Origin of the sequence: Streptomyces sp. NPDC001407, assembly GCF_042895325.1 — a bacterium.
GTDB lineage: Bacteria > Actinomycetota > Actinomycetes > Streptomycetales > Streptomycetaceae > Streptomyces.
Map to the genome: position 1 here is coordinate 55,927 of NZ_JBIAWF010000027.1, position 53,837 is coordinate 109,763.

61 protein-coding genes (1 of these 61 running past the window's edge) are annotated in these 53,837 nt (G+C 70.0%); 22 read left to right on the forward strand and 39 right to left on the reverse strand.

Translation table 11 applies throughout. The annotated features are described in order from the left end of the window. The 4 genes from ACFY1P_RS29450 to ACFY1P_RS29465 all read left to right on the forward strand — a co-directional run. A protein-coding gene (locus tag ACFY1P_RS29450; protein WP_390752311.1) for a methyltransferase domain-containing protein crosses the window boundary here: on the forward strand, positions 1-404 show its 3' portion. It extends 700 nt beyond the left edge of the window; only the last 404 of its 1,104 coding nucleotides appear in the window; its start codon lies beyond the left edge, outside the window; the stop codon is at positions 402-404. 78 nt (positions 405-482) lie between these two features. After that, positions 483-1,640 carry a methyltransferase domain-containing protein gene (locus ACFY1P_RS29455; RefSeq protein WP_390752312.1) on the forward strand — a complete coding sequence of 386 codons (1,158 nt, stop codon included), beginning with the start codon at positions 483-485 and terminating at the stop codon, positions 1,638-1,640. Between the two features lie 91 nt (positions 1,641-1,731). Further along, a complete protein-coding gene (locus ACFY1P_RS29460; RefSeq protein ID WP_390752313.1) occupies positions 1,732-2,262 on the forward strand; it encodes a GNAT family N-acetyltransferase in 531 nt (176 codons plus the stop codon). A 53-nt stretch (positions 2,263-2,315) separates the two neighbouring features. Further along, on the forward strand, positions 2,316-3,173 hold the full coding sequence (locus ACFY1P_RS29465) for an endonuclease/exonuclease/phosphatase family protein (protein ID WP_390752314.1): 858 nt from the start codon (positions 2,316-2,318) through the stop codon (positions 3,171-3,173). A gap of 18 nt (positions 3,174-3,191) precedes the next feature. Here the strand turns inward: ACFY1P_RS29465 and ACFY1P_RS29470 are convergent, their stop codons facing one another. Further along, entirely contained in the window at positions 3,192-3,875 is a 684-nt protein-coding gene (locus tag ACFY1P_RS29470) for a pentapeptide repeat-containing protein (RefSeq protein WP_390752315.1), read from the reverse strand. Between the two features lie 112 nt (positions 3,876-3,987). On the opposite strand from ACFY1P_RS29470, the gene ACFY1P_RS29475 reads away from it, so the two are divergent. The 3 genes from ACFY1P_RS29475 to ACFY1P_RS29485 all read left to right on the forward strand — a co-directional run bounded on the left by ACFY1P_RS29475 (position 3,988) and on the right by ACFY1P_RS29485 (position 6,473). After that, positions 3,988-4,842 carry a hypothetical protein gene (locus ACFY1P_RS29475; RefSeq protein ID WP_390752316.1) on the forward strand — a complete coding sequence of 285 codons (855 nt, stop codon included), beginning with the start codon at positions 3,988-3,990 and terminating at the stop codon, positions 4,840-4,842. A gap of 160 nt (positions 4,843-5,002) precedes the next feature. Beyond that, complete coding sequence (locus ACFY1P_RS29480) at positions 5,003-6,130, forward strand: 2'-5' RNA ligase family protein (protein ID WP_390752317.1); 1,128 nt, start codon at positions 5,003-5,005, stop codon at positions 6,128-6,130. A 31-nt stretch (positions 6,131-6,161) separates the two neighbouring features. Beyond that, positions 6,162-6,473: a hypothetical protein gene (locus ACFY1P_RS29485; RefSeq protein WP_390752318.1), complete on the forward strand. Its 312-nt coding sequence runs from the start codon at positions 6,162-6,164 to the stop codon at positions 6,471-6,473. Between the two features lie 11 nt (positions 6,474-6,484). Here the strand turns inward: ACFY1P_RS29485 and ACFY1P_RS29490 are convergent, their stop codons facing one another. Then, positions 6,485-6,823, reverse strand: coding sequence for a hypothetical protein (locus ACFY1P_RS29490; RefSeq protein WP_390752319.1), 339 nt, complete (start codon positions 6,821-6,823; stop codon positions 6,485-6,487). A 104-nt stretch (positions 6,824-6,927) separates the two neighbouring features. Here ACFY1P_RS29490 and ACFY1P_RS29495 point away from each other — a divergent pair, with 104 nt between their 5' ends. Continuing rightward, positions 6,928-7,212, forward strand: a complete 285-nt coding sequence (locus ACFY1P_RS29495) for a hypothetical protein (protein WP_390752320.1) — start codon at positions 6,928-6,930, stop codon at positions 7,210-7,212. Between the two features lie 75 nt (positions 7,213-7,287). Here ACFY1P_RS29495 and ACFY1P_RS29500 read toward each other — a convergent pair whose 3' ends face one another. The 5 genes from ACFY1P_RS29500 to ACFY1P_RS29520 form a co-directional block, all read right to left on the reverse strand. Then, positions 7,288-7,743 carry a Pycsar system effector family protein gene (locus ACFY1P_RS29500; protein WP_390752321.1) on the reverse strand — a complete coding sequence of 152 codons (456 nt, stop codon included), beginning with the start codon at positions 7,741-7,743 and terminating at the stop codon, positions 7,288-7,290. Positions 7,744-7,939: 196 nt separating this feature from the next. Continuing rightward, positions 7,940-8,158, reverse strand: a complete 219-nt coding sequence (locus ACFY1P_RS29505; protein WP_390752322.1) for a hypothetical protein — start codon at positions 8,156-8,158, stop codon at positions 7,940-7,942. Between the two features lie 9 nt (positions 8,159-8,167). Continuing rightward, complete coding sequence (locus tag ACFY1P_RS29510) at positions 8,168-9,064, reverse strand: N-acetylmuramoyl-L-alanine amidase (RefSeq protein WP_390752323.1); 897 nt, start codon at positions 9,062-9,064, stop codon at positions 8,168-8,170. Positions 9,065-9,132: 68 nt separating this feature from the next. Next, positions 9,133-9,492 (reverse strand): hypothetical protein, encoded by a 360-nt coding sequence (locus ACFY1P_RS29515; RefSeq protein ID WP_390752324.1) that lies wholly within the window; start codon positions 9,490-9,492, stop codon positions 9,133-9,135. A gap of 381 nt (positions 9,493-9,873) precedes the next feature. Next, positions 9,874-10,557: a hypothetical protein gene (locus tag ACFY1P_RS29520; protein ID WP_390752325.1), complete on the reverse strand. Its 684-nt coding sequence runs from the start codon at positions 10,555-10,557 to the stop codon at positions 9,874-9,876. Positions 10,558-10,898: 341 nt separating this feature from the next. Between ACFY1P_RS29520 and ACFY1P_RS29525 the strand changes: the two genes are divergently transcribed. Together ACFY1P_RS29525 and ACFY1P_RS29530 are read left to right on the forward strand one after the other, a co-directional pair. After that, positions 10,899-11,783 carry an endonuclease/exonuclease/phosphatase family protein gene (locus tag ACFY1P_RS29525; protein WP_390752326.1) on the forward strand — a complete coding sequence of 295 codons (885 nt, stop codon included), beginning with the start codon at positions 10,899-10,901 and terminating at the stop codon, positions 11,781-11,783. Beyond that, positions 11,780-12,610 carry a hypothetical protein gene (locus tag ACFY1P_RS29530; protein ID WP_390752327.1) on the forward strand — a complete coding sequence of 277 codons (831 nt, stop codon included), beginning with the start codon at positions 11,780-11,782 and terminating at the stop codon, positions 12,608-12,610. Before ACFY1P_RS29525 ends, ACFY1P_RS29530 begins: the two co-directional genes overlap by 4 nt. Positions 12,611-12,809: 199 nt before the next feature. On the opposite strand, the gene ACFY1P_RS29535 is transcribed toward ACFY1P_RS29530, so the two are convergent. From ACFY1P_RS29535 to ACFY1P_RS29570, 8 genes are all read right to left on the reverse strand, one after another. Further along, on the reverse strand, positions 12,810-15,047 hold the full coding sequence (locus tag ACFY1P_RS29535) for a hypothetical protein (RefSeq protein ID WP_390752328.1): 2,238 nt from the start codon (positions 15,045-15,047) through the stop codon (positions 12,810-12,812). A 29-nt stretch (positions 15,048-15,076) separates the two neighbouring features. Then, positions 15,077-16,168: a hypothetical protein gene (locus ACFY1P_RS29540; protein WP_390752329.1), complete on the reverse strand. Its 1,092-nt coding sequence runs from the start codon at positions 16,166-16,168 to the stop codon at positions 15,077-15,079. Next, positions 16,165-17,094, reverse strand: coding sequence for a hypothetical protein (locus tag ACFY1P_RS29545; RefSeq protein WP_390752330.1), 930 nt, complete (start codon positions 17,092-17,094; stop codon positions 16,165-16,167). Before ACFY1P_RS29545 ends, ACFY1P_RS29540 begins: the two co-directional genes overlap by 4 nt. Positions 17,095-17,133: 39 nt before the next feature. Beyond that, positions 17,134-18,030 (reverse strand): phage distal tail protein, encoded by an 897-nt coding sequence (locus tag ACFY1P_RS29550; protein ID WP_390752331.1) that lies wholly within the window; start codon positions 18,028-18,030, stop codon positions 17,134-17,136. Further along, entirely contained in the window at positions 18,027-22,976 is a 4,950-nt protein-coding gene (locus ACFY1P_RS29555; RefSeq protein WP_390752332.1) for a phage tail tape measure protein, read from the reverse strand. The genes ACFY1P_RS29550 and ACFY1P_RS29555 overlap by 4 nt, the downstream gene beginning before the upstream one ends. 43 nt (positions 22,977-23,019) lie before the next feature. Next, entirely contained in the window at positions 23,020-23,304 is a 285-nt protein-coding gene (locus ACFY1P_RS29560) for a hypothetical protein (RefSeq protein WP_390752333.1), read from the reverse strand. A 62-nt stretch (positions 23,305-23,366) separates the two neighbouring features. Further along, complete coding sequence (locus ACFY1P_RS29565; protein WP_390752334.1) at positions 23,367-23,957, reverse strand: hypothetical protein; 591 nt, start codon at positions 23,955-23,957, stop codon at positions 23,367-23,369. A 137-nt stretch (positions 23,958-24,094) separates the two neighbouring features. Next, positions 24,095-24,571 (reverse strand): hypothetical protein, encoded by a 477-nt coding sequence (locus ACFY1P_RS29570; RefSeq protein ID WP_336411789.1) that lies wholly within the window; start codon positions 24,569-24,571, stop codon positions 24,095-24,097. Positions 24,572-24,854: 283 nt separating this feature from the next. Between ACFY1P_RS29570 and ACFY1P_RS29575 the strand changes: the two genes are divergently transcribed. Next, entirely contained in the window at positions 24,855-25,088 is a 234-nt protein-coding gene (locus tag ACFY1P_RS29575) for a hypothetical protein (RefSeq protein ID WP_390752335.1), read from the forward strand. 10 nt (positions 25,089-25,098) lie between these two features. Here ACFY1P_RS29575 and ACFY1P_RS29580 read toward each other — a convergent pair whose 3' ends face one another. The 14 genes from ACFY1P_RS29580 to ACFY1P_RS29645 form a co-directional block, all read right to left on the reverse strand. Continuing rightward, a complete protein-coding gene (locus ACFY1P_RS29580; RefSeq protein WP_390752336.1) occupies positions 25,099-25,410 on the reverse strand; it encodes a hypothetical protein in 312 nt (103 codons plus the stop codon). Positions 25,411-25,499: 89 nt separating this feature from the next. Further along, a complete protein-coding gene (locus ACFY1P_RS29585; protein ID WP_390752337.1) occupies positions 25,500-25,907 on the reverse strand; it encodes a tyrosine-type recombinase/integrase in 408 nt (135 codons plus the stop codon). Between the two features lie 117 nt (positions 25,908-26,024). After that, positions 26,025-26,456 (reverse strand): hypothetical protein, encoded by a 432-nt coding sequence (locus tag ACFY1P_RS29590; RefSeq protein ID WP_390752338.1) that lies wholly within the window; start codon positions 26,454-26,456, stop codon positions 26,025-26,027. Next, complete coding sequence (locus tag ACFY1P_RS29595; RefSeq protein WP_390752339.1) at positions 26,453-26,695, reverse strand: hypothetical protein; 243 nt, start codon at positions 26,693-26,695, stop codon at positions 26,453-26,455. The genes ACFY1P_RS29590 and ACFY1P_RS29595 overlap by 4 nt, the downstream gene beginning before the upstream one ends. Continuing rightward, entirely contained in the window at positions 26,692-27,093 is a 402-nt protein-coding gene (locus ACFY1P_RS29600; protein ID WP_390752340.1) for an HK97 gp10 family phage protein, read from the reverse strand. Before ACFY1P_RS29600 ends, ACFY1P_RS29595 begins: the two co-directional genes overlap by 4 nt. Beyond that, complete coding sequence (locus ACFY1P_RS29605) at positions 27,090-27,509, reverse strand: DUF6093 family protein (protein WP_390752341.1); 420 nt, start codon at positions 27,507-27,509, stop codon at positions 27,090-27,092. The genes ACFY1P_RS29600 and ACFY1P_RS29605 overlap by 4 nt, the downstream gene beginning before the upstream one ends. After that, a complete protein-coding gene (locus ACFY1P_RS29610; RefSeq protein ID WP_390752342.1) occupies positions 27,502-27,873 on the reverse strand; it encodes a hypothetical protein in 372 nt (123 codons plus the stop codon). Before ACFY1P_RS29610 ends, ACFY1P_RS29605 begins: the two co-directional genes overlap by 8 nt. A gap of 77 nt (positions 27,874-27,950) precedes the next feature. Next, positions 27,951-28,523, reverse strand: a complete 573-nt coding sequence (locus ACFY1P_RS29615; protein WP_390752343.1) for an NUDIX domain-containing protein — start codon at positions 28,521-28,523, stop codon at positions 27,951-27,953. Between the two features lie 81 nt (positions 28,524-28,604). After that, positions 28,605-28,961 (reverse strand): histone-like nucleoid-structuring protein Lsr2, encoded by a 357-nt coding sequence (locus ACFY1P_RS29620; RefSeq protein ID WP_390752344.1) that lies wholly within the window; start codon positions 28,959-28,961, stop codon positions 28,605-28,607. A 263-nt stretch (positions 28,962-29,224) separates the two neighbouring features. After that, positions 29,225-29,530 (reverse strand): hypothetical protein, encoded by a 306-nt coding sequence (locus tag ACFY1P_RS29625; RefSeq protein WP_390752345.1) that lies wholly within the window; start codon positions 29,528-29,530, stop codon positions 29,225-29,227. Positions 29,531-29,617: 87 nt separating this feature from the next. After that, positions 29,618-29,845, reverse strand: coding sequence for a hypothetical protein (locus ACFY1P_RS29630; protein ID WP_390752346.1), 228 nt, complete (start codon positions 29,843-29,845; stop codon positions 29,618-29,620). Beyond that, the gene (locus ACFY1P_RS29635) at positions 29,845-30,894 is read right to left on the reverse strand and encodes a major capsid protein (RefSeq protein ID WP_390752347.1); all 1,050 of its coding nucleotides are present in this window, start codon (positions 30,892-30,894) and stop codon (positions 29,845-29,847) included. Before ACFY1P_RS29635 ends, ACFY1P_RS29630 begins: the two co-directional genes overlap by 1 nt. Then, a complete protein-coding gene (locus ACFY1P_RS29640; protein ID WP_390752348.1) occupies positions 30,891-31,322 on the reverse strand; it encodes a head decoration protein in 432 nt (143 codons plus the stop codon). The genes ACFY1P_RS29635 and ACFY1P_RS29640 overlap by 4 nt, the downstream gene beginning before the upstream one ends. 114 nt (positions 31,323-31,436) lie before the next feature. After that, entirely contained in the window at positions 31,437-32,036 is a 600-nt protein-coding gene (locus ACFY1P_RS29645; protein WP_390752349.1) for a hypothetical protein, read from the reverse strand. 166 nt (positions 32,037-32,202) lie between these two features. Here ACFY1P_RS29645 and ACFY1P_RS29650 point away from each other — a divergent pair, with 166 nt between their 5' ends. From ACFY1P_RS29650 to ACFY1P_RS29665, 4 genes are all read left to right on the forward strand, one after another. Continuing rightward, on the forward strand, positions 32,203-32,847 hold the full coding sequence (locus tag ACFY1P_RS29650) for a hypothetical protein (RefSeq protein ID WP_390752350.1): 645 nt from the start codon (positions 32,203-32,205) through the stop codon (positions 32,845-32,847). A gap of 54 nt (positions 32,848-32,901) precedes the next feature. After that, a complete protein-coding gene (locus ACFY1P_RS29655) occupies positions 32,902-33,996 on the forward strand; it encodes an IS630 family transposase (protein ID WP_390752351.1) in 1,095 nt (364 codons plus the stop codon). Between the two features lie 119 nt (positions 33,997-34,115). Further along, entirely contained in the window at positions 34,116-34,691 is a 576-nt protein-coding gene (locus ACFY1P_RS29660; protein WP_390752352.1) for a hypothetical protein, read from the forward strand. 20 nt (positions 34,692-34,711) lie between these two features. Next, the gene (locus ACFY1P_RS29665) at positions 34,712-34,987 is read left to right on the forward strand and encodes a hypothetical protein (RefSeq protein WP_390752353.1); all 276 of its coding nucleotides are present in this window, start codon (positions 34,712-34,714) and stop codon (positions 34,985-34,987) included. Between the two features lie 263 nt (positions 34,988-35,250). On the opposite strand, the gene ACFY1P_RS29670 is transcribed toward ACFY1P_RS29665, so the two are convergent. Next, the gene (locus tag ACFY1P_RS29670; RefSeq protein ID WP_390752354.1) at positions 35,251-37,092 is read right to left on the reverse strand and encodes a hypothetical protein; all 1,842 of its coding nucleotides are present in this window, start codon (positions 37,090-37,092) and stop codon (positions 35,251-35,253) included. Positions 37,093-37,159: 67 nt separating this feature from the next. Between ACFY1P_RS29670 and ACFY1P_RS29675 the strand changes: the two genes are divergently transcribed. Both ACFY1P_RS29675 and ACFY1P_RS29680 read left to right on the forward strand, forming a co-directional pair. Beyond that, positions 37,160-38,200: a DUF6624 domain-containing protein gene (locus ACFY1P_RS29675; protein ID WP_390752355.1), complete on the forward strand. Its 1,041-nt coding sequence runs from the start codon at positions 37,160-37,162 to the stop codon at positions 38,198-38,200. Between the two features lie 2 nt (positions 38,201-38,202). Further along, a complete protein-coding gene (locus tag ACFY1P_RS29680; protein ID WP_390752356.1) occupies positions 38,203-38,538 on the forward strand; it encodes an HIT family protein in 336 nt (111 codons plus the stop codon). 341 nt (positions 38,539-38,879) lie between these two features. Here ACFY1P_RS29680 and ACFY1P_RS29685 read toward each other — a convergent pair whose 3' ends face one another. The 6 genes from ACFY1P_RS29685 to ACFY1P_RS29710 form a co-directional block, all read right to left on the reverse strand. After that, positions 38,880-39,395: an NUDIX domain-containing protein gene (locus ACFY1P_RS29685; RefSeq protein WP_390752357.1), complete on the reverse strand. Its 516-nt coding sequence runs from the start codon at positions 39,393-39,395 to the stop codon at positions 38,880-38,882. Further along, on the reverse strand, positions 39,392-40,249 hold the full coding sequence (locus ACFY1P_RS29690; protein ID WP_390752358.1) for a sugar phosphate nucleotidyltransferase: 858 nt from the start codon (positions 40,247-40,249) through the stop codon (positions 39,392-39,394). The genes ACFY1P_RS29685 and ACFY1P_RS29690 overlap by 4 nt, the downstream gene beginning before the upstream one ends. 190 nt (positions 40,250-40,439) lie before the next feature. Beyond that, positions 40,440-42,569 carry a hypothetical protein gene (locus ACFY1P_RS29695; protein ID WP_390752359.1) on the reverse strand — a complete coding sequence of 710 codons (2,130 nt, stop codon included), beginning with the start codon at positions 42,567-42,569 and terminating at the stop codon, positions 40,440-40,442. Beyond that, positions 42,566-45,217 (reverse strand): Ldh family oxidoreductase, encoded by a 2,652-nt coding sequence (locus ACFY1P_RS29700; RefSeq protein WP_390752360.1) that lies wholly within the window; start codon positions 45,215-45,217, stop codon positions 42,566-42,568. Before ACFY1P_RS29700 ends, ACFY1P_RS29695 begins: the two co-directional genes overlap by 4 nt. After that, the gene (locus ACFY1P_RS29705; RefSeq protein ID WP_390752361.1) at positions 45,211-46,788 is read right to left on the reverse strand and encodes a glycoside hydrolase family 3 N-terminal domain-containing protein; all 1,578 of its coding nucleotides are present in this window, start codon (positions 46,786-46,788) and stop codon (positions 45,211-45,213) included. The genes ACFY1P_RS29700 and ACFY1P_RS29705 overlap by 7 nt, the downstream gene beginning before the upstream one ends. A 20-nt stretch (positions 46,789-46,808) precedes the next feature. Continuing rightward, a complete protein-coding gene (locus ACFY1P_RS29710; protein ID WP_390752362.1) occupies positions 46,809-47,486 on the reverse strand; it encodes a hypothetical protein in 678 nt (225 codons plus the stop codon). A gap of 276 nt (positions 47,487-47,762) precedes the next feature. On the opposite strand from ACFY1P_RS29710, the gene ACFY1P_RS29715 reads away from it, so the two are divergent. Both ACFY1P_RS29715 and ACFY1P_RS29720 read left to right on the forward strand, forming a co-directional pair. Further along, entirely contained in the window at positions 47,763-49,127 is a 1,365-nt protein-coding gene (locus ACFY1P_RS29715; protein ID WP_390752363.1) for a transcriptional regulator, read from the forward strand. A gap of 417 nt (positions 49,128-49,544) precedes the next feature. Beyond that, on the forward strand, positions 49,545-50,423 hold the full coding sequence (locus tag ACFY1P_RS29720) for an XRE family transcriptional regulator (RefSeq protein ID WP_390752364.1): 879 nt from the start codon (positions 49,545-49,547) through the stop codon (positions 50,421-50,423). Here ACFY1P_RS29720 and ACFY1P_RS29725 read toward each other — a convergent pair whose 3' ends face one another. Genes ACFY1P_RS29725 through ACFY1P_RS29735 form a run of 3 tightly spaced genes read right to left on the reverse strand, consistent with a single transcriptional unit; the run spans position 50,424 to position 51,555 of the window. After that, positions 50,424-50,567: a hypothetical protein gene (locus ACFY1P_RS29725; RefSeq protein ID WP_390752365.1), complete on the reverse strand. Its 144-nt coding sequence runs from the start codon at positions 50,565-50,567 to the stop codon at positions 50,424-50,426. It abuts the gene before it with no gap. Positions 50,568-50,617: 50 nt separating this feature from the next. Further along, positions 50,618-51,115, reverse strand: coding sequence for a hypothetical protein (locus ACFY1P_RS29730; RefSeq protein ID WP_390752366.1), 498 nt, complete (start codon positions 51,113-51,115; stop codon positions 50,618-50,620). A gap of 2 nt (positions 51,116-51,117) precedes the next feature. Beyond that, entirely contained in the window at positions 51,118-51,555 is a 438-nt protein-coding gene (locus tag ACFY1P_RS29735) for a DUF6415 family natural product biosynthesis protein (protein ID WP_390752367.1), read from the reverse strand. Positions 51,556-51,855: 300 nt separating this feature from the next. Between ACFY1P_RS29735 and ACFY1P_RS29740 the strand changes: the two genes are divergently transcribed. The 3 genes from ACFY1P_RS29740 to ACFY1P_RS29750 all read left to right on the forward strand — a co-directional run bounded on the left by ACFY1P_RS29740 (position 51,856) and on the right by ACFY1P_RS29750 (position 53,693). Further along, positions 51,856-52,725 (forward strand): helix-turn-helix domain-containing protein, encoded by an 870-nt coding sequence (locus ACFY1P_RS29740; protein ID WP_390752368.1) that lies wholly within the window; start codon positions 51,856-51,858, stop codon positions 52,723-52,725. Beyond that, positions 52,722-52,928, forward strand: coding sequence for a DUF397 domain-containing protein (locus ACFY1P_RS29745; protein ID WP_390752369.1), 207 nt, complete (start codon positions 52,722-52,724; stop codon positions 52,926-52,928). The genes ACFY1P_RS29740 and ACFY1P_RS29745 overlap by 4 nt, the downstream gene beginning before the upstream one ends. 252 nt (positions 52,929-53,180) lie before the next feature. After that, positions 53,181-53,693 carry an NUDIX domain-containing protein gene (locus ACFY1P_RS29750; protein WP_390752370.1) on the forward strand — a complete coding sequence of 171 codons (513 nt, stop codon included), beginning with the start codon at positions 53,181-53,183 and terminating at the stop codon, positions 53,691-53,693. Positions 53,694-53,837 lie beyond the last annotated feature (144 nt).

Here is a 53,837-nt window from a genome sequence, read left to right on the forward strand (position 1 = left end):
ACGACACGTACGTCACCGCCGAGGCCAGAGAGGGCGCCCAAAAGTCCCACACCGCCCTGCCGTACGACGAAGTGTTCGGCGCGACGCTCTGGGACGCGAACCAGTTCGCTCTCGGCCTGCGCCTGGCCGACGTCGTCCACACCAAGGGGCCGGAGGAAAACGGTGCTCGCCCGGTGTGGCTCCTCAGCCTCAACGACCGCTCCTGGGCCTGCATCCTGTTCCGGGACGACCGAGCCAAGTTCACCGTCTACCAGCACGGTCGCCGCCGGCTATGGGACGAGACCGAGGCCGCCCACACATGGTGGACGGAGCAAGGACGCCCCGGGTTCAGCAGCTTCGGCCTGACCGCCGATCAGACCGGACAGCACGTGTGGCTCCACGAGCCGAGCAACCGGATCGAGTAGGACCTGCCTCGCCGGGCCGTGTTCGGACGGCGAGACAGCGGTGGGCAAACGCCATCGAAGAAGAAGTGGTTCCTGCACATGAGCACGCCCGAACGACTCGTTCAGATCCTCACGAACAAGGGGTCGCTCCCGCCCGCATCGCCCTGGACCGACGCCGTCACCCAGGTGCGACGGGAGCTGTTCCTCCCAGCCACCTTCGAGGCCGACGACCGCACCATCGACCGCACCCGTGATCCGAAGCGGTGGGCCTGGGCCGTCTACGCCGACCTGCCCCTGGTCACCCAGATCAATCAGGGCCAGGACCTCGGCGAGGACGCCTACCAGTTGCCGACCTCGTCCAGCTCCATGCCCACCGTCATGCTTGAGATGCTCGACCTGCTCGACGTCCGCGACGGCGACAGGGTCTTCGAGGCGGGCGCGGGCACCGGGTACAACGCAGCCTGGCTCTGCCACCGCCTCGGATCCGACCGCGTGACCACGATGGACGTCGACCCGGGCATTGCCAAGCAGGCCGAGGCCAACCTCGCCCGTGCCGGGTACACGCCGCGGGTCCTGTACGGGAACGCTGAGGACGGTGCGCCGGACAGCGGACCGTACACCCGGGTGATCGCGACGTTCGCCGTCCCGGAAGTCCCGTACCCCTGGATCGAGCAGACCACCGAAGGCGGGCGGATCGTCGCCCCGTGGGGCGGAGGGATCTACCACTACAGTCACGCCGTCCTCGACGTGCACGCCGATCGGGCCTCCGGGCGCTTCGCCGGAAACCCCGCCTTCATGCGCACCCGCACCCAGCCCGCCCAAGGGGGACGGCTGCGCGACTTCTACCACCACGAGGACGACGCCACCCCCAGCCGCACCGACCTGTCCCCCCGCGACATCACTGGGGACTCGGACGCTCTCTTCTGGATAGACACTGCCGTCCGCGACGCCTGGCACCATGTCGGCGAGGCCGACGACGGCTCCGAGGAAGCCACCCTGTGGCTGTTCTCCGCCGACCGCGCCTCTTGGGCGACCGCCGAGTACGTCCCGGGGCAGACCGAGTACGAGGTCGAGCAGTACGGGCCCCGTCGGCTTTGGGGCGAGGTCGAAGCCGCCCACCAGAAGTGGGTGGACAATGGCCGGCCGGAACGCGACCGCGCCGGGCTCACGGTGAACCGCGACGGACAGCACATATGGCTGGACAACGAGGACAACGTCATCGGCACGGTCCCGCCGGCCGCCCGGGTTCAGCCCTGACGGCCCTCGCCGAAGGCGACAAGCAGCAGTCACCCCGCCCCGCCCCGGGACCCTGCCCTCACCCTGCTTCCCGGGAGGAACCTTGTACGCGATGCGCCCGGCCACCGCAGCCGACATCCCCGCTATCGAGACCATGATCCTCGCCCGCTCCGTGTGGCTGGAACAGCGTGCCCTTCCGAGCTGGCGCGCAGACGCCGCCGACCTCGCAGCGCAAGCAGAGAACCCGGACGGCGACGTGTGGGTCCTCGCCGACGACAGCGGAAAGATCATCGGCTGCACCACAGTGCAGGAAGAATCCCCACCGTGGGGCTGGACAGAGGGCGAACTGGCCGAACCCGCCCACTACCTCTATACGACCGTCACCGACCCCGAATTCCGTCGCCACAAGCCGGGCACGACCATTGCCCTGTGGGCAGTGAACCGCGCGTTCGCAGAGGGGAGGGCATGGGTCCGGCGCGGCTGCTGCTTCCCTGAACTCGTCCGCTACTACAGCGGTCAGGGCTTCGCCCTCCTCCACGAGGTCCAGCGCACCCACACCCGCGTCTACCTCATGGCCCGCCGCGCCGAGCGCATCGCGGACCTGGACGAACGTTTCAAGGGCCTCCAGCGGTCCCGAACTTGAGCGCGAGCCGCCCATCCCACCAGCTTTCTGGAAACGACCGAAGGGGCTTCTCGTTGACCGCCAGGATGACGACGCCGACCCAGCTCGCGCTGCTCGAACCGGAGCCCCCCGTGCTTGCTGCTTCGACCACGCAGCTCCGACTGGTCAACCTCAACGTCCAGCACGCATCCCCGTCGCGCTCCCGCGCCCAGGTCGCGTGGCTGGCCGACCAGGAGCACGCCGACGTGGCAGTGCTGACCGAGGTCGGTACAGGCCCCGGAGGCGACACCCTCGTGCAGGCGCTGTCCGAGGCCGGGTACCGAGGGATCATCGCGCCCGTGTCCGCCGGCGACTACCGGACGGTCATCGCGAGCCGCCTCCCCGCGCTCGAACCGGTGCCGTCCGGCGTCTCGTTCCTCGCGCATAGGGCCCCAGCGGCGAAGCTGAGGATCGGCGAGACCACGGTGGGCCTGCTGGGCCTGTACGTGCCCTCACGCGGGCCGAAGGAGCGGAAGAACGAGGACAAGCGCGCGTTCCAGGCCGCGGTGACCGAAAGCCTGCGCCGGATCGTGACGGAGCTGGGCGGACTCGTCGTCGTGACGGGGGACCTCAACGTCGTCGAGCCCGGCCACGAGCCGCATCACGCCGTCTTCGGGACCTGGGAGTACGACTTCTACCGGTCCTTCGCCGACGCGGGCCTGACCGATGCCTTCCGCGCCCTGCACCCGGACGCCACCGAGCACAGCTGGTTCGGCCGGGCGGGCAACGGCTACCGCTTCGACCACGCCTTCCTCACCGCCGAACACCAGCAACTGCTCACGGCCTGCTCCTACCTTCACGCTCCACGCCACGAGGGCATCAGCGACCACTCCGCCATGGCCGTCGTAGCAGACCTTCCCGATACCCAAGGACCTGCGCGGTCCCGGCGGTGAGCGCGCCCCGGGCCCGGCCTAGTCCTGAAGGTCCTCGCCGAAGGTGACGTCCAGGTCCGCCGCCAGGGCCTGGGCGAGTTGGAGGGTCTGCGGTCGGTCGATGATCACGCGGCGGAGACTGCTTACCCCGCGCACGGCCGAGAGATCGTTGCCGCGCAGGTCGAAGCCCGTGTACCGGCCTCCGTCGAACTCGGTCTTCTCTATCGTGCAGGTGTCGAAGGCCGCAGCCCCGAGGTCGCACGAGGAGAACGTGGCCTCGCGCAGCGAGCACTCCGAGAAGACCACCGGGCCAGCGGCGCGGACCCGGCTGAACGTCGTGTAGTCGAGCCTGCACTTGTCGAAGAGCACGTTGTCGAACACGACGTCCTCGAAGGCGCCGCCCATGATCTTGCAGTCGGAGAAGGCGACGCGGGAGAGCTTCCCGCCGCTCCAGCGGAGCGAGGACAGCTCGCAGCCGGAGAACTCCACCGAGTCCACCCGCAGGTCCTCGAGCAGGGTCCGTTGCGCCCGCAAGCGCAGGACGCGGCCGTCCAGCAGCTGGCCCTCGGCGATATCAAGCTCGCGCAGCACGGCGTCGGCGTAGGTGAACTCCGCGACCCGGCCGCGACTGCTCTCCAGGGAGGCGACGGAGGACAGGTACAGGCCGGGTTCGTCGAGCGCAGGCAGCGTGACGCTGGTGCGGCGGACGGTGCGCGTGCTCATGGGTCCCTCCCCGCAACGGGCGTCCGTCGGACACCCCGAGATGTCGCCCCCCATAGTGGCCGACCTCCGAATCCGGCGTGAGGAGGGGCACGCCGCTGCTACGGTCCCGGATATGACGCTGTCCGTGCCGCGCGCCGTCGACCTCCGGCACGAGCCGGTGGACAAGGTCTTGGACCGGGTGGAGCAGACGCTGCGGGTGAGGCTCGACCGGCACACGACCGTGCGCAAACGCCGGTCCGTCGGGGCCCGAACCGACCAAGGCACGTGGGTGAGGGTCGAGCGGCGCGGCTTTGACCGGATCGGTACTCAAGGGTGGAACGGCCCGGAGGCCGCCGCAGTCCTCACCGGCGTCGCCATGCCGCGCTGGCTCGCGAGCTGCACATGGCGCGAGGGGGACGAGCCCGTCATGTGGCGGGCCGATGAGTTCGAACTCGCCGTGGCTGCGCCCGTCGGTAAGGCCGCGCTCGTGACCGAAGACCCTGGACTGCCGGATGCGTGGTGGGCGGCCTTGAACGCCTCCCTGGACGCCCTCGCCGGCCAGCGGACACCGCGCATCGCCACCCCGGACACGGAGACCGCGACCCAGCAGCTGGTGACCGCCACCCTCCGGGAGACCTTCCCCGACTTCTCCGACACCAGCGTGGACGAGTGGGTGACGGCGCACGCCGATCTGACGTGGGCGAACGTCATGGGGCCAGAGTTCTGCCTGATCGACTGGGAAGACTGGGGCACGGCGCCCCGCGGCCTTGACGCGGCGACGCTGTGGGGGAACTCCCTCGCAGTCCCCGCTCTGGCCGAGCGCGTGTGGACGGAACGCCGCCGGGACCTGGAGAGCCGAACGGGACGGCTGATGGGCCTGTTCTTCTGCGCGAAGGTCATCGGCCCGCACGCTCACCCGCAGGACCCCCGGCTGGAGCCCGCGCGACGGGAAGCCGCTCGGTTGGCCGCCGAGCTCAATGCCCGCTGACGCCATGAGAGCACAAGGCACACGGCACCGCTGAGGGCCTGCCGACTCGGCGAGGGCGGTAGGCCGATGGCTTGATCACCTGTGGGGTCTCTGACCGGTCAGGTAACGTGCAGTCACCCGCTCGGGCGGGCTTCGCGCGCAAGACGGAGGGGGTTGCGGCATGGAGAGCTTCTTTTCCCAGCAGAGGACTTGGCCGGATGGCCCGTACCTGCACTTCCTGATCACCTTCGACGATCCGGGCTATCGGGCGTACATCGACGCCTACCGTGACCTGTTCGCCTCCTACGGCGACCAGCTCGGTCCCGTGCCGGCCGAGTGGCTGCACTCGACCGTGCAGGGCATCCACCACACCCTGACCCGGGAGCAGGCCGAGCAGGCGGTGGAAGCCGTCCGCTACGAACTGGAGCAGAACGCCGCGCCGATGACCTTCCAGATGGGCCCGGTGTGGCCGGGCCCGAGCGCGGTCACGGTCGCGATGTACCCGGAGGAACAGCTCGCCCGCCTCAACACCCGCGTGCGCACCGCCCTGTCGAAGGTCGACGGCATCCGGCTGAGGGAGCCGGACGCGAGCTTCTGGCCGCACAGCACGGCCGCCTACTACAGGTCGCCCGAGGTCCACGACGCCGCGTTCAACCGAGCCGTCCGCGCGGTACGACCCGAACGGGTCGAGGTCACCGTCGACCGCGTCGACGCCGTGTACCTGCACCAGGACCTGGGGCGCGGCTACTACACCTGGGACCACCTGGCGTCCCTGCCTGTGTGCACAGCGCCGATGCTCACGGTCAGCGAGCGCCTGAACGAACTGAGCCGCCAAGCAATCAGGGAGGGCAACGAGCTGTGGCGCGACGCGTGGGAACGCGCCCATGCCGTCGTCACGCCCGCCCTCGGGCACGAAGAGATCAGCCTACGGAGCACGTACTACATGGGCGCGCAGTACGTGGACGGCACCGGGGCCCTGGCCACAGCCTTCTACCTGCTGGCGCGCGAACGCGGCACCGGCGTCTCTGCCATCACCCGACAGGACGTCGACGAACTCGCAGGGCACTACCTGTACGACACACCGCGGCTCGGCGAACGGTGGACCCAGCGGCTGGAAGCCCTGGGGCACCGAATGGACGACCCCGACGACCCGGTCATGGTGCGCTGGCGCGCGCTCTGCCATGACCACCCGGAACCCGACCCGGACAACCCCGACGCCAGCACATACCGCGTCGGGCACGCCGGCGAGACCGGACTCCGGTCACTCCTGGCCCCGTTCCACCGCGAGCACGTACGCTTCGAGCCCTGAGACGACCGTACGCCCGATGAAGTGGGGGGCCATGAGCACCGAGGCACCGAGCACCCGCAACACGATCGTTCCGCTGAGCGAGCTCGGCAAACTGGGGCTCCTCGGCCTGCCCGTACGTCCGCTCGCAGACTCCACCTGGGGTGACGTCGAAGAGCAGGAGACGGGGACCGAGGAGACGAGCCGCCCGAACGCGACGGCCCGGGAGCGCCGACTCCTTCCCCTGCCGGCCGGAGCGGAGCAGCGGCTTCGCGAGCTGGAGGGGACCGCCGTGCGCCCGGGGCTGCTGTGGCCTGACACGCCGCGTCGGCACGACGCGTTCACGCGCCCGCTCGCGCACCGCTGAGAGCCGTACGGCTAGAGGGCCCGGGCCTCTTCGACGGCATCGATCTCAGGGGTCGGGCCGTCGAGTTCATCGGAGCCGACGATAGCGGCAGGGTGCCCGGCTTCGGGGTGGTCCGGAGAACGGTCGTCCACGACGTACACCCGGATCCGCAGCTTGGGGTTCCCGTACTCGTCGACCACACCGGTGCGCCCCGAGTCGTCATGGTCAGCGATCCAGTTCCTCAGCACGGAGCGGCCGTACGCCGTGGCGGAGAGGCCGTCACCCTCTTCTGCCTCCTCGGCCGTCTCGCAGCACTGCCACTCCGGGGCCTCCGGGCGAGCCGTTTCGTCGATCTCGAAGTAGTAGCGCATGAGCGGTCCTTTCAACGGGATGAACAACACGCCGACCGTACCGGTCAACACTTCGACCGCACAGCCGTGTTGACCGTCTCGTACGGCGGCGTACCGTCACCTGCGTGAACACACGCGACGCGGCCTGGCAGATCCATTTCAGCCTGCACCAGCTCGCCGAGGCCCACCTGCACGACGATCACGTCCACGGAGACCTCGCCGACGCCCAGGAGCAGTACCGCGTCCATGCCTCCCACCTCCCCGACGACCTGGCGATGCGGGTCCGGACCGTGCTGGACGAGTGGCAGACGAACCCCGCTGGCCGGCTGGTGTCGCTGCTGCCCCTCCTGGACGACCTTGCCGATCTTCACGGCGGGCACCTGCCGGAGTTCCGACTCCCCGAGCCGTAGCCGCAGGGGTGGACGCTGGCCGGACCGGGCATCGCGAGCCCCAGGAGGCCTGTGCACTTCGCACCGAGCCCCAGGTCAGCCGACGGACGCGAGCACGTTCGCCACGAGCATGCACACGGCGGCGACGCCCGTGGCGACGCAGGCCGCCTGAAGGCGCTGGAACTTGACCTTGGCCAGACGCGACAAGACCCCGACCTGATCCGAACGGCCGTCCTCGCGCACGGCCTCCCGGATCTCCTCCGGGCTGAGCTTGGACCAGTACAGGAACGACGTGCCGTCGTCGTCGAGCCGGGGCAGGACGGCGAGTACGGTGAACACGATCGCCACCGCGAGGAACCCGACGGCCACGCCCGCTGTGACCCGCGCAACGGTAGGTCCGTCGGATAAGGCGCCGCGGGCCAGCGCGGCCAAGGCCGTGTCCGCGCCGAACAGAAGAGCGGCCTTCCCGTCGACCTTGCCGAGCGACTCGGTGACGTTCTGCAGGGCCCGGTCGAGCCCGGCTTCGTCCTGATGCTGGGGTGTGCTGCTCACGGTTCTCTCCTCGTGTTCTCGGGAACGCACGAGAGCCCGAGCAGCACGGGGCTGCTCGGGCTCTTCGAAGATGGCGGTACGACGGACGAACTTCAGTTCGCGCAGTGCGCTGCGCGGGTGACGTGCGGAACGGAGACGGCCGCCGGCCGGTGACGAACAGGCCCCCGCGAACTCGGGGAGCGCGGGGGCCTGTCGCCTACTCGACCGCTGTGGGCGGCAGTGCCGGAGAGGCTATAGCTGCGGCCTTCGTCTTCGCGTCCTCAACGCGCTGGACGACCTCGCCCGTACCCAGGACGGCGGCGGCCAGACCCAGGATCAGGGCCTGCGGCAGACCGTCCACGTAGTGGGCGACCAGGGCCACCGCCGCGGCGACGATGGCGTACAGGCGGGCGCTGTGCGCCTGAATGAATCCCATGACGTTCTCTCAGCCTCCGTAGGCGAGCTTGTGGAGCAGGTCCCAGCCCCGACGGCCGATAGCCGGGTCATTGGGCTGGCCCGTGGTGAACAGGTTGTGCTTGCGGTTGAACCCCGCCACGGCCGCCTGCGTGGCCGGGCCGTAGTTGTCGGACAGCGGGATCGACGGGTCGAGCCAACCGGTGCGCTTCAGCGCCTCCTGGAGCGGCTTCGCCGACGGCTTGCTCCGGTTCGGGGCCAGACCGTCGGGGAACGGCGGCGGCGTGTACGGCTTCCCGGGAGTCGGCTTGTCGCGGTCGACGGGGCCGGACGGCTTCCCGCCGAGCCGCTTCGCGATCCGAGCCCGCATGTCCCGCATCGTGAAGCCGACGGGGTCGATCTTCCCGCTGGTCCACTCCTTGTGGCCGATGACGCTGCCCGCGTCCCAGCCGTGCGCCCGGCAGATCGCCGCCGACGCGCGCTCGATCGCATCCAGCTGCGCGGCCGGCCAGGCATCGTGGCCGTCGCCGAGGTTGATGCACTCGAAGCCGTAGAAGTGCGTGTTGCCGTCGGTGTCGTCGTCGTTGGGCTCCGGCAGCGCCTTCTCCGCGATCACCGCCCGCAGAACATCACCGTCGCCCCGGCCCGCGTGGTTCGCGCGGCCGTTCGCGATGAGGTAGACGGTGCCGTCCTTGTCGATCACGCCGTGGCACAGCGGGCCCGGAAGCTCGCTGTAGCCGTTCTCGCAGATGCTGATCGACGCGTTCGTGCCGCTGGTCACCGTGTGATGCACGATCACACCGTTCACGGGGCCCCACGCGCCCTTGTGATTCCTGTTGTGCGTCCGCCAACCGGAACGCTCAACAACGTGCACGCCCTCCGCGCGCAGCGCCTCCACAAGACGGTCCGGATTCAGTGGTGTCGCCACCTGGCGCTCCCAAACTCCCCGCGCCCACCACCAGTCTGCGTCACCCAACCCCACACCCCGGCCGGGGTTCAGGAAGCGGTGCCCTTCGACGCCAACCACAACTGCAACACCATCACCAACAGCGGCGCCACGAACGACGAGATCACCAACCGCCGCGTCGCCGCCGCATGCTCCTGATCCTCACGCCGCTGCTGACCGGCCCGCTCCGCCACCTGCTCGTGATCCCCACGCAGATGCGCCAGCCCCGCCTCCACCTGACTGATCCGCTGATCCACCGCCCGCTGATCCGCCCGGTACACGTCCTCCGTGACCACCTGGTCCAGGCGGGTCGCGAGCTGCGCCAGATCGCCACGCAGGTCCTCGCGCAGCTGCGACACGGCGCGGTGCAGCTCCCACAGCGTGGGCTCGGCGCCCGGCGGCACAGACACCGCATCCTCCAGCAGCCCCGCGCCCGAACACGATCGTACGAGCCCGAACCGGAACGGAGGCCCGACGGCGGAGAGCCCAGTGCCTTGGTGACCACGGGAGCTCTGGGCTGCTCGCGCGCGGCTGCTGCTGTTCCTCTTGGTGTTTGTGTTCACTTGCGTTCTGGGGTCCGGATTCCGGACCGGTGGGGGTCCGGTTTTCGTACCCCCGGGGTCCGGATTCCGGACCGGTAGGGGTCTCGTTCCCGGACCGGTCCGGATTCTGTACCGGTCCGGATCTCGGACCCCCAAACTGGGGCTTACCGGGCTCCTGTCGGCGGGCCGTTACGGCAGGAGAAGCCACCGACAGGAGCCCGTGATCGCGCCCTCTTCGACAGTTTTCCTTTATGCGACAGTTTTCGGGGGGTTCGGGTTGAGCCGCAGCCACGCGGACAGCGCCGCCTGGAGCTCCATGACCGCTGCGTGATCCAGGTCTTCACCGGCCCGCCCGACACGAAGCCGCACCGCCTTCGCGCTCACCGTGTAGCCCACGGCCGACCTCGCGGGCGACGCCACCACATCACCGTGGGAGAGAACGCGCAGGAGCGCGGCGGCCCGCGGAGGTAACGGAGCTGTCGGACTGCCGGCACGAGCCAGCCGCTCGAAATTCTGAGGGCGCGCCGGGGAGCCGATCGCCTTGTAGAAGGACCGGATCGCCTCCTCCAACCCCGCCTCGGACGGCCTTGAGGGCGCGGCGGCCACGAACGCCTCCACCAGCTCTGGGGCAGGCACCTCCCGGCCCCCGTACTCCTCCGGTACAAGCTCGTCGACGTCCAGCCGCACGACCGACGGGGAGATGAACGTCCGCGTGTACCCCTGGCGGAGCTTTTTGGCGTGCAACTCGCGCAACGACGCGATGCCCCGGTATGCAGCGTTCGGTTCGGTGGGACTGCTGGCACGCTCGGTGCGACCGGGCCGCCCGTAGAGCCCGTGGTTGATGTGGATCCGGCCCGTCGCGGACGCTATGGCCGTCAGCTGGTACCCCGTCGAGTCCCTGCCCAGCCGGAAGCCCACCACCACCGTCGGCATGACGCTCCCTCGTCCCTTCGCACGCCGTCGTGCCGGAGTCTAGAGAGACAGGAGGCGGCACGTCCGCCAGTTCCAGAACAAGGTGTCCGGAACCGACGCTCCGTGGACACTCCGGCCGCGCCTCGAACCGGCCGAACCGGATTGTCAGTGGTGGCACGTACGGTGGGAGACATCAACCCAGTGCTGGCTGCACTCACCACTGCCCCGCGTCCCGACGGCGCGGGGCAGTCGGGTTCCCGGGCCTGAAACGCCCCTGGCTCCGCACCCCCGGGACACGAATCCAGCCATCATCGCCGCCGGTCTTCGAGATCCCTCACCAGCAGGCGGCAGAACCTTCTACGGTGGCGCTCGAACACGAGCCGCAGGGGGCGCTGGTGCAGATCACGGTCATGTCGCAGAACCTCGGACGAGGCGGCTGGAAGCACACCGACGGTGCGACCGAGGACCGGTGGCCCCAGCTTGCCGAAGCCATCAACGCTGTCCGCCCCGACATCCTCCTCGGGCAGGAAGCAGAAGGGTGGTCCGCCGACGGCCACGCCCGCCTGACCCGAGCCGAACACGACCTCGACATGGACGGCATCCTCGCCCCCAGCCCCTCCGGCCTCGGTCCCATGACCATGTACCGGCGCGACACCATGGGCCGCCGCACGTACCTCAATCACGACTTCTCCGCCCACGAGACCCACCACGGATTCGAAGTCGTCGGCTGGACCCTGCCCTGCCTTCCCGCCCCTCTCACGGCCGGCAGCGTCCACCTCAGTCCCTACGACCCTGTGCGCGCCGCCAGCGAAGTCAGCTTCATGGGCACCCGGATCCACCGTGCCGGAGGCGGCTTCGCCATCCTCGGAGGCGACTTCAACTACCCGCCCCTCGCCGGACCCGAGCCCGCGTACGAGCGGATGCGCCCGTACAACCGCGGGTCCCGCCTGGTCGTGACCGACCCCGAGAAGCCTGGGCCACCCGCACCGGACCGGAGCGTGGCCTGGAGGATCGCGGGCAAGGGCTTCACCGACGTCGCCTGGCACCTCTACAAGGAGTCCGGCGACGAGAACCTGCTCACCCGCACCGGCAGCGACGACCGGATCGACTGGATCCTCGTCAGCGACGCCCTCGTGCCCTGCATCACCGACTACGGCGTCAGCGACACCGGTTCCGACCACCGAGGCATCTGGGCGAAGCTCGACCTCACCAAGGCCGCGACCAGCGACGTATGGAGCTACCGATGACCACCACGTTGCCCCAGGCCATGGGGGATCTGCTGCCCACCGACTCCCCGCCGCCGTGGAGAGCCGCTGTCCACCGGGCAGCCCAGCTGCTCGCGCCGACCTGGCCGACCGACCCCGCAGAGCGCGCCCCCGTGGGCGACCTCGCTGCCCTCGGGCTGATCCTGTACGCCCTGCACCTCACCCGCGACCAAGACCCGGCCGCGGTGCCCGTGACAACGTTGCGCGACGCGCTGGACAGCAGGCTCGACATCGACAAGGAGCCGTACGACCTCAAGGAACTGGTCGTCGGCGCACTGCGTGAGACCGGGCACCAGTCCTGTGTCTCCGACGACGTCATGTGCCGGGTCAAGTCCCGGCTGCTGCGCCGCGAGGAGCCTCCAGCGAACGTGCCCTTCGGTCTTGGCGGCGGTGTTCCGGGGCCGTCCGAGCTGCGATTCGCGGCGGCCTCGCTGAAGAAGACCCTCAGCACGCTCGATGAAGAGACCGCAGCCGCGCTTCCGCCCGCGCCGGAGCCCGCGGGGCCGGTGAGCGCCACTGTGACCGGGCAGGTGTGCGTCGTCACCGAGAACTCGAAGGTGCTGGTGCCGTGTCCCGAGTGCCGGCAGCGCGAGGGAGCCCGGCTCACTGTGGACGGTGACCGGGTCACCTACACCTGCACCTTGGGCCATGCCAGCAATTCCAGGAGCCTGGGCACCGAGCACGTGCGGAGGGCCATCGACCGGGCGCAGTCTGCTGGTCAAGTCGATGGACCGCTGCACGTGATGCACGTCGACCTACGGGCGGACGGCGACCCGGCCGAGCTGTGCCTGTGGCTGCGCCCCGTGTAACGATGCTGCTGGCCGCGCTGCTGGCGATGAAGAACGCCGACAGCCGCCAACTGGAAACGCGATGCACGGCGGGCCCGGAGACCTACGGGTTGTGCTCGGGAGAAACCGTCCGGGCGGACATGGGGCGGCCCCACCCGAAGCACATCGGGTGGGGCCGCTGGAGCCTTCGGATCTCGCAGGGGAACCCCGCGTTCCGGGACTACTTGGTGTAGGTGACGCGCAGCTTCGGCGGGTTCGCACCGCCAACGCCGTTTGCCCGACCGTAGTAGGTGCCGGACGTGTTGTTCGGGTCCAGTGCGAAGCCGCGCGTGGTCGACGCCTCGAACAGAGCCGTCACATCAACCCACTTGCCCTCGTTACGGCTCCAGTCCACCGACTTCGAGGAGCTGCCGCACGAGAACGTGGCCGGCCGCGACGTGTGGCCGTGCGGCTTGATCACAGCCTTGCCGCCGCTGCTGCTGTACCAGTGGTCGAAGTACAGGAACAACTCCACCTTCTGCACAGACGCCGTGGAAAGGTCCTTGACCATGTCCGCGGGGAACCCGCACAGCGACGCCTGTGTTCCGTTGTTCTCCGAGTAGTAGCCCTGGAGCATCTGCGCGCCGTAGTACGAGTTGTAGCTGGAGCGGCGGCTGTACGAGCCCGACCAGGCGGCGGCGTACGTCGTGGTGTACTGCTGGGGCACGGGCTTGGGATCCGGGTCCGGCTTCGACGACGAGCCGCCACCAGTGTTGTACCCGCCGGTCTCCTTGAGCTTCGGGCCCACGTCCTCGATGTACATGAAGCCCGGGTAGCTTTGCCCGCCGATCAGCGTCACCGACTGGCCGGCCGGGCCTTGCCGGTTGTCGAACGTCGCGAGCAGCCGGTGCTTCCCCTTGCCGAGGACGGAGCCGGAGATGGGGAGCTCCAGCCGTACACGCTGCCACCCTCCGTCGCGCACCAACTGGTGCATGGCGCTCTGCACCTGGGGAGAGCGAATGTCCGGGGCACTCGCACCGCCGTCTCGCAGGCGCAGGCGCAGCTCTCCACCCGCGACGGACGGCGACACGTGGGCGTCCACGACGATGCGGTACTCGCGGGTCGGGTCGGCATCGAAGCCGACCTCGACCCAGCCGACCTCCGTGCCTGTCGTCTCCACCCGGGCCGTCTGCCGGTTGATGGCCACGAGGCCGCGCGGCATGGAGTCGAGCACGGTCTGCAGGTCGTCGCCCTGCCACGTCAGCTTCCCGGCCACCGACAGGGACTGGAAGCCCGCAGCTCCGGTGTCGCTGATGGAGGCGACGGACGTGCCGTCGTGGCTGGACAGGCTCAGGTAGTTGGGGGCGCCGGTGACGAGGGAGACGACCTGCTCGCCCTGGCCGTCGAAGAGTCGAACACCGTCAGGGCCGATCTCGGCGCGTTCACCCGAGGCGGCGGAAGTCATGATGGAGCGGCACTCGGCGTTGTCGAACGACACCTCGCCGGCGGTGCCGTCTCCGGCCTGAAGGCGTGCCTCGGCGCGGACGGCGCCTTCGGGAGCGCGGACCTTGCCGGAGATCCGTCGCCACTGCCCGTCGGCCTTCGGCTCGGGGGCAGTGACCGAACTGGTATTGAGAATCTTTCCCTTGGCGTCTCGCCACACCAGGGAGATACCGACTCCGGAGCCCACCCACGCCTTCGAGCAGCGATAGTGGATGCCCAGCCAGTACATGTCGCCCGGATTCACCGCGAACGGGTCGTAGGGCAGCCAGCGGGGTTCGCCGCCGGTGGTGGCGATCGTCAGACAGCACGGGGAGTCGGCGCCGCCGCTCTCGATCCGGGCCCAGGACATGCCCAGGTCCGCCAGACGCGACTCGGTGAGCCCGGTCTCGAAGCCGGGGTCGGGCAGGAGATTGCCGGTGCTGCCGATGCTGAGCTTGTCCGCGGTGATTGCCCCGGCTGCGATGTCCGTCGTGTGGGCCTGGCGGGGCTCCCCGGCGACAGCGGCGGTTGCGGCGCTGGTGGCGCCGGACAGGCTGCGGGTGCGAAGGCGTACCCACCACTGCTGGTAGCCGAGGGTCACGGTGACGGTTCCGCCCTGGGCGGTCTCCACGGTGCCGCGCAGCGTGGAGGCGTCCGGCTCGAAGTCCGGGACCGCGCCGACATGGACTTCGACGCGGGCGAAGTCCAGGGGGGAGACGGCGTTGTTGTCGAACTTGCCGTCCCAGGAGATGACGAGGGTGCCCATGGAGGAGGTGACGGTCGGTTTGGCCGGCATGGGCGGGACGGGGCCGTTGACGACGGTGACGCCGCTGGTGCCGTCCGGCTGCTGCCCGACCAGGGCGCGCAGCGACCCCTTGTCGTCGTAGACCTCCAGGGTGGCGTCCTCCAGCGAGGCGTTGGTCAGTTTCGGGGCGCGGGATATCGCGGTGACCTGCTGCTCCAGGCGTGCGAGTCGGCGGCCAATGTCTTCGGACATGAGGGGAGTTGGTCCTGTTCTGTGGGGGGTTAGGAGGTGAGTCCGTAGTGGTAGGACTCGGCCGGGTCGAGGGTGAGCGTGGCGCTCTCCCCGCCCGGGGTCTGGGGGTGGACGGTCCAGCCGGTGATGCGGCACCAGCCGGAGTAGCGGGTCCACTGGTCGCGGACGGTCACGCGGACGTCGTCGCCGACCTGCCACGACCCGATCGGGGCGGCAGGGTGGTCGCGGACGGTGATCTGCTCGACGGTGCCCATGACCTGCCGCCAGGTCCGTTCGGCGCGGGCCCGCTTGGCGAGCACGTCGACGCCGCGGACTTCGGGCAGGTCGAGGACCTGTTCCAGGCGCAGGCGGTTGTTGCGGACGGCGTCGGTGGACCGCTGCTTGGCCCGGCCCTCGCCGACTCCGGTGGCGATGACGACCTGCGCGTACTCGTCCGCGCTGTAGGTCACCGGCACGCTGTCGACGATGTTGATGCCGGTGGAGAAGTAGATGTCGGTCCGGCGTGCGCCGAGCCGGGGGTAGCCGAGTTGGATGCGGCGCACCGGGCGGTGCTGGGCGTCCCAGTGCACGGTGCACGTGTGGTCCGGGGAGGCTGCGGCCTTGAAGAGGTTGTCGAACTGGTCGCCGAGGTTGGGGTTTTCCCACCAGCGGGAGTGCCACGGGTCTGCCGGCGTGCCGGTTTTCGCCGCGGACGTGGTGCCGTCCACGGTGATTCCGAGGTTCCCGTCGGGGACGGACTGGGCGTAGGCCACGATGTCCCGGGCGATCTGGCACGGGTCCGTGTACACGTACGGGGCGCGCCCGCCGAGTTCCCCGTCGACGTCGTGTCGCCGGTGCAGGTACGACGTCCACCCGGAGGCTTCGATCTTGAGGGTGTTGCCCTCGGGGACGGCCTGCCAGATGATGCCGCCCCAGCGCAGCAGGCCGTCCCGCTCGACGTAGATCAGTGTGTTGCCCGGGTCCACGAGGTCGATCGCCGTGTGCGCGAGCCGGGGCGACAGCTCGCCCTTCAAATGGCCGGGGCCGTTGAGCTGTGGCCCGAACTCGACGTCTGTCAGGGGGAGATCGAGGGTGAGCCAGTCTCCCGTCAGCGCGTCCTGCGTCAGGTACCGGTAGGTCACACCGGCCCCTCGGTCCATTCGACGTCGCACACGATGGACGTGCCTTCGTCGACCTGGAGGAAGCCGGTGTGCCGGGGGTTGAGCTGGGTCTGGAGGAACAGGGGCTGGGTCGTGCCCCGGAATTCGGGCAGGACTCGCATGCTGTCGGCGATCACGGCCGTGGTGCGCCGCACGTCTTTCTGGTCGTCGTCGAGGATCGTGTCTTCGCCCTCGCGGGTCCCCAGGCAGATCTGCATGGCGCCGAACACGTCGGCGCCCTCGAAGCGCAGGCCGGCGATCGTCATAACGATGGCCGCCTGTGTCGCCCATGCCGGGACGGGCAGCATCCACCGGGCCTCGCCAGGCCAGTTCACATAGGCGTCGTCGGTCTTGCGCAGTTCGTTGGGCTTGCGCGGGTATGCGGTGTACAGGGTGCGTTCGCGCCGGGGGTTGGCGACCTTGCGGACGTCGGTGATCATCCCGGCGGTGATCGCGCCGGTCTTCGCCGGGATGTCGACCCGGGCGAGCGGGATACCGGTGATGCCTGCCGGGACCTTCGTGGTCGTGGGGCTCACGTTGGGGATGACCTCGAACGTGTTGATCTTGTCCTTGGCTGGGTCCAGGCCGCCCTCGTATTCCGGGTCCGTGACGCGCAGGATGATCAGATCCGAGCGGGGCGTCGCCCCGGCCGGGGGGACGGGGACGACCTCTTGGCCGATGTTGTAGGCGCTGTACGAGCCCTGCCACAGCCCGGCCTTGCCGCGGATGATCGCCGAGCCCTCGCCGACCACGACTCCGGCGCCGGGCGTCGACAGCGGCTGGACCTTGAGGTCGGGGCCTTCGGCGATGCCCTCGCCGCCCCGGGCGAGGCCGCGGATCATCATCCGGAAGGTCTGCGCGCTGTGGCTGGCCCCGTTGGTGAGCAGCGGCGCCTGGACGAGCGTCATGGTGGTGAACTCCTTGAACGTGCTGAAGCGGAAAGGGGGTTACAGGGACCGGTAGGCGTCGCGCCACGCCACGGTCAGGCGGCAGGTGGCTGTCGGGTCGGAGGCCGTCCACCGCACTTCGGTGCGGCCCGGGAGGATGCTGAACGCGCCCAGGTCGGAGTCCGGGGTCAGCAGGACGTTGCCGCCGTTGTCGCGGACGACGTGCCGCCGGCCGGGCCGGGTATCGATCCGCAGCCACTGGCCTTCGTCCAGCGACACCTGCGCCTTGAGCGTCCGACCGGTCTCGACCTGGGTGATCTTCGGGTTCGCGCACGGCCCGTACACGGTGATCACCGGCCAGGTCGCGGTGTCGCCCTGGTTGGTGACCCAGCCCGGTCGGCGCTGCCCGCCGGACTCGCCGCTGGAGACCTGGATGGGTGCCTGCACCGGGGCGGTGAACCCTCCGGACGACAGCCAGCCCAGCCGCAGGGAGATCTGCTGCTCGGCGTCGCCGTAGAACCAGGGGTCGGTGGCGGCGAACTCGACGTCGAGCGGTACCCAGCCGAAGGCGGCCTTCGCCCACTCCGGGTCGAGCTTTCGGAGCCTGCCGAAGAGCACCTTCGCCGGGGCGCCGGGCCACTTGATGCGCAGGGGCATCACGGCGCCGCCGACCGTACGGACCCCGGGCGGATCGGCCGCGGCCTGGAGCTGTTCCACGAGCGCGCGGGCGGCCGCCGGGTCGCCGGGGGTCTTCGCCGCGCAGTCGATGCGGATCTTGCGCTCTGAGTACCAGTCCGGGGCCGCCCAGACTCCGTCGGTGCCGGGCTGGTCGGTGAGGTCGCCGCGCCCGTCGGGTCGGCCGAGCCCTTCGATCTCCGCGACCGGTATGGACGTGTTGTGCCCGAGCAGGACGCCGCCGAGGTCCAGCTGCCAGTCCTCGAGGACGGGTGTGTTCATCGGAGCACCCCGCCGCGCTTGGCCCGCCTCACCTGGTAGGCGACCGCCGAAGCGATCCCCTCCGGTGTCGCCGAGGAACCGGAGACGTTGATCGTCTGCGTGCCGATGGCCGGGGCCTGGTGCACGACGACGACCTGCATGCGCGGCCCGGCGGCGTCGACGAGCTTCCGTGGCGCCACCGCCAGGCCGAACTTGTCGGCGACCTGCGCGAGGACGGCGGTCGAGCGGCCGCGCTTGGCCGGGCCGAGCGGCAGGTACGCTTCGCCGCCCGTCGACCGTTCCGCGAACTTGATCAGCCCATCGCGGCCCGGCGGGGAGGAGTAGATGCCGGGCTCCCACAGGCCGCCGTTCGCATACGCTCTGCCCGCGTTCGCCTTGATGAGGTCGCTGAGGAACCGGTTCGCCTTCGTGCCGGCCCGCTTGATGTGGTCCTTGCCCGCGTTGGCCACGGTGATGAGCCGGTCCTCCTCCAGGCCCGTTGCGTCGGCGACGGCGTGGATGCCGCGGTTGGGCCCGAGCGCGCCGAGGATCTTCAGGAGGTCGGTCACCTGCTCGCCGTCGAGGACCTGGCCTGCCGCCTTGGCTGCGTCGTTGGCCTTCTTCGCCTTGCCCTTGTCGCGGACCGCCTCAGCGGCGACGGTCTTGGCGGCGTCGTCCCCCTGGGCCGCCAGACGCGACGCCAGGTCGCCGAAGCCCGCATTCGTCAACTCAATGAGATTTCGCTGGAATTCCTCATTGTTCTTCGTGGCTGAGGTCAGCTTGTCGCTGTAGTCAGACAGAGCACTCTTGGCTGTGCCGGACATCTTCCGCAGGTTGTCCGACATCTCCTTGATGTACTTGTCGCTGCCGTGCGCCATCTTCTTGACGACTTCGACGCCTTCGGAACCCATCTGCTCCAGGGCGGCGGCCACATCACTGCCCGCCCTCCGGGAGATAGCTGCGAGGTTCTTACGCCATTCCTCGGCCTGGGCTGCGGACTTGCCCAAGTTCTTCTCGAACAGGCCGATGTCGAAGACTTCGCTGTCACCCTTCTTCCGTGTGGACTTCGACGCGACATCCGAGGGTGTGAAAACCTGCGGGCCGCCGCCCGGGGTGTAGGTCCAGTCGGTCATGCCGCCGGAGGCGTGGTAGACGACTTCACCGCCGAAGCGCCGGGCGACTTCGGACAGAATGGCCTTGGAGCGGGTGCGCTTGGTTGAGGCAAGGGGGATGTACGCCTCGCCATGGGTTTCAGGCTCCGCCCATACCCGCCATGTTCCGCCCTTCGCGATCTGGGCGACGTGATTCTCGCGAACGCCACCGTCTGCGTAGAACTCCAGCACGCCGCCATTCGCTTCGTGCTTAGCCCCGCCGCCACTGGAGTTGGTGACCTCGTTCTTGACGATCGTGACGGTGACGGTCTTATCTCGCAGGCTGTCAATCGACGACTGAATGGAACTGACCTGGCTTTGCGCGTTACCCGTGGGGACAGAGACGGTGACTTCCTTGTCCTTGATGTCCACGATCTTGAAGCCAAGCTTCTCGACCTGGTCGCGTGCCTCCTGCGTCGGGGCTGTGACCGTGACTTCCTTGCCGTGCGTCGTGGCGATCTTGCCCTTCAGCTCCTCCAGGGCCGACACGGCGGACTGCGTGTCGGAGGAGATCGCGATGTGCTTCGCGCCCGGGGTCGCGGCGATCTTGGAGATCAGCGAATCCAGGCTCGACCGCGCCCCGTCGGTCGGCGCGGTGACCGAGACTTCCCGGTTGGGCAGGTCCCTGATCTTGAAGCCGAGGGCCTCCAGCTTGGACCTCGCATCGTTGTCGAGCGACGACACCGTGATCGTCTTTTGGTCCGGTGTGGCCTTCAGCGCCTGCTGGACAGCCATGAGTTGGGCCATGACGGGGTCCATGCCGGCGGCCTGGAGGAGAATCGACACCTTGCTCGGTACGAGGCCGGCCGCGTCCGCGAGCTTCGCGGCCTGCTCCGCGTTCAGCCCGAAGGCCTGGGCGGTCTCGATGGCGGACGTGCGGGCCTTGCTCATCTGGTCCTGTGCGGCCTGCAAGGACTCCGGGACCGTCTTGCCCTGCGTCTGGGCGTACTGGAATGCCGCCAGAGAAGCATCTGCCGCAGAGCTGGAAAGGCTCTGGAGGGTGTCGTAGAGCCGCTGGCCATTTCGGGTGACCGTGGACAACGAACCATCCACGTTCAGAAGGGACTTGCTGAAACCCTCAGACTCCTCCACTCCGTTCTTAAGGCCGTCCTTGGCGTCGCTGATCGCCTTGTTCATTCGGGCCTCGGCGGCGGAGAAGTTGACCGATCCGCCAGCCAGGACATTCAGGGCGTCGTGCAGGGCGCGCGCCCGGCTATCCGCGTCCGCTGTCGTATCCGACAGGCGACGCATGGCATCGCTGAACCGGCCGAAGGGGCCGACAGCATCGGCGGCGCCCTTGCCGCTGGACCCGACAGCATCCGCGACGTTCCGCGCGTCCTTCTGGGCCTTTTGCATCTCGCCCTTGACGGACTTAATGGCGTCCGCTGCGCGGGCTGCGGCAGCGCCTTGCTCCGTGTAGGTCTCCCACGCGCCGGACATGCCGGTGTGCCATTTCGTCTGCTCCTTGGCGGTCTCCCGCAGCCTCTTCTCCAGGGCGTCCAGGCCGCCACCCTGGTCGAGGTAGGCATCAGTGAGCTGCCGGGTCGTGACACCGGCCTGCTCCATGACGTCGACGAGGCGTTTCTTGCCGTCGGAGACCTTCGCCTCCATGAGGTTCTGGACAGCTGCGGCCCGGACACTCTCGGTCGTTGCGCCGTGGGATTCCCGCAATGCCTGAGTGAGGCTGCTGATGCGGGACTGGTGCTCGGCGGCTGCCTGCGCGGCTTTTTGCTGGTGGTCGGCTAGCAGCGACAAACCGACACCGGCGGCGGTGAGGACCGCGCCCCACGGGCCGCCGAGCACGCCCATCAGACCGCGGGCCGCGCCGCCCAGTCCGGCGCCCATGGCGCGGGCAACGCCGCTGATCCGGCCTTCCGCGGACCGGAACGCGTTGGTCATCTGCCCGACGACGGGCACGCGGGTTTCGAGGACCGCGAGTGCCTGGCCTATTCGCCCGATGGACTGTCCGGAGTTCGCGGCGAGTTGCTGCTGCACGCGCATCTGGTCGCCGAACGACCGCCACGCGCCGACGACCGGACCAGAAACGTTTCTGCTCATCGCCATCAAGGCCGGGTTGACCCTGGTGGCGAGCATCATCGTGGTGATCGCCGTCTGCACGGGGCCGGGCAGCGCCGCGAACGCGCGGACGAGCCCACCAACGGCTTCGCCGATCGGGCGCAGGACGGCCGAGACGGTGCCCAGGCCGGACAGCGCCAGGTTCAAGGCGGTGGTGAGCGTGCCCAGGGCGCCGGCACCGGCCCCCGCGCCGTCGCTCACCTCGGCTAGAGCCTGGCCGATCGGGGACAGCGCCGCGCCGAGGTTGCGCAGCACCTCCATCGCGGCCTTGCCGGCGTTGACCAGGACGCTCAGCGCGGACGCGGCGGCGGTGAACGCGGTCTGCTTGACCGGCTGGTCCAGGCCGCTGAAGGACTGCTTGACCTTCGCCCAGCCCCGTTCGACGGAAGAGGAGACGCGCGGCCCGAGCAGCGTGACCAAGTTCTGCCCGTACTTGATGGCCGACTCCATGTACGGCGTCGCAGCCGCGAGGCCCCTGGTCGCCAGACGGGTGATCTTCTCCAGGCCCGGCGCTGCCGCCGCATAAAGGACCTGGCCTGTGTTCTTGCCCTGCGACTTCAGCTGGGTGAGCGCACCGGCGAACCCCTTGGTCTGGCTCGCCGCGATCTCCCCGGCCGCCCCCACGCGGGAAACGGCTGACCGCATCTGGTCGAATGCGGCGGCTCCCTGGTGGGCCATGGCGGCGGCGCCGGCGAGCGCGGGCTTGCCGACGACCTTCGACAGTGCACCCAGGAAGTCCTTTTGAGACATCCTGTGTTGAGCCTGTTCAAAGCCCTCGATAACGGTTCGAAGGCCCTTGAAATTGCCTTGGGCATCCCACGCCTCGATGCCCATGTCCCGCAGCCCCTCCCGCATCTGCGCGGTCGGTTTCGCGAGGTTCGTGAGCATCCCCCGCAGGGACGTACCGGCCTTCGAGCCGAGGATGCCCGCGCGGGCGAGCATGGCGACGGCAGCGGCCGTGTCCTCCAGCGAGACGCCCAACTGGGCCGCGACGGGCCCGGTGTAGGACATCGCGTAGTAGATGTCCTGGAGGCCGCCGGACGCAGCGTTCGCGCCAGCAGCAAGTACGTCGGCGGCCCGGCCCGCGTTGTTCGAGCTGAGCCCGAATTGGTCCATGATGTCGCCGAGGAACCTCGCGCTGTCGGCGGCGCTGAGGTTGTCGGCTGCCGCGAGCTGCATCGCGGCGCGGGCGTTGTCGATCGAAGACGCCGAGGTCTGGCCCGCCTTGGCGAGCTCCAACATCGCATCGGCGGCTTTCGCCGCAGACGTACCGGGGATATTCAGGTCGGCGCCGAGTTCGCGGGCCTTCGCACCGGCCAGCATCATGTCGGCGGCGGATGCGCCGGTGACGGCTCCCCACTTATTGATCGACCTTTGGTACTCGTTGCCCTCCTTGGCGATCTCGTGGAGACCGGCGACGATCCCGCCACCGATCAGCAGACCACGCAGGTGGTGAAGCTCCTGCCGGGCCGAGACCACGCCCTGCCGCAGACGGCCCATGGAGGCGTGACCGTCCGCGCCGACGCGCCGCAGACCTGCGCCCGCGCTCGCCGACTGCCGCCCGAGGTCGCGCAGGCCCCCGGCCGCCCCGGAGGCCCCGGAGCGGATCTGGTTCAGGTTCCGGCTGAGGGCCTGGACGCCGCGATCCAGGCTCCGCATGGCCTGCGCGGCCTGCCGTACGGCGGAGAGAAGCTGTGCCGCGTCAGCGCGCATCTGCACGCTGAGCGTGTAGTTCGACACCGGAGTCGGCGCCCGTTCTCCCCCGCGCCCGGCCTAGCGCCCCTTACTGCCCGTGCTGCTGCCGCACCTCCCGTGGCACCAGCCCGATGCGCACGCCGTACCCGTCCGCACCGTCCGGCACCTGGTCCTGCTCCCGGGCAATCAGCTCGCACCCCACGCACCGGACCGTCATCGTCACGTACGCGAACCGGTTACCGCCCGCGGACTCGTCCCACTCGGCGGACCGCGTTCCACAGCCTCCGCACACCGACCGCCGGTAGGCGGCGTAGGCGAGGGCCTTCGCCCGGTCGGTGTCCGTCCACCGGCCGTCCCCGGCTCCGAGGAACACGGAGTGGGGGATGCCGTAGCGGTCGCACAGCTCCAGCTCCTCGTGCAGCTGTGCGTCAGAGATCAGCCTTTTCCCAGCTCCACCGTGCTGGCCCGGGTGAGCTGCTGCGCCTGCCAGGCGGCCTGGAAGAGCAGGTTCGACTCGGAGATCGGCCACGCGTCCAGCAGCTCCTGGGCCTCCGTCGGAGTCAGGCCCTCCACCGGCTGGCCGGACGGGTCGCGCTCCACGTGCGCCGCTGCGATCAGGGCCGCCGGGAACGCCTCCGGGTTCCACAGGTCCCCGGCCTCGGCCTGCTGCTCGGTCGGCGGGAACTGCTTGATCAGCCCGTCCAGCACCGGCCGGGGCAGGGCCCGGAACGTCAGCTTGAGGGCGACCGCGTCGAACGCCTCCTGTGCCTTCGCCACCTCGGCCTCGGCGCGGCGGCTCTCCTTGCTGTCCTGCTGCCCGGCAGCCGCGTCGACCGTACGGCACCGGGCGGCCTCCGCCTTCGCGCCGTCCAGGCGCTCGCGCACCGCCGGGTCGTCGCAGATCACCAGCGTCTGCTCCGGCAGGGTCCGGGCTCGCAGGCGGGCCATCTTCGCGGCCCAGTGCGCGTCGCGGGCGACCGGTTCGGCCGGCGGGTTGAACACGGTGTGAGGGGTGGGGGTGGTCATGCGGGTGGCTCCAGGAGAAGGCGAGGCGAAGGGGGAGAAGAGGAGGCCCGGCCGGGCGCGGGCGGCAGCGTGCCGTGAACGGAGAGAAGGGGAGAGCACGCTGCTGCGGCACGCCCGGCCGGGAGACTGAGGGCCCGCTACTTGGTGGCGGGGCGCTCCGGGGCGGTGGCGGCGGGCGGGATGGCCGCGTCCTGGACCGGCTTCTCGGTGATCGAGAAGGAGACCACGAACTTCGCGGCCTCGTTGTCCACGCTGTACTGCGCCGAGCGGCTGCCGACCCGGACGGGGAAGACGTCCATGCTGCGGCTGCCGGGGACGTCGCCCTTGCGGAGCATGACCACGAACCCGGTCGCGTCCTTGGTGAGCAGCCCTTCGATCGTGTCGCCGGTCTGGTCCTCGTAGAAGGTCAGCGAGGAGTCGTCGGCTTCGTCGGCGCCGGGGATCTTCGTCTCGAAGGTGCTGCCGAGGGTCGGTGTCTCGATCGCCTTGTTCGACAGCGACCACCCGTCGATGGCGGCGATCATGTCGGTGAGGTCCGTGCCGGCGGTCAGTTCGGCTCGCGTGGGGACGTGGCTGGCGTCGGCGATCTTGGCCAGCCACAGGACGCGGGTCACGCCGCGTCGGGAGAATTTCTGTACCTGCACTGCTGTCCGATTCCGGGACGGGCAGCCGTGCGTGAAACGGAGGGGAAGCGGCGGCCCCGTCCCTCGACGTCGTGTCGGGGGAACCGGCCCGTGCCACCGATGTGGCCGGACGTCCGCGCGGGGGCCTCCGCGGTGAGGGTGCAGCAGCCAGCGGGGCGACCGTGATCGCTGCACGTAGACGACCATACGGCTATGGGCGGCAAACCGTGCAGCTCAGCGGGCGGGAGCTCGCGGGCGGACCTACGGTCGAGGCGTGGACTTCAACATCACCGCAGACGAGGAGCGGGTCCTGTTCCACGTGGCGAGCCGTCTGGAGGCCAGCCCCCAGGTCGCCGAGTCCGAGATCGCGGAGGCCGACCGGCCGCTGTTCCGCTCCCTGATCGCGAAGGAGTGGATCGTCGGCCTCACCGCAGAGGACGGCAGCCTGTACACGGAGACGCTGACCCCGTGGGCCCAGACGGCACTGTCGAACCGCCGCGACGTCTGAAGACGTCCCGCTACGCGGCGAGGTCGTGCGATGCGGTCGACGCGGTCAGCGCGGCGGCCCGGGCGGCAGCCTTGACGGCCATCTCCAAGGTGTAGCGGCCCATCTCCGCTGCGGCGGGGTGATTACACACGGCCTCGTAGACCGCCTCGGCGGCTACTCGCCACGCCTCCCACTGCGCCTTCCACTCGGCGTGCAGCTCGTCCGACCACTGCAAAGTGGGCCCGTGCTCGTTGAAGGCCCGCACCTTCAGGAACTCGGCGTTGGAGGCGCACTGCAAAGCGATCAACTCGGAGGGGACATCAGGGGCGTTCTTGTCGGACATTAGAGCGATTTTAGGCCACGGGATGGCCTGATCATTTCCGCCGTGTGGAGCTGGGGCCGCCGCGCTCGGCAGGCGGCCCTTCGAGGCCCTTATGCGGCAGGGGCGACCATGCGGGCCCGGCGGCCGCTGTCACGTACGGCGTGCAACGACTTCCCCGTCGCCGCGCGGAAGGCGGCGTGCGCTCGTTCGCGGGACAGACGGGTTCCGTCCGGCAACACGAACACGGGACCGGCGCTGCGCCCGGCGATGATCAGCGCGAGGTCGTTGGCCGCGGCTTCGGAGATATCGACCTCGCAGGGGCCTTCCTTCGACTCGGAGACCGCCAGAATGCGCTCCACGAGGCGTACGTCGGGAACGTCGAGGGCGAGCAGCTCACCTATCCGCACGTCGGATTCGTACAGGAGCCGCCACAGCGTGCGCTGCCCCAGAGGCCGGCTGCTGTCCGCGAGCAGGGCCGCGACGTCTTCCCCCGACGTAAGCAGCTGTGCGGTGTCCATGATTCCCCTCCGTCATGCCTTCGCCTGAGCCATCAACCTACCCGGGGCCACTGACACCGACGTGCGGGTGAGCAAGCCGGGGCGCGCGGACACTGCGCGGGCGGCCGATCGCCTGGTTCAGGTGCTGCTGACGCTGAGCCGAACCCGCAGGGCATAGGTCACCACGCCCTCGCCGGCCGACGAGGGGTCCGCGCCGTCGTCCGCGATGAGTACCCGGCCCCACACTCGGCCGCCCGGAACCACCAGAGGGTGCGCCCACCCGCCTGCGGTGGCACGGTCGAGCAAGGCCCGCCGGGCGCGGTCCGCCGTCCACTCGGCCTGGTCTGTGCGGCTGGCGACGACGGTCACCTGGTACACGAGGTGAGCGTCCTCGGACCGGTCGCCCAGCGGGGCGCCGTCGACGTCCCCGCCGAGGGGGTACAGCACCAAGTACGGAAGCGGCGCCGGGGCCCCGCCGACCGTGGGCAGGGCGCCGACGCCGCAGGGCTTGCCCACGGCTTCGCTGAGCATCGCCCGCACGGCCTCGGTGACGGGCGCGCGGTTGATCACTCGTCGGCTCCGTTGGTGAAGTCGGCGCCCGCGAAGCCCTCGATAGCGGCGGCACCGTACCGGCACATGCCCAAGGAGTCCCACTCGGTGAGGCCCGGGGTGGTCAGGACACGCAGGTTGCGCTCGCCGTCGTCGTCCAGGATCTCGGCTATCACGACGGCGCGGGCAAGCATGCCCAACTCGGCCTCGCCGATCACCATGGCCAGGGAGGCTTCCAGGTCCTCGCACAGCCAGTTCACAGCACCGCCCTGACCGCTGTTCCCAGCTCGCGCGCGATCTTCGGCCCGGCTTCTTGGACGGCGGGCCCCAGGTGCGGGAAGGGCGGCTGGTGGTAGACGCGGCCGAGGGAGTCGGCTCCGGCGAATCCGTACTCCAGCCGTCGCGCCTGCGGGGCGGAGCTGCCCACCACCCCGGTCACCAGCGGCCCGGCCCCGGACACCTCTGCCTGCCACGACGCCCTGTACCGGCCCGTGACGACGTTCGGGCCCGGCCGGCCGGAGGCGTTCTGCTGCACGCAGGACTTCAGCGACTGCGCGCTGTGTTCCATCGCCGTGCGCATGGCGGCCATGGCGACGACGCCGTTGCGCGTCAACGCTGCGGCCAACGCGGCCGGGCTCGTGAAAGTGCCGCCGCTCACGCCGCGTTCACCTCCCTGTTGTGCTCCTCCAGCCAGACGGTGCGCAGCACCGGGATCGAGGAGACCTCGCCGAGCGCGGCGACCCGGTAGGAGCGGCCCACTGCCTGCGCGTCCCGGGACTTCGCCACGCGCACCGTGTCCCCCTCCCGCAGCTCGGCGGCGCCGAGCGGCAGCAGCATCCGGTACCCCGTGCGTACCTCGTCGACCCAGGCGCCGTCGTGGCCACTGCGGGCCCGGATACGCTCCCGGCCCCGGTACAGGCCCGCCCGGCCCGAGTGCACCACCAGTGGGTCGGCGGGCACGAGATCACCCGTCGCCGCGTCCAGAACGTCCTCGCCCGTGCCGCGCGTCACCAGCACCTGGTCCGGCATCATGTGCCGCTCCGCGAACGCGGAGACGCCCTTGACGTCAAGCACCGGCGGCCCACTCGCGCAGCTGCGAGAGGATGCCGCGGGTCAGCTCGCCCGGCTCCCCGTCGAGATCATCACGGGCCAGCACGGCGGCGTCGAGCTGCCGCCAGTCGATGCTGCCGAGGAAGTCGAGGACGACGTGCCGGAGATCCGCCGGCTCGGCGACGACTTCAGCCAGGCCCTCGAACTCCAGGCCCTTCCAGCCCGGCTGTATGTACAGCGTGACCTCCGGGTCGCCGTCCACGGTCTGCGTGATGCGGTACGCCTCGACGCCGCTGGCGACGTCGTGCCCGTCGACCTCGATCGTGACCGGGGCGTCGGGGCAAGGGGCGCAGATGCGGACGCTGCGGGATTCGGGGTAGCTGCTCATGGGCCCGACCATAGGTACGCGAAGCGGGAAATTCGGCCGCTACGGCCTGCCGCCGGGCGCACGGGGCGCGGGCCGGATCAGATCGCGAGGGCGCGCGCGGCGAGAAGGAGCCCGATCACGGTTCCCGCCTCCGTGATCTCCCCGTCCTGCACCGCTTGGACCGCCGCTTCCACGGGCATCCACTTCACCGTCATGCGCGCCTCCGTCGAGTCCCGGCGCACGACACCGTCCTCGAGGGCGTTGGACAAGAAGAGATAGGTGCTCGCGGACGTGGTGGCCGGCAGCGGGTGGAAGCGGGCGAGCAGGCGCAGTTCGCCGGGCCGTTTGCCGGTCTCCTCTTCGAACTCCCGCCGCGCACCCGCCTCGGGGTCCTCGCCCGGCCGAAGTCCGCCGCCGGGCAGCGCGAGTTGGCGTCGGCCCTGGAGATAGCAGTCGTCCTCGACGAGAGGGATGCGTCCGGCTGCGTCGACGGCAACGATGCGGGCTCCCTCCGCGACGGCGACGTGCTCGTACGTTCCCGGCGCTCCATCGGGCTGGACTACCCGGTCACGGTGAACGGTCAGGAAGTCGCCTCGGTGTACTACCTCGCCGCTCAGCCGTGCCCAGCCGGGCGTTCGGAGGTGGTTCTCATCAGCGTGGGTCCCGCTCATGCCTTCCCCCCTCCGGGAGTGCCCCGAACGCGCTTGAGCCGCACCCTGTCCTTCAGGCGCGGCTCAACCATGTGTGCCCAGCTATGCGGCATTCATGTGGTCGGTGATGTACTGCTCGCGCAAGGCGACGGGAATGCGTCCGCGGGCAGCGACCTTGATGCGGCGCCGCCTCGCCCAGGCGCGGATCTCGCTCGTGGTCGGCTCGACCGTCTTCGCCTCGGGCGTGGCCTTGGCAGCCTTCCGGGGAGTGGCGGCGGCGCGACCGGACCGCCCGGCCGCGAAGTACGGCGCCAGCTTCTCCTCCAGCTCGGCGTAGGAGTCGTCGCCCAGGTCGATGACGACGCGGCGGCTATCGAGCGAGATCACGCGCTCCTTCACGCTCTCGTCGCGCTCGTCGGTGAGGTCGTCCACGAAGTAGGTATCAACGCGCTTGGCCATGAGATTTTCCCTTCCGTTCGGCGCAGAACGTACCTCACAATTTTCAATTGATCGCCGTTTTTGGGGCAGTTCAGATAGGGATGGTTAAGGGGTTGCTAATCCGGAGAGGACTCGTCGTGAGCCGATTGCTCGTCCGTTCGTGATGAGATTCCACATGGTTCGGCGAATGCGTGCCATCAATGGCCGTGCCCACAATCGGCGTTGCGTGGTGAAGCGTTCGGCCAGACGCGCATTAAAGGTCCCCAGGCCAGCCGTGCTGACGTCTACCTGCGGCGGCGCGGACATAGGACCACGGTGGTGAGCAGATCGCGTCCGGCAGTCGGAGTGTCATCCGGAGCCGCATCGGCGGCCACGGCGGTGATGCGGCGTTCCAGCGCGGATACGTTGGTCGTCTGGTCCACGGTGACTACACCGTTGACGGACACCTTCAGCGGTTCGGCCAGTAGTTTCGCCAGTCGCTCATTGAGGATTTCCAGTGCGACGGCGCGCGCTGAGCGAAGGCGTAGGTATCGGGTTTGAAGGTCAGCCGTGTCGGTGTCCGGGCCGAGCTGTGCCAGCAGCCAGCTCATGGTGTCGCTGTTCAAAAGGGAGGGTGCTTTCGTGGGAAAACGCGGCCGGGAGAAGCGGGTGCTTCTCCCGGCCGCAGCGGTGGTCGGTCAGTCGTCGTTGGGCGTCGAAGCGGACTTCCGGCTGGCCTTCTTCTCCGCCACGAGGACGGGAACCTGGTTGTCCTGCCAGCAGGCCGGGTTGGTGATCTGGCTGGCGACATCCGGGTCGGTGACCTCGGCGCCGGGCGTCAGGATCAGCGGGATGCGCTCAACGGGATCGAGGACGTGGACGGCGACGGCGAGGGTGCCGAGCGCCTTACCCTGGGCGGCGCCCATCAGAGGACCTTCGCCGTGATGTGGCAGTCCGGCGAGTAGAGCACCGGCATCGCGCACGCCGCACCCTTGGTCCAGATCTGCACCGGGTCGTCCTCGACGTCGCGGGTGACGATGATGCCGGGGGCGTCCTCCCGCTCGATCGCCGGGGTCGTGCCGCGCGACAGGGCCAGGGACTCCGCGGTGGTGCCGTACTGCGTCTCGCCCCACTTCGCGCGGTCCGGCGGCAGCATGATCCACCGGTCCTCGGGCATCACCCGCTTGGACACATTGTTCTGCCACACCTGGGCACGGTAGAAGGTGACCGGCGGCAGGCCGTACGTGCCGCGCACGCTGTTGACCTGCTCCGGGTTGAGCGTCGCCGTCGGCGTCTGGCCGCCCGACGGCGTGCCGTAGTACGCGGCCCGGTAGGCCATGTTGGACGCGAGGTGCGACCACGCCTTCCGGGAGGTGAGCACCATCTCCGGGGCCGGGGCACCGATGTCGTCGAGGTAGGACATCCAGCGCAGCTCGTCCGCGATCGGGTCCGACGACGGATCGGACCACGGCTTGGCCGCCGTCGGCATGTTCGCGGCCGGCACCTTGTAGTCGACCTCGACCGTCAGGCCGTTCTCGCCGGTGAGGGAGAACTTGCCGTCGAGCAGCACGTCGGCGGCGGCGAGTTCGAGACGGGACCGGATCGCCTCCACGTGGCGCTCGACGTCGTCGTACAGCAGCTCCACCAGGCGGTCGTCGTCGGCACCCCGGGAGGCGTCCAGGAGCAGCTGCTCCAGCTCCGTGACGACGAGCTTCTGGCCCAGCGCAGGCAGCATGCCCTCGACCTGCGTGGTCTCCGCCTGCCGCTGCGCGAACGGCACGGAGGCGTCGTAGGCGCGATACGAGGCGGCGTTCACACGGCGCTTCGACTGCCGGATACGCCACTTGACGTCCTTGACCTGCTTCTCACCGAAGACGGTCTTCGTCAGCAGGAAGTCATCGGGCGTGGGGATGGTGCGCGCGTACACAGTCAGGTCGGTGACCGACACGCCCTTGAGAAGGTCTGCGACGCTCATGCGGTCACCTCACCGAGGAAGCGGATCTGCGGGCTGGCGGGGTGCGGGGCGATCTTCGTGGGGTCGATGCCGCCGGGGATGTGGGCCGTGTTCACCGAGCCGTGCCAGTACAGGGCCGCGGGGACGTTCTTGCTGCCCGGGGTGTACGGGGCCTCGGTGTACACCAGGCCGGCGAGGTGCTGGCGGCCGTCCTTGGCCTCCGGGTCGTACGGCCCGTACAGGCCCGAGGCCGTGATCCGGGCGACCGGGACGCCGGAGCGGACGTACCCGTACGGCTGGCCCGGCTCGGGCTCGGTGAAGTGGACACCCCTGGTGAACGTGCTCAGGTCGAGGGTGATGGTTTCCGTGGAGTCGGTGCCGTGCCGCGATGCGAGCCAGTCGCGGTCAGCGGTCACCGTCACGGAGGTGGTGTACGGCTGAATGGTCACGCCGTCCTCCTGGTGGGTCAAAAGGCGGTCGCGCCCTCACCAGAGGTGGTGGAACGGTCCACGAAGATGAAGGGGCGTGGTCCCCGAGGTGGCAGGCCGCGTACGGCCTGACGGTCAGGTCGCCGGCGGCAGGAGCCCGCGGCGGCGCGCCATCTCCAGCCCGGCCGCGCCTGGCGTGTGGGAGACCCCGGGCGAGCGCGGCGGCGGAACGGACGCGGGAGCACCAGCGGGCGCCGGAACCGGCGGCAGGTGCGCGGCGGTGCGGGCGAACAGCTCGGGGCGGCGGGTAGCGAGTTGGCTGACCGCGTCGGTGAGCTGAGCGTCGTCGGCGTCGTCCTCGACCCGCAGCAGGACCATCGCGTCGTCCAGGTCCTGGCCCTTCGCGCCTGCCTCGGCCAGGTAGGAGCGCCGGACCGCCGCACGTTCGCGAGCCTCCGCCGCAGCCTCCCGGGCGGCCAGAGCCTTCTCCCGCTCGGCGAACTGCACCTCGCGGTACTGGGCGTCGCTCAGCTCATCCTGCTGGGTCTTGCGGACGACGGAGAGGTACTGCTCCAGGGCCTCGGAGTCGGAGAAGCCGAGCCGCTCGACCAGGGCCCGGACCGCAGCCCGGCCTCCCTGGTCCTTCTCGCGCGCCAGCATCGTGGCCAGCCGATCCTGGCGGACCGTGAGCTCGGCGGGCGGAGTGTCCTGCGGTTCTGTCGGGGTGCCGGTCATGAATGCGTGCTGCTCCCACACAACGGCCCCGCGCCAGTGACGAGTGTACGGACGTCAGCCGTACACCCGCTCGTGCGATCTTCCGGGCACGAAGGCGATGCCGTGCACGTCTCCGCCTGGCTGTCTGCCCTACCGTCGGCCGTGCCACCGCAGACCGGAGAATCACATGGGGACCATCCATCAAGAGATCGCCCTCGCCCTGCTGGACGAATTCGTAGACAGCCCGTCGGCTCTTGCTGCGCTTATGGATGTTCGTCGGCGAGTCATTCGCGGCGAGTTCGATCACGACTATGTCGCCACGATCGGCTCCTCTGCGCGCATTAAGCCTCACAAATGGCCGCTAGAGCAGTATGCGGCGTTCATGCAGATTCACGCCGAAATCATGTGTGGGGCCCTCGGGCGCGTAGACATTGACACAGGAGGGAGGCCGGGCCCCGACGCTGACCGCGAGGGCAACGCCCTCAAGCTCAAGGAGACACACCCTCCTTTCGAAGCAGAGCTTGACATGGAGCAGCACGGAGCCGACATGGATGGAGTGTTGCGATGGCGTGAGCCGATCCAGGTGGAAAAGTCCACAGGAGCTCATCACCAGACGTGCGATTGCGGGAACGACGTGTTCTCGCCGGTCGTAGCACTGCGGAAAAGGGGCGCAGCGTGGGCACCGCTTGAAGTGGGGGACTCATGGCCGTCACGAACCCTGCTACACCTACGTGAATTCGGTGCAGTGGCCCGGTGGCCGTATGGAACAGAGACAATCACACTCATCATCGCTATGACCGGGCGAGCAGCCGTGGCCACTGGTCTCGGCTAGTGCCTCGTGATTCTGTCGGCGTTACTTGATCTCGTGTGTCTCGTTGCTGCTGGCATGGAGCTCTCCGAGGAACAGGCTGCCGATTTGCGGGCGTTGGCGAACAGCCCGGATGTACCTGCGGATGTGGCCTCACGGGCCCGGATCGTCCTGTGGACGGACGAGGGACGCCGACGCAAGGACATTGCCGAGCTGCTCGGAGTGTCGCTGCCGACCGTGGACCGCTGGAAGACCCGTTACGCCCAGCGCGGGCTGGCAGGGCTGGAAGGTGACCGTCCTGGCGGCGCCCGGGAACAGGTCCCGACACGGGTCCGGGCGCGGGTGATTGCGCTGACACGCATGACGCCGCCGGCGGTCACCGGCCTCTCGCACTGGTCTACACGCGAGTTGGCGAAGTACATGAAGCGGACCGAGAACGTCTCCGTGTCCTGGCACTACATCGCGCGGATCTGGCGCGAGGAGAACCTCAAGCCTCACCGCAACGGCACCTTCAAAATTTCGAAGGACCCTGCGTTCGCGGACAAAGTCGCCGATGTCGTCGGCCTCTACCTTGCCCCGCCGGGCGGCGCGGTCGTGCTCTCGATTGACGAGAAGACGCAGATCCAGGCGCTGGACCGGACCCAGCCGGTGCTGCCCATGACCTTCTCGGCCACCGAGAAACGCACCCACGACTACGTCCGGCACGGCACCACGAACCTGTTCGCCTCTCTCAACGTCGGCACCGGTGAAGTGATCGGCGAGTGCAGGCCGAACCGGAACGGCAAGAACTTCCTGGCCTTCCTGAAGAAGGCCGTGAAGCCGCACGCCGGGAAGGAGATCCACGTCGTTCTGGACAACCTCTCCACCCACACCACGCCGGAGGTGAAGACATGGCTGGCCGGCCACCCGCACGTCCACTTCCATTTCACTCCCGTCGGATCTTCATGGATGAACCAGATCGAGACATGGTTCGGCATCCTGACCCGTCAGGCGATCCGCCGCGGCACCTTCGCCAGCGTCAACGTCCTGATCACCCAGATCCGCAACTACATCGACACCTGGAACTCCGGGGCCAAACCGTTCACTTGGACCGCAACCGCGGAAGAGATCCTGGCGAAGGTCCGCCTCGTCCAGACCAACATCAAGAAACTCGTCGCAAACAACTCGAAGTGATACGAACAGAATCACGAGGCACTAGATTTAGACACTGCACGGTAGGGGGACAACCTGCGCGCAGTCTGCGTCGACGGGAGACGCCTACTGGACGTCTCTTCCATGGCAAGATCCACATCATGCCTGACCTCGCAAAACACCCCGTACCCTCGCCAGGCGCGCAAGGGGTGCCGATCCGGAAGAACTGGTGGAAGCGCAGACCGGTCGTCCTGTGGGGCGCAGCCGCAGCTGCGTGCGCCGCCGGGGCCAGCGCCGTCCTGCTGTGGGAGCCGTGGGTGGACCGCACGCCGTTCACCGCCACCATCGTCTCCGCCTCCGCCGACGCCTACATTCGCAACGGCGGCCACGGCCGGGCAGGCGAGCAGTGCACGCCCAACGCCCCTGGAGAGACCGTCGTCATCTTCGACAAGAGCGGAAAGCGCAAGCTCGCCGAGGCGACCACCAGCCGGACCGGGCAACGGCTGCCCGACGCGTACGGCGACTTCGCTGGCTACTGCTACGAGGTGACCCTCGTGAAGAACGTGCCCGGCGGTGAGGGCACCTACAAGATCCAAACCGGGGGCGGCACCATCTCCTCCATGTCCGAAGACGACCTACGCCTCTCGGCGGATGAACAGCGCCAGGGCTTCAAGAAGACCCGCATCCCTGCCGACGACCTCGCACGGCCCCTGGGTGGAGACGACGACGCCGGATAGGCTCCGGGCCGGGAGGGCGTATGGCCGAGCGGCTTGGACAGATGATCGTGGAGCAGTGCAACTGGCGTGACGTCGCCGTGCAGTGGGTGGGGAATGAACAGGCCCGGCTGGTCCCGAAGGAAGGAAGCTGGTGGATCGGCATCACGATGCTCGGGGCTGGCGTACAGATGTGGGCAGGCCGAATCCGGAACGACGGGACGCCCGCGGACCCAACCACCCAGAGCGGCCAGCTGTTCGCGTCTGACCACGAAGCAGTCGTCGAGGCGGCCCGCCGCCTGCGGGCCCAGGTCGAGTGACGACGCCCGCCTCCCGCCCAGGAGATGACCGTGCTGCGCATCGCGAAGACGCCGGACGCGCCCGGCATGGCCCCTATACCCTGACGCCGTGAAGCCAGAGCTAACGTGGATGCGCGTTGCCGGGTGGGGCCTGGCAGCCGGCACGGTGATCGGCCTCCTGGCATTCCTGCCCGCGCACCTCCGCTGACCAACCGGACGGCAACCCCGGCCGGTCAACCGCCCAAGAGCGGGCCGAAGACGGAGCAGCCCGTCAGCCAGGGGCCCTACGCTGCCTCGGCCCGGTCACGCTGCTGCTCGCCAGGCCGGTCCTCCGGGGAACCCTCCTTCTCTTCCTGCTCCTCCTCGTCCGCCGTCGTCGACTCCCGCGGCTCGGGACTAGGGGCTCGGCGGGCGTCGATGCGCTCGACCTCCTCCCGGGCGTCCTCGATCGGGTACCCGGCGTCCTGAAGCATCCGGATACCGGTCTCCAGGGAGAGCACCCCGGCGCTCACGCCCTTGATCACCTCGTCCAGGATGGCGGCCCGGTCGGTGGGGGTGTGCGGGCCGAACACCAGGCGGGCCGGGAGCGGCGGGCCCGCCGGCCAGCCCTCCGCCTGACCAGCCTGGTGAAGGCGCTGCACCATCTTCAGCAGCAGCGAGTACTTGTGGGCGCGGGCGAGCCGCATGGCGTCGACGAGGGAATCGAGAGGGCCGAGGCTGAGCTGGAGGGCGTAGCCGCTGGGCACGTCGGACGGATCCACGGTGCCCAGGCTCACGGCGGGCAGCCGGGCGTTGACGGCGGCCCGTTCGCGAAGCTCCTCGACCCGGGCGCGCAGCTCGGCCAACTGGCTGGAGGTGTCGAGGACGTCCATGCGCCCGCCGTCGGCGAGCTGAAACACCGTGCCGGGTGCGATGTCCAGCGGCTTGGGGCGGCCGGTGATCCGGTCGACCTCGGCGTGGGACCCGGCGAGCGCGATGATCGGGGCGCCGGTGGTGGCCGAGGCGCGGGCCGAGTCGGTGTCGGTCTCGGCGAGTTCGTCCAGGGCCTGGAAGACCTTGGCGAGGGAGGACTGCCCGAAGTGCTCCCCGTCCGCGATGGTGTTGCTGATGTGCACGACCGGCAGGAAGTCGATCCGCAGGTCCAGGCGGTTGAGGACCGTGCCGTCGGCGCGCTCGCGGAAGCGGGCCTTGTCGAGGGGGAAGTCGTCGAGCGACTGCCCGTGCCGCAGGTCCTCGAGGAGCCATTCCGCGTCGGTCAGATAGCAGGTGACGGCCGACACCCCGCCGGGCGCCCACGGGTACGTGCGGACGACTCGCCCGGTGGCCGTGTCGAAGACGTCGCCAGGCCCTGCCATCGCGGCCGCCGCGTCCGCGGGGACGTCGGGCCCCTGCCGGCCCGCGCCGTCGGCGGCGGGGCGAGCGGCCGGTTCGATCGGGCCCAGCTCGTAGGTGATCCGGCGCACCCGCGCCTTGACGCCGCGCTTGGGGTCCTCCGGTATCTCCCACGCCAGGTGGACGCGGTTCGGGTAGTCGCCCGGGTCGGCGTCGTCCTCGATGACGGGGAAGTAGAAACCGGGATCGAAGGTCTGCAGGCGGGCCCGCCCCTTCTCCGGGTCCCACGCCAGCAGGTACACGCCGTCGCCGAGGAGAACGGCCTTGCGCTCGCAGGCCTGCATGCGCAGCGGCAGCAGCTCGGCCTCCGCCCACTCGCGCAGCCGCTCCTGCGCCGCTGCCGCCGCCACTGCTTCCGGGGTGGCCTGGTCGTCCTTGGCGTGCTCGGCGCCGGGCACCACGATCTGCTGCGTCTTGCCGATGACGTGCGCGAGGGTGGTGTCCACGAACGAGGACGGGTCACCGAACTCTCTCCGCTCGGCTGCCTCTGCGTTCCCCGCGAGCGCCGCCAGCTCCCCGGCCTGGTTGGAGTCGTAGGCCGCGAGCAGCTTGTACGCGGCCAGGCGGCGCACCGACTCGGGCGGCAGCCACGTCGCCTGGATCTCCGGCGCCAGCGCACGGTGCGGTCGGCCGTCGTACGTGGAGGCCATCACCGGCTTGTAGTTCAGCCACGACCAGGCGTCGGTCAGAAAACGGGGCAGGCCCACCAGCAGCATCCGTCTCGTCGGCCCCACGCCCGCCTTCAGCGTAGGCGACCAGGCGCCCTGTACTGGGGGCGCGGCGGCGTGGGACGCTGCCGCGATGGACCTGGTCCGGCACTGCACCGCCAGCCTGTACCTCTTCGCCCGCTTCGGCGACACGTGGCGGCTGGGCGTCATCGAGCACCCCCACCACGGCGGCTGGATGGTCCCCGGCGGCCACATCGACCCCGGCGAGCGGCCCGAGCAGGCCGCGCTGCGCGAGACCGTCGAGGAGACCGGCTACCGCGCCCGCCTCCTGCCTCCCGCCGGGTATGCGCTGCCCGCGGACTACCCGCACCCGGAGACCAGCGCCGAGGCGTGCGTCGACGGGGCGCCCTGGTGGACGGTGAGCATGCCCGCCGGAGCCGAAGGCCAGCACCCCGAACAGCACGTGCACCTCGACCACATCCACGTCGGAGTCGTCGACCGACCGTACGGCCCCGTCGGCCACCGCGAGCACCCGTTCCGCTGGATCACCGCCGACGAGCTGGCCGTCCTGGACACGCCCGCGGACACCCGCATCCTCGGCGAGGCCCTGCACGAACTCGTGCCTCCCACCGCCGCCGCCCAGCGCCCCGGCCCCGCCCGAGACGAGATCCTGTGCAAAGAGCTGCTGCGCCGCCGCGACGTCGACCAGGACTTCCGCAGCGCCCTTCGCGACACGGTCACGGACGACGTCGCCGCGCGCTGGGCGGACATGGACAACGACAACACCCACTGGCTCAAGGACGTCATTGACCGAGTGGGGTGGCCCGGGCGGTCGCTGTGCGGCGACGACGGCGCGGACGCGGCCTGGCTCCTCGCGCAGCATGCCGACCGGCAACCCCACCTCCAGGAGCAGTGGGCCAACCTGCTCGCCGAAGCGGTCACCGACGGCGACGCCGCGCCCTGGCAGCTCGCCTTCCTCGAAGACCGCATCGCCGTTCGCACCGAAGGCGCCCAGTGGTTCGGCACGCAGTTCCGCCGGCCACCGGGCGGCGACTGGGAGCCCTCCCCGATCCGCGAGCCCGACGACGTTGACCAGCGCAGAGCCGAGGTCGGCCTGAACCCGGTCGCCGAACGCGCCAAGGAGATCGCCGAAGCCAACCCGCGGAAGCCGTAAGGATGGGCGACGACTTCTACTGCGAGCAGGTCCTGAGCGGACGCACCCAGGTCCGGAAGTTGATCGAGACGGACACGGTCCTCGCCTTCGAACACACGCGACCCGCGTACGCCGTCCATCTCGTCGTCATCCCGAAGCAGCACGTCCTCTCGCTCATCGACCTGGGCGACGGAGGCGACCAGCTGCTGCTGGACGTCATGACCGTCGTCCGCCAAGCCGCCGCTGCGGTGAAGAACGAACATGGAGCCTGCCGCGTCGTGACCAACATGGGCCGCTACCAGGAAAGCCAGCACTGGCACGTCCACGTGCTGTCCGGCGAGCCGCTACCAACTACCTGAACCACCCCGTCCTGCACCACGAATAGACAAGATCAACAGGCGGCAGCGCAGGCCCGAGAACCGCCCTGAACGCCCCCTACGAGCCCGACTAAGCGATCAAGGAACTCGGGATGCTGTTGAGCAGCAAAAGGCGCTGACGGCGGCACTGGCGCCCTCGTCGGCGACAGCCGACAGCGGCGTGCGAAGCGTCAGCCAGAACGACACCTGTGGGGGTAGGGGGAACTTGGTGAGGGTCTTAGTAAACACGCCTGGTTCACCGGGGACCGGTTAACCGACGACTGGTAAACCGACGCCTGAAAACCCGTCTCCGGTGACTCCCTGCCGCTTCGCTCACGCGGTCGTCAGCGCCAGCGGTAGGTCCGATCCGTGATTGGTGGCAGGAGGACCGGAACCAGAGCGATTTGGCCGCTTGCTTTGGCGAGCGTTCCAATCGCCTCACCGACCGCCGGATAGAGGTGAAGGCGGGCGGCGCGGTCGAGGTTCGTCCAGACGACAGGAGCGTGATCCTCGGCGTCCTGTTCCGTGTCGGCCATGGTTTGCCGCGCGCCGGGCGGCAGGTGCAGTACGTGGATGAGATGGAGCCGTCGGAATGGCGCGCTGCTGCCGGGGCGGGTGGTGATCTGGTCTTGCACCCAGCGCAGCTCAGGACGGCTGGTCAGCTCCGCGAGATCGAGGCCGAGCTCCTCCCTGAGCTCGCGGGCCAGGGCGGCTGGTACCTCTTCGTCGGCGTGGACGAGGCCGCCGGGCAGGGAGTACTGGTCGCCGTCGGGCCGCTCGCGGTGGATCAGGCAGATGTGGTTGTCGTGGAGGATGACGGCGCAGGTGCGGATCGGGAAGGCCGGGGCCGTCTGGCTCATGAGGTCACGCCGGGCGCGGTCAGCCCCTGTGCGCGGGCGGCGGCGTTGTTGGCGGCGAGCAGTCCGATCGGGGTGCCGCAGTCGTAGTAGTGCCCGTTGATGGGGTGGATGAGCAGGTCGTGGTCGCGGGCCCAGTCGGCGATGGCGTCGGTGGCCTGGTACTCGCCGTTCGCGGCGGGGGCGAGTTTCTCGAAGTGCCGGACCGCGGTGGCGGGGAGCAGCGTGCGGCTGATGTTGACGTAGGCGTTCAGCGCGTCGTACCCGGCGGGCTTCTCCAGCAGACCGTCGAGGACGGGGTGGCCGGCCGTGCTGGTGCGGGGGGTGAGGATGCCGTAGCGGTGGGCGTCGGCGCCGGGCACGGTGGCGGCAGCGATGGCGCCTGGGGTGCCCGCGGCGGTGCGGGCGGCGGCCAGGTCGGCGAGGTCGGAGCCGCCGTCGGTACGCAGGAGCAGGTCGTCCCCGGCGATGAGGAGGAAGTCCTGGTCGCCGATGAAGTCTGCGCTGAGGGTGACGGGCAGGGCGGTGCCGTACCGGTCGGTGCTCCGTGGCTGTTCGATGAACGTGAAGTCGGCCTGGGTGTGGAGTGCCGCGAGTGGCTCGTACTTGTCCTGCCAGCCGCGGGCTGCGAAGTAGGTCTCCAGGTCGCGGTCGTGGGTGAAGTAGTGGCGGACTTGTCGGCCGGCGTCGCCGGGGGCGGTGACGATTGCGATCTCGCGTACTCCGGCGGCCACGCAGTCGGCGACCGCGTAGGCGAGGACCGGCCGGTCGAGGACCGGCAGCATGGACTTGTTGATCGTCTTGCCGATGGGGAAGAACCTGGTTCCCATGCCGGCGACGGCGATGACGGCCCTCACGCGTTCACCCTTCGACGGGGCTGGTCCCGGCCCGGCCGCCCGCGCTGATCCGGCGGCCGGAATAGGCGTGACAGTCTACGCACACCCGTGCGCGGAATCCGCGCGCTCCGCAGCCTGCGGGTGGGATTCAACTGGACGGGCCGCCCGCGTGGTTGACGCCGACGGCCCGGGGCGGGGTGTCGTGCTCGGGTCAGCGTGGGATCGGTGTGATCGTCACGTTGACGGGTGCGGGTTTCGCGGCGGCCGTGGCGAGTGAGCCGGCCTGCTGGATGCGGTCCCAGACGGGGCTGGGCCGGGGGGTAGTGCCGAGGCGCTGGGCCTGCTGGTGGACGTTGTGCAGCATGGCGTCGTAGTCGCGCGGGGCACCATGCTGGCCGTCGGCCCAGCGGTGCAGGGCGGCGACGCCGACCTCGGTGATGGTGTGGCCGGAGTGCTGGACGGCGGCAAGGAGCTCGGTGTCGAAGGACAGGCTGTGGTCGGTGATGCCGGGCAGCGCGGTGGTGAGGGCGTCGGTGCGGAACGCCTTGAAGCCGGCCTGGGGATCGCTGATCTCCAGGCTGAGGAGTTCGGTGACGGCCTGTTGGTAGAGCCGGGCGGTCGGGGTGGGGCCGGACGGGGGGTAGTAGCCGTGGGAGTCGGGCAGGCGGCGCGAGCCGATGACGGCTCCGGTGCCGGGGTGGTCGAGGGCGGCGAGGTGCAGTCCGAGCTGGTCGAGGGGGTAGGTGAGATCGACGTCGGTGTAGGCGAGGACGGCGTGGCCGACGGCGTGCAGCTGGACCAGTCCCCAGAGCACCGCTCCGCCCTTGGCGCTGGCCTGGTCCGGGCGGGTGGCGGCGGTGACGCGGATCTGCGGGTGCTCCGCCGTCACCCGCTGCGCGGCCCGCGCGGAGGCGCCCGCGGCGTCCTCGTCGACCAGCAGCAGGTGGGCGCGGGCGTCGGGGCGCGCTTCCAGGAGCCAGGCCAGCTGTGCGATTTTGGCCGCGAGCGCGTCCTGCCCACCGGGGTTGTCCGGGCCGGGCGGGGCGATGCGGTGGGCCTCACCGCGCGTCGGCACGACGATCCCGAGGTCGGGGGAGACGGCGCGGGCGAGCAGCAGGTGCTTGGAGCGGGCGGCCTTGAGGGCGGCGACCAGGCCGTGGACCTGGAGGGCACCAGGTAAGCGGTCGCGCCGGTTCTTGGCGAGCCCTTGGACGAAGCGGATGAGCAGCGCGTCGTCGAAGTGGGGCAGCGGGCTGTGGCCGAGATGCCCGGTGAGGTGGTCGGCCACGGTGCGCAGGAGGGCGCGGCCGACCGGGTCGGTGGCCCAGCACTGGTCGGGGGACGGCGCCGCACCGGCGGTGTCGAGCGCGCGGACGTGCTCGGTGAGGAGGTCGTAGCCGGCGACCAGGGCGCGCTGGGTGGGATCCCAGGCCGCGCCGTCCTCGGTCATGGCGGCCTTCGCCCATGCCGTCGGCCAGACCTGCGGAGCGCGGCGGGCCGCGCGAGCGGCGGCTTTGACCTGTTGCCAGCGGGCCGTGACGGCGGGCCAGGGGCAGTCGAGGCCGGTCCCGGTGGCCAGAGCTTCCGGAGCGAGAGCGGCGAGTGCCAGGGCGTGGCCGGCGGTTTCCGGTGTGTCGGCGGCCTGGGTGAGGGCGTCGTACCAGAGCTCGGCGGCGTGGGTGAGGCCGCCGGTGTGCTCGGCGATGGCCGTGATGGTGCCGCAGCGGCGGGCGGTGATCTCGGCGCTGATCCGCGTGCGGCGGGTGCGTTCGCGCGCCGCCGCGCCGTCCTGGTCGATGGCGGCGGGCGGGATCTGGGCGGCGGCGCGGGCGTCGAGGAGGCGGCCGAGGGCGGCGTCGGCGGGCCCGGTCAGGACGGGGAGGGCCAGCAGGTCGGCCAGGACGGTGTGCAGGGCCTCGGGGTCGGCGGCCGCTGCGGCTGCCGCGAACTTCTCGGTGGCCAGGTCGGGGGTGCTGATGGTCTCGGGGCGGTGGGCGAGGGCGGCGATGGTATGGGCGAAGGTGTGGCAGGCCGCGCTGTCGCCGTTCGGGAAGAGCACGGCGCGCAGACGGGCGGTGCCCTTCCGGCTCTCGGGCCGGTGGGCGATCAGGAGGGCGAGAGCGGCCGGGGGCAGGTCGTCGCGCGCTTCCAGGGCGGCGGTGATCCGTGGGGCGGTGGCGGGGTGGGTGATGGCGAGCAGGGAGCGGACGGTGGCCGGATCGGGGTCGGCCTGCTCGGCCAGGCGCACCGCCAGGTCGGCGTCCTGGCCGTCCGTGCGTCCGTCGAGGAGCGGGGAGTCGGCTAGCGGCAGGAACGTACGGGCGGGGATCGTGGCGGTCATCGGCTGAGCCTTCCGGCGAGGAGGTCGGCGGCCTGGCGGGTCGTGTGAACGGGGTGGAGCAGGTTCTGGCGCAGGAAGGTCCGCTCGAACTGCGAGAGATCGGCGTGGACGACGACGGTGGAGGCGGTGATGTCGAAGCGCGCGTCGGGGCGGCCGATCCGGGCGAGCAGCTGACGGACCGTCCTTTCCTCCGGCACGGTGGCGGTGGCGCAGACCTGGTGCTGTGCGGCGGGGCAGCGCAGGCGGCAGTTCGTGGCGGGCAGGTCGTAGTGGCCGTTGTAGTCGGCGAGGTGGCTTCCGCGCTCGACCGAGCGGCCGCACGAGGACCTCTTCACCACGGCGGGCCGCCGTTCGGCGGGCACGTCGGCGTACACCTCCTCGAACATGGCCATGATCCGCTGCTCGGTGGCCGCGCTGAGGAGTTTCTTGCCGGGGGTGAAGGAGCCGCTGGGCAGTGGCAGACCGTAGGACATGAACGAGTGGACGTGGTCGTCGCCGAACTTCAACCCGCCGAGCACCACGGTGCGCGCGCCGGCGTCCTTGAAGGTCGTCCAGACGTCGCGCATGTGGGTGTCGGTGGTGTTGATGCCCTCGGCAATCGGCCGGTAGTAGGCCAGGACGTTGAGCCGGTCGGAGGCCAGGGCACGGCGCAGGAAGTCGAGACGGCGCTGGCGATTGGGCGGCTCGATCGCCGGGGGCATCGCGGCGTAGCAGATGTTGATGTCCAGGTCGATGTTGACCAAGGACTCCAGCTGTTCGATCTGCTCGTCGGAGAGGCCGTATTTGGTGATGCAGGAGACCCGGTTGGTCAGCCCGAGGTCGTCCAGCAGCTTCAGGGCCGTCCAGGTGCGCGACCACAGCTTCGGCAGGAATGCCTCCGACGTGGACATGTGCAGGCCCAGTGGGGTGACGTGCGGCGTGAACCAGGGGTGCGCGAGCAGCCGCTCGACCACCTCCTCGGCTTCCAGGAACCCGGTCGGCTCCCAGGAACCGAGGTAGCCGTCGACGGTGTCGCCCTCGCGCCGGTAGCAGTAGGCGCACATCAACGGGCAGCCCACGCCGAAGTCGCAGGACATGCCGCCCTTCATCTGGCTGATCATGTAGCGCGTGTTCAGCCCGTCCGGTCCGGCGGCGCGCTGGGTGGCGGCGATCTCCTCGGGCGTGGCGACCGGGGTAAACCCGGCGGGCAGTTCCGCCTTGAGAGCGAACGGGGCATCCGGGCTGCCGACGATGCCGGGGAAGGCGAACGAGCAGCGCAGCGCGAAGTGCAGCGCCTCGGCCTGGACACCGGTCAGGCGGTGGTGCAGGGCGAGGCGGGTCAGCACGCGGGAGGGGAGTTCCTGCAGGGGGACGCGGCGGCCGGTCGGCTCGTGGAGCAGGCGCTGCTCGGCGACGTCGGCCAGGGCCTGCTCCAGCGGGCCGTCGCACAGGCGGCGCACAGCGGCGACAACCGGGTAGGGGTCGCTGACGTCGAGGACAGTGTGCAACGCGCGGGCGACCTGCGGCTGGCGCGAGCCCTGGTGCAGGACCATCGGGCCCGCGTCGGCGAGCTGCTCGAGGACCGCAGGGCGGGACGCGGTGGTACGGGTATCGGTGCTCACGGCAGTGCCTCCGAAGGGAGTCAGGGAGAGGGAGGTGAGGCGGGGGCGGGGCCAGCCACGCGGCGCGCGAACGTGTGGAAGTCCGGCGGTGACCAGCTCGGCCAGATCCTCGTCGTCCAGCTCGATGCCGCCCCGGCGGGCGGCGGCGCGGTGGGCCCAGGCGCGGTCGCCGGGCATCCGCGCGCCCTGCTCGCGCACGGCACGGCCGACCTCGTCCACGGCCGCGGCCAGGCCGCTGGCCCCGAGGACGACGGGGTCGAGCACCAGTGACAGCAGGCCGCGGTCTTCCGCGCCGGTGGGCAGTGGGGCGGTGCCGGTGAGCGCGCCGAGGAGCAGGTGCAAGACGATCGCCAGGGCCTGGCCCCGCTCGCCCGCCGGCAGGAGGACGGCTGCCTGGTGCGGATCGCGCACCGGGCAGCCCGTGGCGTCCAGGGCCCAGCCCTCGGGCAGGTCCTGGCCCGTGCGGGCCCGCTGGTGCACGCGCCCCCACGAGCTCGACGCGGCAGCCAGGTCCACGACCACCGGCTGGTCCGGATCGGGACCGGGGACGCCGACCGCGAATGCCGCGGTGCCCAGCAGCGGGGCACCGGTGCCGCCGAGCAGCGCCACGCTGGCGGACGAGGTGGGCGCCGCAAGAACGCTGACCAGGCCCCGCCGGGCCGCTCGGCTTGCGGCGATACCGAGCGCCCCGGCGTGCCCTGCGCGGCGGACGCAGACCAGTCCGACGCCGTGGCGGCGGGCGCGCCGCATGCCGGCCGTGACCGCGAGGCGGGCCGCGACAGGACCCGGCGCAAGATCCGCGTCCAAGCCCAGCCACGCTGTGCCCTCGTGGCGGACCGTCACCCGGGGGCGTGGGTTGAGGCGGCCGGTGCGGAGCTTGGCCAGGTAGGCCGGGGCGAGACGGCTGCCGTGTCCGGGGATGCCGCGAAGGTCGGCTTCGACGTGCGAGGCGGCCATCGTGCGGGCCCCGCCCCGGGACATGCCCGCCGCGCGGTACAGGCGCTCCAGGTAGTCGGCCAGCTCCAGGGCCGGGACGCGCGTCACCACGTGGCCCCCTCGACCGGCACGGTGCCCCGGGCCCGCAGGTGGCCGGACAGCACGGCGGCGACGGCGGCGGCGCTGGCGTGGTGCGGGCTGTAGGCGGCGATCAGCACGTCGGCCGGGGAGCCGGCCAGGTCGTCGACGTCGCCGAAGGCGATCTGCGCCACCGGGTGGCGGCGTGCGAGCCGGGCCGCCTCCGCCGCAGCACCGCTCCGATGCCCGGTACGGGTGTCGTAGCCGTAGACCACCACCGCCCCGACACCGTCCGGTACTTCGCCGCCCGTCGGCAGAGGTATCACCGGATACCCGGCACTGAGCAGGGGTGGCAGGAGATCGGGTGCGTGCCGGGCGCTGTCGGCCCGTCGCTGCCCTACGTCCGGCACGCGTACGGCGGCCAGCGCCGTCCCCGGTGCCAGGACGAGCGGCAGATGCCGCGCGCCGCGCACGACGGTCACCGATTCCCGGGCGATGCGGTCGGCCACTTCGCCCGCGACGGTGTTCGCCTCGGCCCAGCCGGGGAGCACCGTGCTGGGGCTGATCCCGAACCGGCCGTGCAGGGCCAGCACCCGCTCGGCGGCCTCGGCCACCCGCCGACGGCCGATCAACCCGCTCTCCACCGCGTCGACCAACGCCTGGACCACGGCGCTGCGGCAGCGGACGGCGGCCACCTGCTCCCGATGCGTCTGCCGGCCCCGGGAGACCTCGGAGTCCAGCATCACCAGGTCCACCCCCGCCGCCACGGCGGCCACCGCAGCGGGCGGGAGGCCACCGAGCGGCTCATGAACAGCCGGTATCGACAGGTTCTCGCTCACCACCACCCCGTCGAACCCGAGCTCCTCGCGCAGGACGGCGATCGTCTTCGGGGAGGCTAGGGCAGGCCGGTCCTCGATCGAGCGGACCTTCTGGCTGCCGACCATCACACACGCCGCCCCGGCCCGCACCGCCGCCCGGAACGGGAGTAACGCACCGTCGGGCAGCTCATCGACCACCGGGGCCGCAAGGTGCGGGTCGACGCTCACACCGCCGAGGCCCGGAAAGTGCTTGGCGGTCGCGGCCACCCCGGCCGCCTGGAGACCGCGGACGAAGGCGCCGACCAGCCGCGCCACCTGCTCCGGGCCCGAGCCGAAGGCGCGCGTACCGACCGCGGACTGCGACGGCCAGGCCGCCAGATCACAGACCGGCGCCAAGTTCCACGTCACCCCGGCCGCCCGCAGCTGACCGCCGATCGCCGCCCCCGCCCGCTCGGCCAAAGTGCCGTCGCCCGCCGCCCCCAACGCCATGCTCCCGGGCAGCTGGACGACCTCCGGCCAGTCCAAGGCGTTCAACCGGCCGCCCTCCTGATTGACGCTCACCACCAGCGCCGGGAACGCCGTCCCGCTCGCGGCCCGGGTCACCGACCGCAGGCGCGCCGCGCTGGTGACGCGGTTCTTGCCGATCCGGCCGGACCCCGCCCCGGTCTCCTCGCGCAGCAGCGCCTCAGCGCCGCCCGGCGTCAGACTTTGCTGGCCGGGCCGCACCAGCAGCTCGACCTCGGCGCGCAACGCCACCGCGCCCTTGTGAGTCGTACGGCTGTGCATACGTACCTCCCCGGGCACGGTCAGGCCGACTTCGGCGTGGCTACGGCCAGTCCGTGGTCATCCGGTCGCACAACCGGGCCCGGCCGGACCAGCCCGACAGCGGCGAGAATCTGCTTGGCCATCTCCTGCGGGGCGTGCACCCCGGTGTCGAAGACCAGCAGCGAGGGATGACGGCGCCCCAGATAGGTGAGCAGCGCGGCGTCGAACCGGGCGGCGAACGCCTCGTCCTCCACGCTGCGCCAGTCACCGCTGTCCACGCGGTCGCGCGTCTCCATGCGGGTGCGGCGGACGGAGGGGGAGGCGTGCAAGAACACTGCGAGGTCGAACGTCGCGAAGCGGCGCGACGCCCACATGGCCAGGGTGGCGGGCAGGTACGGGCCGCCGGCCAGCCCCACGGCCATGGTGCGGTCCACGTAGCCCTCCTGGATGAGGACGGCGCCGCCGGTACGGGGCGGATCGAGGTGGACGAGTGCGGCGTCCAGCGCGTAGCCGCCGAAGAGGTAGGCGCCGGTGATCAGGCTGGACCGCGACTGGTAGGCCAGTGGCAGGCGCTTGAGCAGACGTTCCAGCGGGTGGTGCTCGCAGAGCATCCCGCGGTGGCGCACCGCTGGTACGCCGTGGTCGGCGAGCCGGTCGATCAGGGCGGTGACCAGCGTGGTCTTGCCGGACAGGTCCAAGCCGTCGACGAGAATGCGCATCGTGTCCTCCTCCTTGTGGTTTCTCCGGTGTTGCCGGACAGCCAGGGAGTGCTGTTTGGTCGTGCGCGGGCGGAATCCCGGGTCTGCGGAGCTACGAACCGTTGCCCGACGGGCGGCGCCCCGGGCCGAGTTGAACAGTCTGTGTTTGTAATGCCGCACCCAGGGACCACCAAGGAAGGCCGGGGCTGTGCCCAGCCATTCCCATGGCGTTACCAGGTGTTCCCATGAGTAGGCGATGCCTGTCGGTCGGCGGCTGAAGCGGGCACTATGGCGGGTGTGGAGATTGACAGGCACCCGCTGGCCTACCTGCTCCACCTCAATGGCTGGTCAGCGCCTCATTACCTGACGCTCTTGGACGCCGCGCACCGTCACCTCGGCTACGGACCGATCACGAAGTCGGAGCGCAAGCGCATCACGCGCTGGACCCGCTATGGCGTCATCCCTGAGATGCGTGCCCAGAAGGCGATGGCCTTCCTGCACGGCATCCCGGAGGAGGAGGTCACGGCCCGGCCGTGGCCGGAGTGGCTCAAGCTGGCATGTATCCGCGAACGGCGGCTACTTGACGCTGCGTGGGACCCGCAGGCCACGATTGACTTATTGGATCGCGTCGCCTCGACGGGAGGACCGATGGACCGCAGGGGATTCCTGGTTGTCACGGGGATAGCCCCGGTTCTTGCCGGGGCTGGCAGCGCCGAGCCCGCCACGGCGAGCTCGCGCGGTCGGCGGATCGGGCGCCAGGCCCCCGCCTTGTTCGACAAGGCACTGGCGATCCTGAGGCGCCAGGACGACCAACTCGGCTCCGGCCAGGTGCACGCATCCGCCCGCGCCCAGCTCCGGCTGATCACCTCGGCGCTCAAGAACAACGCCTACTCCGACGAGACCGGCCGGCAGCTCCACGCGGCCGCAGCGGAGGCCGCCCGCATCTGCGGCTGGACTGCCTACGACTCCGGCCATCACGCCCTGGCCGAGGAGTATTATCTGGCCGCCCTGCGTGCGGCTGCCTCTTCCAACGACCCTGTCGTCACCGCCAACACCCTCGCCTTCTGGGCGATCATGCGCTACTCCACCGGCGACCCACGGGGGGCTGCCGACCTGGTGACCGATGCCCTCGGTCGGGCCCGGTCGATCGGTTCCCCGAGAATGATCGCCATGCTTCACGCCCGCCTGGCCCGCGCTCACGCCCACGCTGGTGACGACCGTGCCGCGGCTCGCGCCCAGAACGCCGCCTTCGACGCCTACGACCGAGCACACGACCGCTCGCCCCAAGACGAACCGGACTGCGTGTACTGGGTCAACCTTGGCGAGCTGCAAATGCTGGCCGGCTCCTGCGCACTCAACCTCGGTCGCCCCAAGGAGGCGTTGATCCAATTCACCGCCGCTCCGGCCACGATTCGGGACGCCGACGCCTACCAAGAAGAGGACTTCCCCCGCGGTGCTGCCATTTACCTCGCACGCGAAGCCGAGGCCCGAATCTCCCTTGACGACCTCGACGGCGCTGTCGAGACCGCTCACCGAGCAGTCGAGCACATGGGCGGCGTCTCCTCCGCTCGCGGCACTTCCACCCTGGACGACCTGCGGGACAAGCTCGCCGTCCGCAAGGAAGTCCCCCTCGTCCGCGACTTCCTGGAACACACGGCCTGACTCTCGCAAGCGGAAGGCTGGATCTGCGGCGCGCTGACTGCGTCCGCAGGCCGAGGTGCCGTTGTTCGACAGCACAGAGCAGTACACGGATAGGCAGTGGTGAGCGGTCACCATACAGATACCGGGCACCCTGGCATCCCGCACGATGACCTGATGGTTGCCACTCACCCGCCGGGGCGAGGCCCGGTACGGGATTCCTGAACCACCTCTTCCGGCAGCCTGACGGCCGCTACGGTGAGCGCAGGGGACCACGCGATCCAGGAGGACGCGGTGCGGCGCAGGGGATTTCTCACCGGGGTGGCCGGACTCGGGACCGCCATGGCTACCGGTGGGCCCGCTGGTGCTGTCAGCCGACCTCTGGCCGCCCCCGCGACCGCTCTGGAAGTGGGGTTGTCCCACCCGCCTGCCGTCGGTCCTGTGTCGCTCGGCCAGCTCTACCGGGCGCTCTACCGGGCCCGCGCAGACTTCCGCCACGCCCGGTACCAGGCTCTCGGCACCGAACTTCCGGTGCTGCTCGCCGCAGCCGACGCGACCCGCGACCACCTCACCGGATACGCCAAGGAACGAGCCTGCGCACTGGCCGCCTACGCCTACAGCCTCGCCGGCGAGCTGGCCAGCAAACAGCACTCCGAGGCCGTCTGGGTCGCCGCCGACCGGGCCCTGGCTGCCGCCCGTGCCTCCGGCCAGCCCGCTCCGCTCGGTGAGGCCACCCGCATGCTGTCGGTCGCCATGCGCCGCGCCGGCCGCCACCATCAGGCCGCGGACCTTCTCGTCCACACCGATCGTCAGCTGACCGACGACCCCACCGAGCAGGCCCGAGCCGTCCGCGCGGCAATGCTCCTGACGTGCGGATACACGGCGGCCCACTACGGCGACCGCACGGCCGCGCTCAACATGGTGGATGAAGCTGAAGCCATCGGACAACGCATCGTCTACGGGACCAGCCTGGAGCAGGTCACCATCCAGGCCACTCGCGAACAGTGCGCGAGCTTCCGGCTGAGCGTGTTCAACAAGCTCGGCACCCCGGACGAGGCCGTGCCGGTCGTCCACCGCGTCAACCCGAACCGCTTCCCGACCGCCGAGCGCCGGGCCCGCTTCCATACGGATGCGGCCCGCATGTGGCACCAGATCGGGAACGACACCAGGACCTTTGCTGCTCTTCGCGCCGTCGAGCACGAAGCCCCGGAGGAAGCCCGCCGTCCGTCGGTGAAGGCCCTCACTGCGGATCTGCTGTACTCCTCCACGAACCTTCCAGGGCTGCGGGAGTTCGCGGCGCGTACGGGAGTCCACGGCTGATCACTCCTCGGAGGGAAGATCCGGCGTCGCCACCGGCACGGGCCTGGACGGCACTACGTTGTGGGCGTGCTCGACTCCCACGATCTGGGCCAGGAGTCCGAGGGCCGCGACGCTCCCCAGGCCATAGGTCCACTTCGCGATCATGCCAACCGGGTCGTACGGCATGAACCGGCGTTTGCCTCGGGCGATGCCGCTCACCGCACTACCCCCGCATGCTGGTGCTCGGCGGCCTCGTCGGCGATGGCGAGGCCCAGGAGCATCTGGCAGGAGCGGGCGTTGTCCTGCAACCAGGTCTGCGTGCAGACCGGGTAGTCGTGGGCGCTGGGCGGGCCGTGCTCAACCCGGCGTCGCAGGTAGGCGCGTGTGGCCCGGTCCAGCCCCCTGGCTTCGGCGATGGGGAGCAGGAACGTCATGTGCCAGTTCAGCCGTTGGGCGATGCCGGCGAGCGTGTCGGGGGCGAGGTGAGTGCCCAGCGGTACGGGGGCTAGTGCCTGGTTGATCGTCGCGCGGATCGCCTCCACGTCCAGCGGAGCGTGTGCGGCGGCCAGGGCCTCGTCGACGTGCGCACCAGCGGGGTCGGCGTAGGGCTGCCCGGGGGGAACGAGCGGGTGCTGCGCCTTGAGTCGCTGTGCGAGCGTGGGGTGCTCCAGCGGGGACAGCAAGGGCATGGCGGTGCCCGGGAAGTTCGTCATGATCAGCTCCGGCACAAGGGGTTCGGTGTGATGACGGCGAGCTGTTCGGCTCCCTCGTCGGCGAGCGCGAGAGCGAGGAGGTCGCGGCAGAGGCAGGCCAGCTCCTGGGCGTAGACGCAGCGTGCAACCGCGGGCCCGGACTTCGGCTCCGCGTTCAGTCGGTCCCGTGCGGCAGTAGCCACGAGGCGGATCTGGTCGTCCTGGCCGTGCCTCGCCCAGTCCTTGCTCTCGATCTCGGGCAGGAGCAGCTGGACGTGGCCGCGCAGGCGCAGCAGCAGGTGATCGACCGTGGTGGCCGCCGGCAGCCGGGCGAGAGCGGCGCGGACCGTGCCCATGATGTCGTCGACCCCGATGCGGTACTGCTCCGGCTGCGCCCGCAGCAACTGGATGTCGACGTAGGAGGCGGGTCCGGACATAGCGGTGCCAGGAAGTTCGGGCATGCGGAGGCTCCTGGACGAGCGGTGAAGGAAGAGGCTGGCTACGGCGGCCCGCCGCTTCGGGAACGGCGAGCCGCCGCGCACTGATCACCGGATGAGCGCGAGTGTGATGCGCGTCATCATGACTCAGGCAGAATGACGCTTGGGAACCGGGGTGCGCAAGCCCGTCACCTCAATTGGCAAGTGCCGCACTCACGTTCTATCGACTTGCGCAACCCTTCGGGGTCACAATGCAACCTGCATGGTTCAACTCGTCACCTTTTCAGGGCAGTTCGATACCGCGACAGGGAGGATGCGAAGTACATGCCGAACCAACGGGCCCGGCCAACTCTCCGCAGAAGGCGCCTTGGTGGACTGCTGCGCGACGCCAGAAACAGCACCAAGCAGACACTCGAAGAAGCCGCCGGGCGCATGGGCTGGGACCCGACCAAGCTCTCGAAGATCGAGAACGCCAAGGCTCACATCTCCGCGAAGGAGATCCCCGAGCTGATGGCGATCTACGACGTCACGGACGAGACGCTGATAGGAGCACTGGCGGGCCTGGCCAAGGACGCCGGGAAGCGCGGTTGGTGGCAGACCTACGGCGACGTCGTAGCCGCCGAGTACAGCGACTACATCAGCCTGGAAGCCGACGCCGAGAGCATGAACATTTACGCCCCGAACATCATCCCGGGCCTGTTGCAGACCGGCGCCTACGCCCGGGAAGTCATCGACGCCACCGCGATGATCCGCACACCGGACGAGATCGCGGCCCTGGTCGAGGTGCGCAAGGCGAGACAGATGGTGCTCACCCGCCCCAAGCAGCCGCTCAAGCTCTGGGCCGTCATCAACGAAAGCGCACTGCACCAGCGATTCGCCGGGCACCCGGCGTTGATGCGCGAACAGCTCCGGCACCTGCTCGACATGATGGACCTGCCGAACATCACGATTCAGATCATGGCCATCGACGCCGTGCCCCACCCGGGCATGGTCGGCCTCTTCCACGTGGTCCACTTCCCGACCCCGTGGCCCATGGTTGTGCACCTGGAGAACATCATGGGCAGCACGTTCGCCGAGGGGCTGGATGTCGCCAAGGTCTACGAGGACGCCTTCGACCGCGTCGTCGCAGCAGCACTTCCCGCGGACCTCTCCCGGGAAAGAATCAAAGCGATCATGGAAGGGAATGGTAAGTGACCCATAGCAAGCGCGCGATCGACCTCTCCTCGGCCGCGTGGCGCAAGTCGTCCCACAGTGACGCGGGCAACGGCTGTGTCGAGGTCGCCGACGGGTACACGGGCGTCATGCCCGTCCGGGACAGCAAGAACCCCACCGGGCCGGCCATCGTCTTCTCGGTGGCCTCTTGGTCCGCTTTCATCAGCGACATCACCAACGACTGAACCGCATCTCAGCCGCACAAACGCGGCTCGTCCCAGGTCTGTTGGGGCGAGCCGCGTCCTTGTGCCTAGGCCCCAGCAGCATAATCATGCACCTGCGCACAGCAACAGAACGCCACTGCGATCCGCGCGGTGAGGTGGGTGATGCTGGAGTCCAGGCTGGCGGCTCTGGTCGAACGGTCTGACTCCGGTCAGAGCACGGACAGTTGAGGGAAATGCCCAGCGGGTGACGCGGTCGCGGATACCCTCCTGTCGGTGAGGACTCAGCAGCCATCCACCGAGATGTACCTCCGCAACGCAGCCTCGGGCCTCGTCGTCCAGGACAACCGCGTTCTCCTGGTCCGCGGAACCTGGCCCGACCCGAACATCGAAACCTACTGGCTCCCGGGCGGCGGACAGCAGCCCGGCGAAACTCTGGCCGCCTGCGCCGAACGTGAAGTCCTTGAGGAAACCGGAGTTCGAGTCAAGGCCGGTCCGCTGCTCGTCCTGCGCGAGCACATCCCCGGCAACCACTCCGACAGCAGCATCCCATTTGAACCAGGGCACCACCGGGTCGAGGCCATCTTCTGGTGCACCGCTCTCGACATCCCGTCCACCCTCGGCGGGAGCCTCCACGACGACGTCCAGACCGGCGTCGACTGGGTGCCCCTCGACAAGGTGGCTGGCCTGCCGATGATCCCGCCCTTCCTGCAACGCCGCCTTCCGGAGCTGGTGGCCCAGGCCGCCGCCGGGAACATCCCGGCCCTCTACGCTGGAGACATCGAGTGACCGGACCCGGAAGCAGTGAAGGCCCGGCAGATGCCGGGCCTTCACGTGAGTAGCGGGGACAGGATTTGAACCTGCGGTGTATTGACCGAACTAACTTTGACGTTTTCGCAGGTCAGAGGGTATTTCTGTTAAGTTCCGGCGGTG

Excerpts from the sequence above, each read along its gene's own strand:
- ACFY1P_RS29480 (WP_390752317.1), top strand. The coding sequence starts at position 5,003 with ATGGAGAGCTTCTTTTCCCAGCAGAGGACTTGGCCGGATGGCCCGTAC.
- ACFY1P_RS29660 (WP_390752352.1), top strand. The coding sequence starts at position 34,116 with ATGCCTGACCTCGCAAAACACCCCGTACCCTCGCCAGGCGCGCAAGGG.
- ACFY1P_RS29490 (WP_390752319.1), bottom strand. The coding sequence starts at position 6,823 with ATGCGCTACTACTTCGAGATCGACGAAACGGCTCGCCCGGAGGCCCCG.
- ACFY1P_RS29550 (WP_390752331.1), bottom strand. The coding sequence starts at position 18,030 with ATGAACACACCCGTCCTCGAGGACTGGCAGCTGGACCTCGGCGGCGTC.
- ACFY1P_RS29585 (WP_390752337.1), bottom strand. The coding sequence starts at position 25,907 with ATGGACACCGCACAGCTGCTTACGTCGGGGGAAGACGTCGCGGCCCTG.
- ACFY1P_RS29475 (WP_390752316.1), top strand. The coding sequence starts at position 3,988 with ATGACGCTGTCCGTGCCGCGCGCCGTCGACCTCCGGCACGAGCCGGTG.
- ACFY1P_RS29740 (WP_390752368.1), top strand. The coding sequence starts at position 51,856 with ATGCCGAACCAACGGGCCCGGCCAACTCTCCGCAGAAGGCGCCTTGGT.
- ACFY1P_RS29580 (WP_390752336.1), bottom strand. The coding sequence starts at position 25,410 with ATGTCCGACAAGAACGCCCCTGATGTCCCCTCCGAGTTGATCGCTTTG.
- ACFY1P_RS29735 (WP_390752367.1), bottom strand. The coding sequence starts at position 51,555 with ATGCCCGAACTTCCTGGCACCGCTATGTCCGGACCCGCCTCCTACGTC.
- ACFY1P_RS29655 (WP_390752351.1), top strand. The coding sequence starts at position 32,902 with ATGGAGCTCTCCGAGGAACAGGCTGCCGATTTGCGGGCGTTGGCGAAC.
- ACFY1P_RS29610 (WP_390752342.1), bottom strand. The coding sequence starts at position 27,873 with ATGAGCAGCTACCCCGAATCCCGCAGCGTCCGCATCTGCGCCCCTTGC.
- ACFY1P_RS29665 (WP_390752353.1), top strand. The coding sequence starts at position 34,712 with ATGGCCGAGCGGCTTGGACAGATGATCGTGGAGCAGTGCAACTGGCGT.
- ACFY1P_RS29505 (WP_390752322.1), bottom strand. The coding sequence starts at position 8,158 with ATGGGATTCATTCAGGCGCACAGCGCCCGCCTGTACGCCATCGTCGCC.
- ACFY1P_RS29695 (WP_390752359.1), bottom strand. The coding sequence starts at position 42,569 with ATGACCGCCACGATCCCCGCCCGTACGTTCCTGCCGCTAGCCGACTCC.
- ACFY1P_RS29630 (WP_390752346.1), bottom strand. The coding sequence starts at position 29,845 with ATGGGCGCCGCCCAGGGTAAGGCGCTCGGCACCCTCGCCGTCGCCGTC.
- ACFY1P_RS29470 (WP_390752315.1), bottom strand. The coding sequence starts at position 3,875 with ATGAGCACGCGCACCGTCCGCCGCACCAGCGTCACGCTGCCTGCGCTC.
- ACFY1P_RS29620 (WP_390752344.1), bottom strand. The coding sequence starts at position 28,961 with ATGGCCAAGCGCGTTGATACCTACTTCGTGGACGACCTCACCGACGAG.
- ACFY1P_RS29645 (WP_390752349.1), bottom strand. The coding sequence starts at position 32,036 with ATGACCGGCACCCCGACAGAACCGCAGGACACTCCGCCCGCCGAGCTC.
- ACFY1P_RS29565 (WP_390752334.1), bottom strand. The coding sequence starts at position 23,957 with ATGACCACCCCCACCCCTCACACCGTGTTCAACCCGCCGGCCGAACCG.
- ACFY1P_RS29635 (WP_390752347.1), bottom strand. The coding sequence starts at position 30,894 with ATGAGCGTCGCAGACCTTCTCAAGGGCGTGTCGGTCACCGACCTGACT.
- ACFY1P_RS29685 (WP_390752357.1), bottom strand. The coding sequence starts at position 39,395 with ATGAGCCAGACGGCCCCGGCCTTCCCGATCCGCACCTGCGCCGTCATC.
- ACFY1P_RS29730 (WP_390752366.1), bottom strand. The coding sequence starts at position 51,115 with ATGACGAACTTCCCGGGCACCGCCATGCCCTTGCTGTCCCCGCTGGAG.
- ACFY1P_RS29485 (WP_390752318.1), top strand. The coding sequence starts at position 6,162 with ATGAGCACCGAGGCACCGAGCACCCGCAACACGATCGTTCCGCTGAGC.
- ACFY1P_RS29615 (WP_390752343.1), bottom strand. The coding sequence starts at position 28,523 with ATGAGCGGGACCCACGCTGATGAGAACCACCTCCGAACGCCCGGCTGG.
- ACFY1P_RS29650 (WP_390752350.1), top strand. The coding sequence starts at position 32,203 with ATGGGGACCATCCATCAAGAGATCGCCCTCGCCCTGCTGGACGAATTC.
- ACFY1P_RS29460 (WP_390752313.1), top strand. The coding sequence starts at position 1,732 with ATGCGCCCGGCCACCGCAGCCGACATCCCCGCTATCGAGACCATGATC.
- ACFY1P_RS29705 (WP_390752361.1), bottom strand. The coding sequence starts at position 46,788 with ATGCACAGCCGTACGACTCACAAGGGCGCGGTGGCGTTGCGCGCCGAG.
- ACFY1P_RS29520 (WP_390752325.1), bottom strand. The coding sequence starts at position 10,557 with ATGCCGACGGTGGTGGTGGGCTTCCGGCTGGGCAGGGACTCGACGGGG.
- ACFY1P_RS29625 (WP_390752345.1), bottom strand. The coding sequence starts at position 29,530 with ATGAGCTGGCTGCTGGCACAGCTCGGCCCGGACACCGACACGGCTGAC.
- ACFY1P_RS29725 (WP_390752365.1), bottom strand. The coding sequence starts at position 50,567 with ATGATCGCGAAGTGGACCTATGGCCTGGGGAGCGTCGCGGCCCTCGGA.
- ACFY1P_RS29455 (WP_390752312.1), top strand. The coding sequence starts at position 483 with ATGAGCACGCCCGAACGACTCGTTCAGATCCTCACGAACAAGGGGTCG.
- ACFY1P_RS29535 (WP_390752328.1), bottom strand. The coding sequence starts at position 15,047 with ATGTCCGAAGACATTGGCCGCCGACTCGCACGCCTGGAGCAGCAGGTC.
- ACFY1P_RS29710 (WP_390752362.1), bottom strand. The coding sequence starts at position 47,486 with ATGCGCATTCTCGTCGACGGCTTGGACCTGTCCGGCAAGACCACGCTG.
- ACFY1P_RS29530 (WP_390752327.1), top strand. The coding sequence starts at position 11,780 with ATGACCACCACGTTGCCCCAGGCCATGGGGGATCTGCTGCCCACCGAC.
- ACFY1P_RS29545 (WP_390752330.1), bottom strand. The coding sequence starts at position 17,094 with ATGACGCTCGTCCAGGCGCCGCTGCTCACCAACGGGGCCAGCCACAGC.
- ACFY1P_RS29680 (WP_390752356.1), top strand. The coding sequence starts at position 38,203 with ATGGGCGACGACTTCTACTGCGAGCAGGTCCTGAGCGGACGCACCCAG.
- ACFY1P_RS29675 (WP_390752355.1), top strand. The coding sequence starts at position 37,160 with ATGGACCTGGTCCGGCACTGCACCGCCAGCCTGTACCTCTTCGCCCGC.